Origin of the sequence: Pseudalkalibacillus sp. A8, from assembly GCF_045920555.1 — a bacterium.
Lineage (GTDB): Bacteria > Bacillota > Bacilli > Bacillales > Fictibacillaceae > Pseudalkalibacillus.
The window spans coordinates 1,614,533-1,671,454 of record NZ_CP174509.1; the positions used below are offsets into that span (position 1 = coordinate 1,614,533).

The 56,922-nt window shown below is 41.1% G+C and carries 64 protein-coding genes and 3 riboswitches (2 of these 67 only partly in view); of the genes, 56 read left to right on the forward strand and 8 right to left on the reverse strand.

Features of this window, described 5'->3' with window-relative positions:
- The 4 genes from ACJROX_RS08345 to ACJROX_RS08360 form a co-directional block, all read left to right on the forward strand.
- On the forward strand, window positions 1–170 hold the final stretch of the coding sequence (locus tag ACJROX_RS08345) for a M24 family metallopeptidase (RefSeq protein ID WP_408010287.1). 961 nt of this gene lie to the left of the window's left edge; only the last 170 of its 1,131 coding nucleotides appear in the window; its start codon lies beyond the left edge, outside the window; its stop codon occupies window positions 168–170.
- A 107-nt stretch (window positions 171–277) separates the two neighbouring features.
- A complete protein-coding gene (locus ACJROX_RS08350) occupies window positions 278–445 on the forward strand; it encodes a YfhE family protein (protein WP_408010288.1) in 168 nt (55 codons plus the stop codon).
- 116 nt (window positions 446–561) lie between these two features.
- Window positions 562–2,049 (forward strand): IS1182 family transposase, encoded by a 1,488-nt coding sequence (locus tag ACJROX_RS08355; RefSeq protein ID WP_408006191.1) that lies wholly within the window; start codon window positions 562–564, stop codon window positions 2,047–2,049.
- A 394-nt stretch (window positions 2,050–2,443) separates the two neighbouring features.
- Window positions 2,444–4,060, forward strand: a complete 1,617-nt coding sequence (locus ACJROX_RS08360; RefSeq protein WP_408010289.1) for an alkaline phosphatase D family protein — start codon at window positions 2,444–2,446, stop codon at window positions 4,058–4,060.
- Window positions 4,061–4,221: 161 nt separating this feature from the next.
- Here ACJROX_RS08360 and ACJROX_RS08365 read toward each other — a convergent pair whose 3' ends face one another.
- Both ACJROX_RS08365 and ACJROX_RS08370 read right to left on the reverse strand, forming a co-directional pair.
- A complete protein-coding gene (locus ACJROX_RS08365; protein WP_408010290.1) occupies window positions 4,222–4,608 on the reverse strand; it encodes a YmaF family protein in 387 nt (128 codons plus the stop codon).
- A gap of 167 nt (window positions 4,609–4,775) precedes the next feature.
- On the reverse strand, window positions 4,776–5,675 hold the full coding sequence (locus ACJROX_RS08370) for a DUF2935 domain-containing protein (RefSeq protein ID WP_408010291.1): 900 nt from the start codon (window positions 5,673–5,675) through the stop codon (window positions 4,776–4,778).
- Window positions 5,676–5,930: 255 nt separating this feature from the next.
- Between ACJROX_RS08370 and ACJROX_RS08375 the strand changes: the two genes are divergently transcribed.
- The 6 genes from ACJROX_RS08375 to ACJROX_RS08400 all read left to right on the forward strand — a co-directional run bounded on the left by ACJROX_RS08375 (window position 5,931) and on the right by ACJROX_RS08400 (window position 9,225).
- Window positions 5,931–6,260, forward strand: a complete 330-nt coding sequence (locus tag ACJROX_RS08375) for a hypothetical protein (protein ID WP_408010292.1) — start codon at window positions 5,931–5,933, stop codon at window positions 6,258–6,260.
- 391 nt (window positions 6,261–6,651) lie between these two features.
- Window positions 6,652–7,170 carry a DinB family protein gene (locus ACJROX_RS08380; protein WP_408011610.1) on the forward strand — a complete coding sequence of 173 codons (519 nt, stop codon included), beginning with the start codon at window positions 6,652–6,654 and terminating at the stop codon, window positions 7,168–7,170.
- Window positions 7,171–7,222: 52 nt separating this feature from the next.
- Window positions 7,223–7,477 (forward strand): hypothetical protein, encoded by a 255-nt coding sequence (locus tag ACJROX_RS08385; protein WP_408010293.1) that lies wholly within the window; start codon window positions 7,223–7,225, stop codon window positions 7,475–7,477.
- A gap of 334 nt (window positions 7,478–7,811) precedes the next feature.
- Window positions 7,812–7,970 (forward strand): hypothetical protein, encoded by a 159-nt coding sequence (locus ACJROX_RS08390; protein ID WP_408010294.1) that lies wholly within the window; start codon window positions 7,812–7,814, stop codon window positions 7,968–7,970.
- Window positions 7,971–8,270: 300 nt separating this feature from the next.
- Window positions 8,271–8,741 carry an SRPBCC family protein gene (locus ACJROX_RS08395; RefSeq protein ID WP_408010295.1) on the forward strand — a complete coding sequence of 157 codons (471 nt, stop codon included), beginning with the start codon at window positions 8,271–8,273 and terminating at the stop codon, window positions 8,739–8,741.
- A gap of 79 nt (window positions 8,742–8,820) precedes the next feature.
- Window positions 8,821–9,225: a DUF6157 family protein gene (locus ACJROX_RS08400; protein WP_408010296.1), complete on the forward strand. Its 405-nt coding sequence runs from the start codon at window positions 8,821–8,823 to the stop codon at window positions 9,223–9,225.
- Window positions 9,226–9,274: 49 nt separating this feature from the next.
- Here the strand turns inward: ACJROX_RS08400 and ACJROX_RS08405 are convergent, their stop codons facing one another.
- Window positions 9,275–10,972: a NucA/NucB deoxyribonuclease domain-containing protein gene (locus tag ACJROX_RS08405; RefSeq protein WP_408010297.1), complete on the reverse strand. Its 1,698-nt coding sequence runs from the start codon at window positions 10,970–10,972 to the stop codon at window positions 9,275–9,277.
- 500 nt (window positions 10,973–11,472) lie between these two features.
- On the opposite strand from ACJROX_RS08405, the gene ACJROX_RS08410 reads away from it, so the two are divergent.
- The 25 genes from ACJROX_RS08410 to ACJROX_RS08530 all read left to right on the forward strand — a co-directional run bounded on the left by ACJROX_RS08410 (window position 11,473) and on the right by ACJROX_RS08530 (window position 32,960).
- On the forward strand, window positions 11,473–11,625 hold the full coding sequence (locus ACJROX_RS08410) for a hypothetical protein (protein WP_408010298.1): 153 nt from the start codon (window positions 11,473–11,475) through the stop codon (window positions 11,623–11,625).
- Window positions 11,625–11,728, forward strand: a riboswitch (purine riboswitch). (Overlaps the previous gene by 1 nt.)
- A gap of 204 nt (window positions 11,729–11,932) precedes the next feature.
- A riboswitch (cobalamin riboswitch) is annotated at window positions 11,933–12,125 on the forward strand.
- A 176-nt stretch (window positions 12,126–12,301) separates the two neighbouring features.
- Window positions 12,302–12,488, forward strand: a riboswitch (cobalamin riboswitch).
- Between the two features lie 174 nt (window positions 12,489–12,662).
- Window positions 12,663–13,046 (forward strand): (2Fe-2S) ferredoxin domain-containing protein, encoded by a 384-nt coding sequence (locus ACJROX_RS08415; protein ID WP_408010299.1) that lies wholly within the window; start codon window positions 12,663–12,665, stop codon window positions 13,044–13,046.
- Window positions 13,046–13,753: a High-affinity nickel-transporter gene (locus ACJROX_RS08420; RefSeq protein ID WP_408010301.1), complete on the forward strand. Its 708-nt coding sequence runs from the start codon at window positions 13,046–13,048 to the stop codon at window positions 13,751–13,753. The genes ACJROX_RS08415 and ACJROX_RS08420 overlap by 1 nt, the downstream gene beginning before the upstream one ends.
- A complete protein-coding gene (gene cobJ / locus ACJROX_RS08425; RefSeq protein WP_408010302.1) occupies window positions 13,754–15,379 on the forward strand; it encodes a precorrin-3B C(17)-methyltransferase in 1,626 nt (541 codons plus the stop codon). It begins immediately after the preceding gene.
- 18 nt (window positions 15,380–15,397) lie between these two features.
- The gene (locus tag ACJROX_RS08430) at window positions 15,398–16,300 is read left to right on the forward strand and encodes a sirohydrochlorin chelatase (RefSeq protein ID WP_408010303.1); all 903 of its coding nucleotides are present in this window, start codon (window positions 15,398–15,400) and stop codon (window positions 16,298–16,300) included.
- Window positions 16,297–17,079 carry a precorrin-6A reductase gene (cobK, locus tag ACJROX_RS08435; protein WP_408010304.1) on the forward strand — a complete coding sequence of 261 codons (783 nt, stop codon included), beginning with the start codon at window positions 16,297–16,299 and terminating at the stop codon, window positions 17,077–17,079. Before ACJROX_RS08430 ends, cobK begins: the two co-directional genes overlap by 4 nt.
- A 2-nt stretch (window positions 17,080–17,081) precedes the next feature.
- A complete protein-coding gene (locus ACJROX_RS08440) occupies window positions 17,082–17,729 on the forward strand; it encodes a precorrin-8X methylmutase (protein WP_408010306.1) in 648 nt (215 codons plus the stop codon).
- A 3-nt stretch (window positions 17,730–17,732) separates the two neighbouring features.
- Window positions 17,733–18,830, forward strand: coding sequence for a cobalt-precorrin-5B (C(1))-methyltransferase (locus ACJROX_RS08445; RefSeq protein ID WP_408010307.1), 1,098 nt, complete (start codon window positions 17,733–17,735; stop codon window positions 18,828–18,830).
- Entirely contained in the window at window positions 18,820–20,028 is a 1,209-nt protein-coding gene (gene cbiE, locus ACJROX_RS08450; RefSeq protein ID WP_408010308.1) for a precorrin-6y C5,15-methyltransferase (decarboxylating) subunit CbiE, read from the forward strand. The genes ACJROX_RS08445 and cbiE overlap by 11 nt, the downstream gene beginning before the upstream one ends.
- Window positions 20,029–20,730, forward strand: coding sequence for a precorrin-2 C(20)-methyltransferase (gene cobI / locus ACJROX_RS08455; RefSeq protein ID WP_408010309.1), 702 nt, complete (start codon window positions 20,029–20,031; stop codon window positions 20,728–20,730).
- Window positions 20,730–21,503: a precorrin-4 C(11)-methyltransferase gene (gene cobM, locus ACJROX_RS08460; RefSeq protein WP_408010310.1), complete on the forward strand. Its 774-nt coding sequence runs from the start codon at window positions 20,730–20,732 to the stop codon at window positions 21,501–21,503. The genes cobI and cobM overlap by 1 nt, the downstream gene beginning before the upstream one ends.
- Entirely contained in the window at window positions 21,500–22,627 is a 1,128-nt protein-coding gene (locus ACJROX_RS08465; protein ID WP_408010312.1) for a cobalt-precorrin 5A hydrolase, read from the forward strand. Before cobM ends, ACJROX_RS08465 begins: the two co-directional genes overlap by 4 nt.
- A gap of 30 nt (window positions 22,628–22,657) precedes the next feature.
- Window positions 22,658–24,055: a cobyrinate a,c-diamide synthase gene (locus ACJROX_RS08470; protein WP_408010313.1), complete on the forward strand. Its 1,398-nt coding sequence runs from the start codon at window positions 22,658–22,660 to the stop codon at window positions 24,053–24,055.
- Complete coding sequence (locus ACJROX_RS08475; RefSeq protein WP_408010314.1) at window positions 24,024–24,188, forward strand: hypothetical protein; 165 nt, start codon at window positions 24,024–24,026, stop codon at window positions 24,186–24,188. Before ACJROX_RS08470 ends, ACJROX_RS08475 begins: the two co-directional genes overlap by 32 nt.
- Before the next feature lie 99 nt (window positions 24,189–24,287).
- The gene (gene cobA, locus ACJROX_RS08480) at window positions 24,288–25,058 is read left to right on the forward strand and encodes a uroporphyrinogen-III C-methyltransferase (RefSeq protein ID WP_408010315.1); all 771 of its coding nucleotides are present in this window, start codon (window positions 24,288–24,290) and stop codon (window positions 25,056–25,058) included.
- A 54-nt stretch (window positions 25,059–25,112) separates the two neighbouring features.
- Window positions 25,113–25,685, forward strand: a complete 573-nt coding sequence (locus tag ACJROX_RS08485; RefSeq protein WP_408010316.1) for a nitroreductase — start codon at window positions 25,113–25,115, stop codon at window positions 25,683–25,685.
- A 120-nt stretch (window positions 25,686–25,805) separates the two neighbouring features.
- Entirely contained in the window at window positions 25,806–26,414 is a 609-nt protein-coding gene (locus ACJROX_RS08490) for an FMN-binding negative transcriptional regulator (protein ID WP_408010317.1), read from the forward strand.
- A 122-nt stretch (window positions 26,415–26,536) separates the two neighbouring features.
- Window positions 26,537–28,009, forward strand: coding sequence for a flavin monoamine oxidase family protein (locus ACJROX_RS08495; RefSeq protein ID WP_408010318.1), 1,473 nt, complete (start codon window positions 26,537–26,539; stop codon window positions 28,007–28,009).
- A 32-nt stretch (window positions 28,010–28,041) separates the two neighbouring features.
- Entirely contained in the window at window positions 28,042–28,293 is a 252-nt protein-coding gene (locus ACJROX_RS08500; protein WP_408010319.1) for a hypothetical protein, read from the forward strand.
- Window positions 28,294–29,001 carry a TerC family protein gene (locus tag ACJROX_RS08505; RefSeq protein WP_408010320.1) on the forward strand — a complete coding sequence of 236 codons (708 nt, stop codon included), beginning with the start codon at window positions 28,294–28,296 and terminating at the stop codon, window positions 28,999–29,001.
- A 105-nt stretch (window positions 29,002–29,106) separates the two neighbouring features.
- Window positions 29,107–29,616, forward strand: coding sequence for a DUF4178 domain-containing protein (locus ACJROX_RS08510; protein WP_408010321.1), 510 nt, complete (start codon window positions 29,107–29,109; stop codon window positions 29,614–29,616).
- 40 nt (window positions 29,617–29,656) lie between these two features.
- Window positions 29,657–30,328 (forward strand): PspA/IM30 family protein, encoded by a 672-nt coding sequence (locus tag ACJROX_RS08515; protein ID WP_408010322.1) that lies wholly within the window; start codon window positions 29,657–29,659, stop codon window positions 30,326–30,328.
- A 31-nt stretch (window positions 30,329–30,359) separates the two neighbouring features.
- Window positions 30,360–30,923, forward strand: a complete 564-nt coding sequence (locus tag ACJROX_RS08520) for a DUF4247 domain-containing protein (protein ID WP_408010323.1) — start codon at window positions 30,360–30,362, stop codon at window positions 30,921–30,923.
- Window positions 30,924–30,941: 18 nt separating this feature from the next.
- Window positions 30,942–31,337, forward strand: coding sequence for a DUF350 domain-containing protein (locus ACJROX_RS08525; protein ID WP_408010324.1), 396 nt, complete (start codon window positions 30,942–30,944; stop codon window positions 31,335–31,337).
- Window positions 31,338–31,406: 69 nt separating this feature from the next.
- Window positions 31,407–32,960, forward strand: coding sequence for a polyamine aminopropyltransferase (locus ACJROX_RS08530; RefSeq protein WP_408011611.1), 1,554 nt, complete (start codon window positions 31,407–31,409; stop codon window positions 32,958–32,960).
- A 50-nt stretch (window positions 32,961–33,010) separates the two neighbouring features.
- Here ACJROX_RS08530 and ACJROX_RS08535 read toward each other — a convergent pair whose 3' ends face one another.
- Window positions 33,011–33,151, reverse strand: coding sequence for a lmo0937 family membrane protein (locus tag ACJROX_RS08535; RefSeq protein WP_408010325.1), 141 nt, complete (start codon window positions 33,149–33,151; stop codon window positions 33,011–33,013).
- 641 nt (window positions 33,152–33,792) lie between these two features.
- Between ACJROX_RS08535 and coaW the strand changes: the two genes are divergently transcribed.
- From coaW to ACJROX_RS08560, 5 genes are all read left to right on the forward strand, one after another.
- Entirely contained in the window at window positions 33,793–34,611 is an 819-nt protein-coding gene (gene coaW, locus ACJROX_RS08540; protein WP_408010326.1) for a type II pantothenate kinase, read from the forward strand.
- 27 nt (window positions 34,612–34,638) lie between these two features.
- On the forward strand, window positions 34,639–35,085 hold the full coding sequence (locus ACJROX_RS08545) for an SgcJ/EcaC family oxidoreductase (protein ID WP_408010327.1): 447 nt from the start codon (window positions 34,639–34,641) through the stop codon (window positions 35,083–35,085).
- A 189-nt stretch (window positions 35,086–35,274) separates the two neighbouring features.
- Window positions 35,275–35,445, forward strand: a complete 171-nt coding sequence (locus ACJROX_RS08550) for a hypothetical protein (RefSeq protein ID WP_408010328.1) — start codon at window positions 35,275–35,277, stop codon at window positions 35,443–35,445.
- 44 nt (window positions 35,446–35,489) lie between these two features.
- Window positions 35,490–36,074 (forward strand): class I SAM-dependent methyltransferase, encoded by a 585-nt coding sequence (locus tag ACJROX_RS08555; RefSeq protein WP_408010329.1) that lies wholly within the window; start codon window positions 35,490–35,492, stop codon window positions 36,072–36,074.
- 874 nt (window positions 36,075–36,948) lie between these two features.
- A complete protein-coding gene (locus ACJROX_RS08560; RefSeq protein WP_408010330.1) occupies window positions 36,949–37,935 on the forward strand; it encodes an alpha/beta hydrolase family esterase in 987 nt (328 codons plus the stop codon).
- Window positions 37,936–38,059: 124 nt separating this feature from the next.
- On the opposite strand, the gene phaP is transcribed toward ACJROX_RS08560, so the two are convergent.
- Window positions 38,060–38,611, reverse strand: coding sequence for a polyhydroxyalkanoic acid inclusion protein PhaP (phaP, locus tag ACJROX_RS08565; protein WP_408010331.1), 552 nt, complete (start codon window positions 38,609–38,611; stop codon window positions 38,060–38,062).
- An 85-nt stretch (window positions 38,612–38,696) separates the two neighbouring features.
- Window positions 38,697–39,116 (reverse strand): poly-beta-hydroxybutyrate-responsive repressor, encoded by a 420-nt coding sequence (phaQ, locus tag ACJROX_RS08570; protein ID WP_408010332.1) that lies wholly within the window; start codon window positions 39,114–39,116, stop codon window positions 38,697–38,699.
- 294 nt (window positions 39,117–39,410) lie between these two features.
- Between phaQ and ACJROX_RS08575 the strand changes: the two genes are divergently transcribed.
- The 6 genes from ACJROX_RS08575 to ACJROX_RS08600 all read left to right on the forward strand — a co-directional run bounded on the left by ACJROX_RS08575 (window position 39,411) and on the right by ACJROX_RS08600 (window position 44,606).
- Window positions 39,411–39,866 (forward strand): polyhydroxyalkanoic acid synthase subunit PhaR, encoded by a 456-nt coding sequence (locus tag ACJROX_RS08575; protein WP_408010333.1) that lies wholly within the window; start codon window positions 39,411–39,413, stop codon window positions 39,864–39,866.
- 64 nt (window positions 39,867–39,930) lie between these two features.
- Window positions 39,931–40,674, forward strand: coding sequence for a 3-oxoacyl-[acyl-carrier-protein] reductase (gene fabG, locus ACJROX_RS08580; RefSeq protein WP_408010334.1), 744 nt, complete (start codon window positions 39,931–39,933; stop codon window positions 40,672–40,674).
- Window positions 40,675–40,750: 76 nt separating this feature from the next.
- Complete coding sequence (phaC, locus tag ACJROX_RS08585; RefSeq protein ID WP_408011612.1) at window positions 40,751–41,803, forward strand: class III poly(R)-hydroxyalkanoic acid synthase subunit PhaC; 1,053 nt, start codon at window positions 40,751–40,753, stop codon at window positions 41,801–41,803.
- 58 nt (window positions 41,804–41,861) lie between these two features.
- A complete protein-coding gene (locus tag ACJROX_RS08590) occupies window positions 41,862–42,116 on the forward strand; it encodes a hypothetical protein (RefSeq protein WP_408010335.1) in 255 nt (84 codons plus the stop codon).
- A gap of 66 nt (window positions 42,117–42,182) precedes the next feature.
- On the forward strand, window positions 42,183–43,385 hold the full coding sequence (locus ACJROX_RS08595) for an NADP-dependent malic enzyme (protein WP_408010336.1): 1,203 nt from the start codon (window positions 42,183–42,185) through the stop codon (window positions 43,383–43,385).
- 33 nt (window positions 43,386–43,418) lie between these two features.
- Window positions 43,419–44,606 carry an acetyl-CoA C-acetyltransferase gene (locus tag ACJROX_RS08600; protein WP_408010337.1) on the forward strand — a complete coding sequence of 396 codons (1,188 nt, stop codon included), beginning with the start codon at window positions 43,419–43,421 and terminating at the stop codon, window positions 44,604–44,606.
- A 457-nt stretch (window positions 44,607–45,063) separates the two neighbouring features.
- Here the strand turns inward: ACJROX_RS08600 and ACJROX_RS08605 are convergent, their stop codons facing one another.
- The gene (locus tag ACJROX_RS08605; protein WP_408010338.1) at window positions 45,064–45,252 is read right to left on the reverse strand and encodes a hypothetical protein; all 189 of its coding nucleotides are present in this window, start codon (window positions 45,250–45,252) and stop codon (window positions 45,064–45,066) included.
- A gap of 384 nt (window positions 45,253–45,636) precedes the next feature.
- Between ACJROX_RS08605 and ACJROX_RS08610 the strand changes: the two genes are divergently transcribed.
- Window positions 45,637–46,065: a DoxX family protein gene (locus ACJROX_RS08610; protein ID WP_408010339.1), complete on the forward strand. Its 429-nt coding sequence runs from the start codon at window positions 45,637–45,639 to the stop codon at window positions 46,063–46,065.
- A gap of 99 nt (window positions 46,066–46,164) precedes the next feature.
- Here the strand turns inward: ACJROX_RS08610 and ACJROX_RS08615 are convergent, their stop codons facing one another.
- Complete coding sequence (locus ACJROX_RS08615) at window positions 46,165–47,106, reverse strand: transporter substrate-binding domain-containing protein (RefSeq protein ID WP_408010340.1); 942 nt, start codon at window positions 47,104–47,106, stop codon at window positions 46,165–46,167.
- A gap of 306 nt (window positions 47,107–47,412) precedes the next feature.
- Here ACJROX_RS08615 and dctP point away from each other — a divergent pair, with 306 nt between their 5' ends.
- From dctP to ACJROX_RS08660, 9 genes are all read left to right on the forward strand, one after another.
- Window positions 47,413–48,432 carry a TRAP transporter substrate-binding protein DctP gene (gene dctP / locus ACJROX_RS08620; RefSeq protein WP_408010341.1) on the forward strand — a complete coding sequence of 340 codons (1,020 nt, stop codon included), beginning with the start codon at window positions 47,413–47,415 and terminating at the stop codon, window positions 48,430–48,432.
- An 81-nt stretch (window positions 48,433–48,513) separates the two neighbouring features.
- A complete protein-coding gene (locus tag ACJROX_RS08625) occupies window positions 48,514–48,975 on the forward strand; it encodes a TRAP transporter small permease (RefSeq protein WP_408010342.1) in 462 nt (153 codons plus the stop codon).
- A 28-nt stretch (window positions 48,976–49,003) separates the two neighbouring features.
- Window positions 49,004–50,278, forward strand: a complete 1,275-nt coding sequence (locus ACJROX_RS08630) for a TRAP transporter large permease (protein WP_408010343.1) — start codon at window positions 49,004–49,006, stop codon at window positions 50,276–50,278.
- Window positions 50,279–50,490: 212 nt separating this feature from the next.
- Complete coding sequence (locus tag ACJROX_RS08635; RefSeq protein ID WP_408010344.1) at window positions 50,491–52,035, forward strand: class I adenylate-forming enzyme family protein; 1,545 nt, start codon at window positions 50,491–50,493, stop codon at window positions 52,033–52,035.
- A gap of 20 nt (window positions 52,036–52,055) precedes the next feature.
- Window positions 52,056–52,715, forward strand: a complete 660-nt coding sequence (locus ACJROX_RS08640) for a TetR/AcrR family transcriptional regulator (protein ID WP_408010345.1) — start codon at window positions 52,056–52,058, stop codon at window positions 52,713–52,715.
- A gap of 115 nt (window positions 52,716–52,830) precedes the next feature.
- Complete coding sequence (locus ACJROX_RS08645) at window positions 52,831–53,733, forward strand: endonuclease/exonuclease/phosphatase family protein (RefSeq protein WP_408010346.1); 903 nt, start codon at window positions 52,831–52,833, stop codon at window positions 53,731–53,733.
- 401 nt (window positions 53,734–54,134) lie between these two features.
- The gene (locus ACJROX_RS08650) at window positions 54,135–54,917 is read left to right on the forward strand and encodes an HpcH/HpaI aldolase family protein (protein ID WP_408010347.1); all 783 of its coding nucleotides are present in this window, start codon (window positions 54,135–54,137) and stop codon (window positions 54,915–54,917) included.
- Between the two features lie 15 nt (window positions 54,918–54,932).
- Window positions 54,933–55,859, forward strand: a complete 927-nt coding sequence (locus ACJROX_RS08655) for a dihydrodipicolinate synthase family protein (RefSeq protein ID WP_408010348.1) — start codon at window positions 54,933–54,935, stop codon at window positions 55,857–55,859.
- A gap of 21 nt (window positions 55,860–55,880) precedes the next feature.
- Window positions 55,881–56,922, forward strand: the 5' portion of a protein-coding gene (locus ACJROX_RS08660) for a thiamine pyrophosphate-dependent enzyme (protein ID WP_408010349.1). 626 nt of this gene lie beyond the right edge of the window; the window shows 1,042 of its 1,668 coding nt (coding positions 1–1,042); it begins with the start codon at window positions 55,881–55,883; its stop codon lies off the right edge, out of view.

A 56,922-nucleotide genomic window follows, 5' to 3' on the forward strand; every position in this document is an offset into this window, starting at 1 on the left:
TTGATAATGATCTGGATCTGGAAGAAGGAATGGTGTTTTGTGTTGAGCCAGGTATATATGTACCAGGAATTGGTGGTTTCAGGCACTCTGATACTGTTGTTCTTAGAAAGAATGGTGCTGAATTGATTACAGAGTATCCAAAAACCCTTAATCAACTGATTCTACAATAGCTTAAAAGAATTAGTTAAAAAACGGAAAATAAACAGCTTATGTTTATCGCATTGATAGAGCGGGTAAAAATAACATAAACCTAATTCCGACAGAAAGGATGAGCACCATGGCTAAAAAGACACAGTATCAGCCTATCAGAGGGGATGGGGTCCAACTATCAGACGCTCAAGAAGTCCTTTATACGAAAGAATTCAAACAAGCAGATATCGCGGGTGGATATCGCAAACCTAGAGTCAAGGAAGCTAAACGGGAAAATCCAGATCTGAAACAATAGCATCAACCAAAAGCAGCCCTTTGGAGAGTCCTGCAAAACGAATACAGTAACTGGAAAAAGCGCCCTTCGGGGCGTTTTTTGATATGATGAAAGAAAAATGCAAAGGAATTGGATAAATGTTAAAAGATCAATATCAAGAAACTCTTTCCTTTCATGCCGAGTTGTACAATTTAATACCAGAAGATCACCTATTAAAGAAAATCGATAAGGTGGTTGATTTTTCATTTATATATGACCTTACGAAGGAATCATATTGTATGTATTACGGACGACCAGCGACTGAACCAGAGTTACTACTTCGAATTCTTCTCATCCAGACCTTATATGATTTATCCGATGATCAAGTCATTCAAGATGCCAATTTACATTTAGCTTATAAGTGGTTTTTACGATTGAATCCCGAAAGTTCTTTACCCCATCCTACACAATTAAGTCGATTTCGAAACCATCGATTAGGAGCTAATCGTGTAGAGGAAGTATTGGAAGAACTCGTCAAGCAGTGCCAGGAAAAAGGGATCATCCAATCGAAAGCACTCATTTTAGATTCTACACATGCCCAAGCAAACGCAAGTAAGCGTTCGCCTCTACAAGTGCTAACAAAAGCAGCTTCAAGGCTCTCCAGAGCCGTTAAAAAACAACATACCAAACTACATAAAAAATTACCTAAAGCTCCAAAGCTTAATGATATTCCAGAGGAAGAACAAGCTAAAGAAATGCTTCGGTATTTAGCCCATTTAGGTGAACAAATCGAACAGGCTCTTCCAGATGCGGAAGGCGCGATAAAGGATAAGCTGGAGACCGCAAAGAGAATTGTCGAAGACGAAAGGCTTCTTTCGAAGAAAGGGATTCTGTCAGCAGTAGACCCGGATGCGCGTTTTGGATGGAAGTCTACTACAAAATCCTTTTATGGTTATAAGAATCATCTTGCGATGACCGAAGAAGAAATTATTACGGGTGTTCAGGTCACTCCAGGAAATGTAGATGACGGTAAGCAATTAAAAGAATTAGTGAACCAATCTAAAGCTGGTGGAATGGAAGTTAACGAAATTCTCGCTGATACGGCTTACTCATCTAAGCATAATTTATCCTACTTACAACAAAATTTAATCACAGCATCCATCCCACTCAATCCATCTGTTTATGGAGCACGAGAAGAGGACAACTTTCAATATGATAAAGAAAGAGATCAAGTGATTTGTCCAGCAGGACACCATAGTATTCGAAAAGCTCGAACGGGTAAAAAAGATACTGGAACAAACCAAATGAACACTTTTTATTTTGACGTTGATATATGTAAAGAATGTCCGTTAAAAGAAGGGTGTTATAAAGAGGGGAAAAAATCAAAAACATACTCCATTCGGATCATTTCTGAAGAACATCAACAACAAATGAAGTACTTAGACTCGGAAGAGTATCAAGAACGGAAAAAGGTACGTCCATCTATAGAGCATAAGAATGCGGAATTAAAAAGATTCCATGGGTTAACCAGGGCGAAATACCGTGGTTTATTAGGTATGAAAATACAAACCTATCTCTCGGTGTTCGCTGTAAACATTAAAAGAATGACAAAATTATTACCACAAAATGAGCTGGGAAATGTGTAATATCAGCCCATACTTCTTGAAACAATGTAAAAATCCACCAGAAAGTTAAGGTCAACTTTTCTAACTGGTGGATTTTTCTCTATTAAAGATTTTTTCGCCCTATTTTGCAGGACTCTCCTTTGAGGCTGCTTTTTTTTGTGGAAGACTTGTAAAAAGTATTAAGGAATTATATCCTCTTATTTACTTTGATTTCCAGTGTTCTATGAAAATGAGGAGGGAATCAATATCAAAACAGGATTATTTCCTCCAATAGTCTTATCTCAATCCTGAAATATCTTCGAAAAACGTTACGAAACTACCAATTCGTCTCTATTTGATGATATTTAAAGTGAAATGACAAGTCCTTTACAATCCTTCTCTACAATAATAGATAAATGTAGAAGGAGGGATAAAAGTGACGGATTATAAGGATTTTACCAAGAAGCTTAGCAGGAAGAGTTTTATCAAAACATCAGGCAAGGTGGTCGGTGTGGCACTAGGGGCGTCCATCCTCAACGCATTCCCGGTGAATGAGGCAAGTGCAACATCCAATTCTTTGCAATATCCATTTACGTTAGGAATTGCATCAGGTGATCCACTACCAGATGGGGTTGTTTTATGGACAAGATTAGCACCAGATCCATTGAATGGCGGCGGAATGTCATCCAACCCCTTTCCGGTTCAGTGGGAAGTTTCGGTGGATCCAGACTTTAAAAAAATTGTCCAAAGAGGCACAGAGGTTTCAAAACCTTCACTTGGACATTCTGTCCATGTGGAAGTGAATGGGCTGCAGCCGGCTACATGGTATTACTACCGCTTTAAGGCTGGTGATGAAATCAGCCCCGTCGGAAGGACAAAGACAGCGCCTGCACTCGATCAAACTGTAGACAAGTTTACATTCGCATACGCTTCTTGCCAGTATTGGAAAACAGGTTATTTTACAGCATACCAGCACATGGCGAAAGACGACCTCGACCTTGTCATCCATCTTGGGGATTATATTTATGAAGGACGACATGATTCAAGTGGTGTCAGACCTTTTGACAAAGACTTCCCAGAAATCTATACAATAGAAGATTATCGGAACCGCTATGCGTTATATAAGTTGGACAGCGACTTGCAAGCGGCACATGCAAACTTCCCATGGCTGGTGACACTCGATGACCATGAAATCGATAACAACTGGGCGGATGAAGTTCCCCAAGACCCTGATAAGCAATCAAAAGAAGACTTTTTAAAACGAAGAGCGATCGCTTTACAGGCCTATTATGAGCACATGCCGCTCCGCAGATCCTCTTTTCCGGACGGTATCGATATGCAGCTGTACCGACGCCTCTCTTTTGGAAACCTGGTGGAATTCAATGTATTGGATACCCGACAATACCGTGATGATCAAGCCAATGGGGATGGATGGGACAGCCCTAGTGAGGAGTCGATGGATCCGAATCGGACACTGCTTGGTGACGAACAAGAACGTTGGCTTTTAAATGGACTTGCAGCTTCAAGCGCAAAATGGAAAATCCTTGCCCAACAAGTCTTTTTCGCTCGTCGTGATTATGGGTTTGGACCGGATGCTGAACATTACAGCATGGATGCATGGGATGGTTATCCTGCTGCACGTCAACGGATCCTTGATTTTATAAAGAGCAAGGACATTTCCAATCCGGTGGTGCTGACCGGTGATGTCCATTCAAGCTGGGCGAATGAGATCAGAGCGAATTTTGATGATCCTGAGTCAGAAAATGTCGGTGTCGAATTTGTAGGGACTTCCATTTCTTCCGGCGGAGATGGATCGGATGTCCGGGGCAATACTGCAGAAATATTGGCAGAAAATCCACATATCAAATTTTTCAATAATCAGCGTGGTTATGTCCGTTGCACATTGACCCAAGATAAATGGCAAACCGATTATCAGGTCGTCCCTTATGTATCAAAACCAGGTGCTCCAATAGTCACCCGTGCTTCGTTCGTAGTAGAAGACGGTAAACCGGCTTTGAAAAAGATATACGATAATGCTAATGTTCCAGTCTAATATTGATAATGCTTGTTGATTAAGAACTTATTACTTTGTTTTAGCATCTTGAAGAACTGATAGGGATTGAAGGAAGAATCGCACCTTCCTACAATCCCTATCATTTTGAGTATTAATGCTGACCTAGTCATCATGTTTACTTGATCGAGTGTTCCGGTCTATCAATCGACACTAGTCCTGCCACTATATGAATGTTCATGTGGTGGCATCCCATCTACCGTAGTCTCGCCTTCAAACTCGTGGATATGCCCACCCTCCGGAACAGGAATAGCCGGTCCGGTGACCCCTATTATTTCATGTCGATGCCCATCATCAAAGGTTGTAATGGTATGAAATCGATGGGTATGCTGTACTCCACTAGGTGCAGGTTCTGTTATCCCCTCATATCTGTGACGGTGTCCAACGTCAAAAGATGTCACGCCTTCAAAATCGTGGACATGGACCGGCCTTCCATCCCAGTGTGTTATATACAAAGTATGCGAATGTTCTGATCCAGAATGGTTTTCATCACATTCATAAACAAACCCCGATACAGGTATCTTTTTCAACCGTAATCCCTCCATTGATCAGTTGCAATAATTGTATGAATCATATTGAATAAACTTCCCTCTTATCCTGAAAAGGGTATAACATCTTAATCCAGCAGATCATTACAAAAACCCTGAATTAAACCAATGTTGGGCTTAATTCAAAATTTTTGATTTTACTTTTACATTCAGCCATCTTCCCGATTCATTTTTGTCTTTAATCTTCCTTCCAGGACACCAATCATATAGAGGAAATGTTCTGCTTCCCGTACGACGTGATCTGCAAGCAGCGGATTAATCACATTCCTGATCTGACACGTTTTAATCAATTCCAACCCAGCCTTTTTAAAGTCTCTTAATTCTTCGGTAGCATTTTCGCTCTCTTGGTTCATCCTAGTAATGATAGGGTAAGTCGGTTTTTTATTGTATAACATCGATTCCACATCTCTCGCCTGATTCAAGAGGACTTCAAAGTCATCTCCAAATTTACGAGCAGTATTAACAAGATTACGCTCAGACTGATCAAGTAAAGCAGAGATGAAACGGGAGTGCTCCATCATGATTCGTAACCAAAACACGTTTTCACTAATGATCGCATCCTGGACAGGATCAAGAATGCCTTGGTTGAACTTTTGTAATGTCCTCATGAAATATTCTGCTTCCCGGGCGATATGATCGACTAAGAGCGGAAAGTTGAACCCAGAGATTTTACAGTTGACAATAAGGATCAGGAGGTTCCTTTTAAAATTCCGGAACCCATAGACAAGCTGTATACTGTCTTCATTCAACTTTCTTATTGCCTGAACTGATGCAGGTGTTTGGTGTGCCCTTTTCTCTTGTTGCTCGAAAAATTGGAAAAATCGATCCGTTTGTTGAATCAAGTTTTTATCCTTTCGATTAAATCCTTCTCCTAAGAATAGGGCATGTTCCTTCATAATACGGAGCCAAAACCGATTTTCGGCTAATGATCTTTCGATAAATGTCTTTTCCGTTATCGATTCAGGTTGTGCTGCTTGTTTTTCAGGTGCGATCAACATAGGGTTATTAGAATCTAAATAAAAGTGCCCTGGTGTTGGTTGATTATTCATCGTAGCTAACCCTCCCCTAAAATTATGGCTATTTAATTCTACTGGCTCTGAGATTCGTTTAGAACGACGCGTCCTTTTCGGGAGGAAAGAACAACCCTTTGAAAGAATAGCCAAAGGGATTGACCAGTTCATAAGTTTCTTTTTCATGGAAATAATGATTGAGTTATTTTGGTGATTTTGAAATAATTGGTATTAAGCAATGGGCAGTATTCTGGAGTGACTCGGATAATATTTAGCGAGGAGGATGGGGATTCTATGAGAGTAATAACTTTATGTGGTTCCACCAAGTTTAAGAAACAGTTTAGAGAAGCAGAGGCATCCCTAACTTTACAAGGTCAGATTGTAATTAGCCTTGTTTTTTTTGAACAAAGTGAAGGAATTGAAATTAAAGAAGAGCAAGAAAGATTATTTAAAGAAATTCATTTTAGAAAAATTGATATGGCTGACGAAATCTTTGTTATTGATGTTGACGGTTATATAGGCAGTAGTACCAGTAAGGAAATCGAATATGCTTTAAAAACGAAAAAAACTGTCCGTTATTATTCTAAGGGGCTTGATATAAGTAAACAAAGTGTTACTCCGTAAATAGCAGTAGCTCCATTTAATCTGGGTCTAACTCAATATTTAATTTCATTTTAAAAGAAGGCAATTAACGGTGAAGAAGGTATAGGGAACAATAGTCCTTATTTGGTTTTTTAAAGGCTAAATGAATGGACTTTAATTATAGGAGGTAATGTTTTGGGTTATTATTGTGGTGATTGCATACATACCAATTTTTTATAGAATTCTATAAACGATTAGATAATTTGGAAAAGAAATTGAAATTTTAAGAAGGAAAGAAGGTGACTTTAATTAAAGGAACCCTTGTAAACATTCGGTTGAAACAACTTACTCAGCATATTTAATGAAAAGAAGTTTAAATTCATTCTGGAAAAACGCATTTACAATTAAGGTGAAACGATTCGGAGGGTGTATTATTTTGCTTGATTTAAAAGGTGAATCAAACATGGATCCAATTGTGGGAATGTTCTACTCTACTGTAAAAGAAAACTTTCAAAGATTGAACGCTATCACTTCGGGAATGGTACAAGAAGAAGTAGATTATCATGGACCAGATGGAAAGTTCAATAGCATCGGCCAATTAATAAGACATTTAAATTATGTGGATCTCCTTTGGGTCTTTCGGATAAAAGGTGAACCTTTACGGGATGCTTTGGAGGAAAAATACGGACCTATGTTAGATAGGGACGATCGGCTTCCACAAATAAAAGACGTCCCACTGGAAGAGCTTTTGCATGATTATAAGAAAGTCTTTGATATGTTCAAGTCGGAATGTATTTATTTAACAGACCAGGATTTAGATAGAATTGTAGTATATGAGGATGGAAAGAAAGCTACCATTCGTTGGGGAATATGGCATATGGCTGACCATAGCCGTTATCATCAAGCCCATATCAATCAATTGCGAAAATGGTTTAAGGAATGCGTTGAGTAAGCAGCAATTGGTATAAAAACAAAAAGAAGGCTACCAGAAGGGAGTATACAATATGAAGAAGTATGTGTTATTCATACATAGTGCAGGAGCTCAAGTTCTTCACCAAGGAAGCAGCGAGCTGGCTGCCTATCTTAAAGACGCTTTGGGTTATGAATACGACGTGTTAAACCCCAAGATGCCTGAGCCAGAAAATCCTGAGTATACACTTTGGAAAGTTCAGATTGAAAAAGAACTTTCTGCATTGGACGGTGAGGTTATGTTAATCGGTCATTCTTTGGGCGGTTCCGTTCTGTTGAAATATCTTTAAGAAGGAAATTTCCAACTACCCATCTCTGGATTATTTCTGATTTCAGCTCCATTCTGGGGCAAAGACGAAGATTGGCAAGTTAAAGAATACACACTGCAAGATGGTTTCGTATCAAAGCTCCCTCAAATATCTCGGATTTTCCTTTATCAAAGCCGGGACGATGAAGTCGTACCTATTTCCCACCTTGGTCATTACGCAGAAAATCTTCCACATGCAAATACCCGGGAACTCGACGGCTATAGGCATTATTTCAATAATGGGTTACCTGAACTTATTGCCGACATCAAGGGCTTGTAAATCAAGTTTTATATAGACTCTAATAGGAGGAAGGGAATTGAATGATGTATTGATGCACATAAGTCGGTTATTTTTAGGTGTAATTTTTCTTGTCGCAGGTATCAACGGATATTTTGTCATTTTTGGATTAGAGCCACATTTATTGCAACTAGTCCAGAAGCAATGGCGATGTTCCAATACAAGTATCTATTTGTGATCGAGAAATCTTTGGAAGTCATATGTGGAATTTTACTGTTATTAAATCAATTTATCCCCTTTGTGATTATGATCTTATCACCAATTGTAGCCAATATTTTCTTACTCCATTTATCTTTAGATCATTCCTTGCTCCTTCTTGCCACAATACTTGTCTTCACTCTGGGTTACTTGATATTTTGTTACAGGGACAACTTTCAATCTATCTTTGAGAGAAGAGCAAACCCATCTTGTTAATGCTTCACCTTTTTCCTGAATGATTCTTTATGAACTTAAAGAAATAAAATAGGAGGATGAAATGATGGATAATTACGGGACACTACATGAAACAGATGGCCGTTATACTTTGAGGTTTGAGCGTTTTTTTCCTTTTAATTTAGAATATGTTTTTGGTGTGATTATAAACCCTGGTGATTTCTCTCAGTGGTACCCATTCGCTACTGGCGAGATGGATCTTAGACCTGGTGGTAAGATCGCTTTCAATGACGGTGAAGGGACGACATATGAAGGGATCATCACAGAATTGAAAAAGCCTCATACATTCTGTTTCCAAGAGGTTGACGACTTGATCCAGATCTCGTTATTAGAAGAGGAAGAGGGAGCACGAATGATCTTCACTCATACTTTTGACGATAAAACAATGGCGGTTAATACTGCTGCAGGATGGCATAGATGTTTATCTGTCCTAACCCAGATAATAAAAGGTGATCCAATTGAGTGGCAAGACAATTCGGCTGAATTACGGAAGGTTTATAGCGAGAATTTCGTATAAATGAAACGAGTATCATGAGTCTTATAAACGACCAGCATCCCCTTTTCAAAAGATTTTTTTTACCCTAGGGAGGGTTTATATGTCTTACAAAAACACATTCATCACCATTTCTGAGGATTCAGGTGTCAGTGCAGGTACCGTGCCTGCATCAAGAAGTGGAAAACCGACGATCGCATCTATTGAATATGACTTGATCAAAAATAATCCCTATAGATATACCCAGGAAGATGTACAGTTTAAAACTTATCTGATCAAGAACCAGATTGAATCAGGTAAAAATCTAGATGAACTCCGCGAACAATTCTTTTCAAAACCCAAAGCTTGCCTCAGGGCTTCTCCTTTAGTTAAGAAATATGGATGGGGGATCCATTATGATGAGGAAGGGAAAGTAGCATTAGTAGATGTAACCAGTAATGAATATGCTCAATTTCTCAACGTGGGTAACCTGAAAATAGTGAAAGGTATGCGCTCGAAAAGAACTTAATAGAAGAGAAGGGGCTGTCCTATATTTGTTTTGGACAGCCTCTAAACTATTATGGGATTGCATAGACTTCGACAGTGAAGCTTTCTCCATCGGTGTTTTCCGGTCTAGCGATGTAGAAATCTTCGCTCGTTTCGATTTCTGTCTCGGATCCGTCTGTTAGGTCATAGAAGATCGTTTCATCGACGCCGAAGCTGATGTCTTTCATGACATCGAATTTTGCATCTTTCGGACCGTCGACGATTTTCCATTGCAACTTGGTCGCGTAAGGAGGGATGTTCCCGATTGTGAAGTTGTCACTTGACCGGTTATCTTGGCCGTCCTGAGGCTGGCCTTCCGATTGGATCGTCGCGATTTTCTCAGGAGCTTCGACCTCCACATCAAAAGCATCTCCATCCAGGATCCGGTCATAGGCGTACCAGGCACCGAGCCATGCACCACCTGCTTGGTTGGAATCCTTATCGATGTAACGAACGGAAACACTATATTCGCTTCCAGTATATGAACCTTGATTCGTAGAGGCAAAGGGAAACTCGTCACACTCACTGTTGGCCGGTTTTGGTATCGTCCCTGCTTCAGCCAACCTCTTACACCATCTTTGTGATTTTTTCCGGTTTTTACGAATTAATTCTTTATCCTTTAGTCTGGTTAGAGTGCTTGGGATAGTCTTTCCCATTCCTGGATATGGATAAGTTTTCTCTGGCTGTTCCAGGGCATCTTTGATGTGTTGTGCTTGTTCTTTCATAACGCTTGGATTGTTGTAAGAGAAATGAATGACTGGTTTGACATTGCTAAAGATACCGGCATTGTAGAATGTTTGATTGGGATTAATAACAATCATGTAGTCTGCAGAATCCCAACGAACCTTCTGTTTCGGAGAATCCACTGTTCGTGTGGGAAATCTAGGTGGGTCCATAACTTGGTGGGTGAAAAACTCCATGTAGCCAGTCTGTTCAGGATTACTATCTGTTTTGGGCGGCGGGGTGGAATACAGTTTTTTGGTTCCAAAATTGTTGTTTTTCCACTGAGCGATCGTTCTTTCGATGGCTGGAGTTGATCTCGACTCTTTACAGTCCTCCACATGAACCAAAGCATTGCAGTTGATATCCACCTTCAATTTGGCTCCGTTCATCATCGAGTGCGTGGTATAGATATCGTCGATGTAATAGTCGAAATTCACTTCCCGTTCCTTCTTGTTCTTATCTTCAGAGTTTGTGCCATATCCGATTTCGGTGATGCGATACTCGACCCCATAGACTGTGCGGAAAGGCCATTTACCTTTTACCCATCCGTAGCTTACGATTTTACTTCGACACCAGGCATAAGGGTTCTTAATCCACCCTTCATCTCTTTCGCTTTTTTCAATGTTATCTAAACATTCTTGCTTGCTGATGTAGTCATATTGAAATCTTGGTGGTGCCCATTTTTTATTAATTTGTACAGGTGGATCTACCTTTACATCATAGGTCTGCTGAGCTTTGGCATCTTCTTTTTGAATATCGCTGAGGGATCGTAACGGCTGCTTCTCTGTTTTTACTGAGGTTAACCCCAGTTCAACAGGAGTTTTCCCTTTCTCTAACTGTTTTTGCATTGAAGCTGCTTTTTTCGCATCTCCAGGAAGTATAACAAACCAACTGTACCCCTCTTCTGTTGATCCACTACTTGCTTGGATCGTGTCTGAAGACGCTATCACGCTGATTAACAACGCTAGACACATAACTATGGCCAATCCTCGCCACTGCTTTTTCACATAAACTACCTCCTTTTGGGGCCAAGTTCGCTCTGTAGGTCGCTTCGCTTTGCTGTTCTTTTTTTATTAACTCATCTAATGTCTGGATGCCTTCTTTTTTGTGAAGCTGATCTTGCTTGATCCCAAGCTCTTCGATGGACTTTCCTTACTGTATCAGCTCGGTTGCTTTTCGACTTTATCGTTTGGAAGCCATTACCCTCCGCCATCGTCCGTACTTGCTTGTGTCTGTGCAGGTGCAAGAACGCCGATGGCCATAAGCATTACAAGGGCGGTTATAAAGAAATGCTTGTGTGACCTGGACATCCAATTTTCCTCCTTGATTGAATGATGACAGCTGTTTACCACCAATGAACTAGTCCATATTTTGATCGGTGTGATTTAAATCGAGGACAGATTACTACAAGGAATAAATTTTGACAATACATTCCAACTTAATTCATTCTATAAACCTACATTTTTTTACAATAGACTGTTTAAATAGGAAGAAGGGATACGTGGCAATGGACCTGAGACTTTGGGAACGTTCAAGGGAAAATAGTCCTGAATCACCTGTCCTCCCGCAAAACACGAACATTAATCGTGTTCCAACCGGAAAAAGTTCAGGTTTTCCGGTTGATTATCGTATGGTATGTGAGTTTGCTATATTGGTATGAAGTCTCATATCCCAAATCCTCGTATATGCCCGGTAATAGGGTCCGAGTGTTTCTGCCAGGTTCCCATTGCAAGAACCGGACTACGGGTTGAAGTAGATGGGTTGATCGGCGTATTTGCCGTTCTGACTTTCATATTCTCATGTATACTTTGACTTCGTAGGTTAGAAGGTAGAATTCTCTAAAATCTAGACCTTTTCTATTGACCATAGCTGTCCAACGAAAGTCAATTCATAACATACTGGATTATAAAAAACAACACTTGAAAAGCAGAATTTTATTACGTTAAATAAGGATAAAGATAGTTACAAACTTAATATAATTTAAAAGTGCTCAAGGTAATCCTTGAGATAATAGGGAAATCGGTTTGAATCCGATGCAGCCCCCGCTACTGTATGTGCTGATGAAATTGTCAAATAATATCCCACTGGGTCAACCGGGAAGGGGACAAGAGTAAGCTTGAGGCACGAGCCAGAAGACCTGCTTTTAAATTTGTTTTATTTATTCTCCGGAGGGAAGGATGAGTATGGTTAATTTGTGTTGTTTGCTTTTGTTGCAACATCGATAGACTAGCTCAAGCCTTAACTTGGAGATCAAGTTAAGGCTTTTATCATGTCAAAGCTACTTATTCAAAGCAATTGGTTATAAAGAAGTTTTTTGAAATGCCTCTATTCAGACAATTGAATAATATAGCATGGGTGTATAGATATTTCACTATACTTAAAAGGGAAGTCGGTGCAAGTCCGACGCGGTCCCGCCACTGTAAGGGGGAATTTCATTGTTACATTGTCACTGATTAACATCGGGAAGACGCAATGAAATGATGAACCTAAGTCAGGAGACCTGCCTATGCTATCTTCTAGGAATACCTACGGGTCATAGGTGAAAGAAGTGATACGGATTTATCTTCCGTGTAAATACATATGTCTTCGGTAAAAGTGCATATGTAAGTGCATATGAAAATAAACTGGGCACCTCTATACGTATGGAGGTGTCTTTTTATTTGATCATAACAAAACAGAGAAAGTAGTGAACACGTAATGACGACATGGAATTTAAGTGGTTTGAAGAGTCATGTTTTGATTTGCAACGGGTCCAGCTGTATGAGAAGAGGTGGAGAGGAAGTCACTCAAGCAATTCGAGATGAGATTGCACAATTAAATATTGATAATCAGATTCATACAACGAGAACTAGATGTAATGGGAGGTGTAAAGATGCATGCATTGTTATTGTGTACCCTGAAGGAAAATGGTTTAAAGAGGTAACACCGGAGCTTGGTCGTAAAATTATACAAAACCATTTACAGAAAGATGCTAATTTGAAGGATTCGGTACTTTATGAATATGACGACGAAGGCTTGGTGAAGGTAAGTGATGCTTCGATTGAAGGTATCGAGAAGCCAGTTAAATTGGGGGTTAATTGATGGAGTTAATAACGTTTGCAGGTTTGGCGATACTTATCGGTATTCGACATGGATTAGATAGTGATCATGTAGCAGCAATTGCTGACATGGTAGGTAGTGAAGGAAAGCGAAACAAGCAGCTCTCATTGGGAATTATGTATGCGGTCGGCCATGGCGCCATTGTGCTCGTGATTGGCCTGCTCACATTATTCATGGGTACACGCCTTCCTGAAGGGGCTCAGTTTTCTCTTGAAGTTTTAGTAAGCATAACATTACTTGTTTTAGGTGGAGTTATCATAAACAGCCTGTTCAAAAATAGACACGACTATGAATTTAAAAGTCGGATCACGATCGTCTATGAATGGTTATCGAAGATCGGCAGTAAATTTGGCTTTACTGAGGCCAAAATATCACCAATAAGCATGGGTATTATCGGGGCATTCATAATTGGAATTATCCATGGTATTGGTGTGGAAAGTCCGACTCAGGTTGCTGCCATTACGAGTGCTGTCGGCTTTAATGATCTTTCTGCTGCGACAACACAGCTTATATTATTTGTTGTAGGTCTATTGCTATCCACAATTTGTATCACATTTGTTCTTTCATGGGGCTTTATGAAATCGAGGCTGCGTCAAAAGCTATTTCTCATTCTTGGTTCTATTACTGGTATTTATAGTATTGGTTTAGGAGTGTCTATGCTATTTGAACTATTGAGGGAGTTGGTTTAGTTGAGAGGAAAGCTTCTAGTTGTTGGATTTGGACCTGGCAGTTTTGAGCATATTACGAAACGAGCTCAGGAAGCCATTCAGGAAAGTGATTATGTGATTGGCTATAAAACATATGTAGACCTGATAAAAGATTTATTGACAGATCAAGAGATTATCAGTACAGGCATGTCAGAAGAGGTTAGTCGTGCACAAGCAGCCGTTAAATATGCTGAACAAGGAAAAAAAGTGGCTGTTATCTCAAGTGGTGATGCAGGGGTTTATGGTATGGCTGGCCTTGTGTACGAGGTACTTGTAGAAAAGGGCTGGAAGGAATCAACAGGTGTTGAGGTGGAGATTATCCCTGGCATTTCGGCCATCAACTCTTGTTCCTCACTACTCGGTGCTCCCGTTATGCACGATGCTTGTACGATTAGTCTTAGTGACCATTTAACACCTTGGACAATAATTAAAAAGCGAATCGAGGCTGCTGGTTTTGGTGATTTTGTCATTGCACTCTATAATCCCAAAAGCGGAAAAAGAACAAGACAAATTGTCGAAGCTCAGCAAATTCTATTAAAATATCGATCACCTGATACTCCAGTCGGTCTTGTGAAAAGTGCGTACCGGGATAGTGAACGTGTTGTAATGACAACCTTGGCACACATGCTTGACTTTGAGATAGGGATGCTTACAACCGTCATAATCGGAAACGCTTCAACATTCTTTTACGACGATAAAATGATCACACCAAGAGGCTACCAAAAAAAGTATACGTTAAACACGGAGGTACAACGATTACGACCACATGAGCGCTTACGACCGGAAAATGAACCGTGGGCGCTTCATGAAGGGAAGCATGAAAACGGACAAACGATTCGTGCAGCAACTAAAAAAGAAAGTACGCCTCTATCACTGGTAATGGAAGCGCTCGAAAAGTTGGATGGATCAGAAACGATCGACGGAAGTAGGAATACTTCCCCCATCTCTCAGCCTGTTGAATCTATTTTTGAGTTTGCTGTCAGCCCAGGGGTTGTCAATAAGAAGTTTACACCGAAGCAAATGGTCGTATTGGCAGAGGTTGTGGGTGAAAAAGGAACGATGGAATATACACCACATCATCAAATTCTACTGAAGATCCCAACTGAAGATCCAAATGCGATTACAAAAAGACTGACTGATGTCGGGCTTTTATTGTCACCAATAGGTGATGTGTTCCAAATTAAAGCATGTGACTTTTGTGATGGTGAAAAGAAAGATTCAATTTTTCATGCAGAGGAAATTCAACGTAGACTTGGCGGATTGGAATTGCCGAAGGAATTGAAGCTTGGATTCAATGGATGTGGCATGGCCTGCTACGGTGCTGTGAACGAGGATATAGGGATTGTATTTCGCAAAGGGAAGTTTGATTTATTTTTAGGCGGAAAGACAGTCGGCAGGACTGCACATCCAGGTCAGCCTGTTGCAGAAGGGGTACATCCTGATCAACTGGTAGATATGATTGAATCCATTGTACATGAATATAAACAAAAAGGTCATCCGAACGAGCGCTTTTACAAATATTTCAAACGAGTTCAAGAAGTTCAAGGCTATAAGCATAAAGACATTACGCCTGTCATTGAACTAGAGCCTGCCCCGTGCGGAGAATGAAAAATAGGAGGAATGAGAATGAAAGCAGTTCTACTAGTTGGACATGGAAGCCGAGACCCAGAAGGAAATGAACAGGTTCGGCAGTTCATTCATAAGTTGAAGCCTCAGCTGGAGCCTTCATTGTTAGTTGAAACATGCTTTTTAGAGTTTGAATTGCCGACCATTAGCCAAGGTATAGATACGTGTGTGATGAAGGGCGCCAGTCATGTTATCGTCATTCCCATTATGTTATTGCCTGCTGGTCACTCCAAGATACATATTCCTGCCGCGATTGATGAAGCAAAAGAAAAATATCCTTCTATTCAATTAACGTATGGTAGACCTATTGGTATACATGAAGAGACATTCGAGATTTGTAAAGCCAATCTTGAAAAACTTGGTGAAAATGTCCAAGAACCTGGGAAAGACACAGCTATCGTCTTTTTAGGAAGAGGAGGAAGCGATCCAGATGCCAACAGCGAGCTTTATAAAATCGCTCGTCTTTTCTATGAAAAAGTCAATTATTCATTAGTAGAGCCGGCATTCATGGGTGTCACAGATCCGCTTATAGAACAAGGGATAGAAAGATGTATCAAACTTGGAGCTAAAAAAATCGTGATCCTTCCATACTTTTTATTTACAGGTATCTTAATTAAGCGATTAGAAACATTAATGGAGGAACTACAGCATCTATATCCTGAGCATAAATTTAAACTTGCAGGTTATTTCGGTTTTCATGATCGTTTGAAGACCATTATTGAAGACCGGATTACCGAAGCCCTTCAAGGTGAAGTGAAAATAAATTGTGATACATGTCAATATCGATTGGCTGCCATGGAGCATATCGATCATCATCATGATCATCATCACCATGATCACCATCACGACCAAACTCATGACCATCATGATGAGCAAGAAAAAGATGAGGTGCAAAAGGCATGATTTTATGTTTAGCCGGAACAAGTGATGCGAGGGCTTTAGCTATTGAAATGAAAGAGGCTGGATATAGCATAATTGCTACTGTGGTAACTGAAAATGCAGCGATTGAGTTGAAACGGCAAGGCTTACAAGTTCATGTAGGCCGCTTAACAAGCGAAGAGTTTGCAGCGTTCATCGCGCGGCATTGTATAAAAGTAGTGGTGGATGCGAGTCATCCTTTTGCAGAAGAAGCAAGTAAAAATGCAATACAGGCGGCAAAATCAGCCGATGTTCCCTATATTCGATATGAACGGGAATCACAAGACTTTGAAAGCCCGAGTTTAACAGTGGTTGACAGCTATGAAGCTGCAGCAACTTTGGCTTCTGAAAGAAAAGGTGTGATCATGCTTACAACAGGAAGCAAAACATTGCAAATTTTTACGAAAAAACTTCTAGGCTTACCGAACTCTCGTGTTCTTGCTCGTATGCTGCCCCGAAAGGATAACATGGAGAAATGTGAGGAACTTGGGATAGCGCAAAAGGATATCATCGCGATACAAGGTCCTTTCACAAAGGAGTTTGATAAGGCGTTATACAAGCAGTATGGCGTCACACTTATGATCACAAAAGAAAGTGGCAAAGTTGGCTCTGTTGACGAAAAGGTTGAAGCGGCAAAGGAGCTTAATATTGAAACCATCATCATTAAACGCCCGACAATTGAATACGGGACGAAGTATTCAAGCTTTCAAGAAGTCATGCACCATATCAGAAATGAAAGGTATTTGAAATTAGAGGAGGTATAATCATGAATTTTAAGACAGAATTTAAACCGATTACTGTTCAACCCCAAATGATTGAAGCAAAAAGTTTTGAAATGATCGATGAGGAAATAGGCGAGTATTCGTTTACAGAGGAACAATATCCGATTGTCCGTCGTGTCATCCATGCATCAGCTGATTTCGAGCTAGGTAAAAGTCTGCTGTTCCATCGTGACGCTATACGTTCCGGGATTGAGGCAGTTCGTAGGGGAAAGCGCGTTGTAGCCGATGTACAAATGATACAGTCCGGCATTAGTAAGCAACGGATTGAAAAGTTCGGAGGAGATGTAAAAGTATACATTTCTGATTCTGATGTCATAGAGGAAGCAAAGCGTCTAAATACAACAAGAGCGATCATATCCATGAGAAAAGCCATAAAGGAAGCAGACGGTGGAATTTTCGCCATCGGAAATGCGCCGACAGCGTTACTTGAACTGATCCGTCTTATAAAAGAGGGGGAAGCAAAGCCAGGCCTTGTCATCGGTCTTCCTGTCGGCTTTGTATCGGCGCCTGAATCGAAAGAGGAATTGGCGAAACTAGATGTTCCGTTTATTACAAACGTTGGCAGAAAGGGGGGCAGTACCGTAACGGTAGCTGCTCTAAATGCCATTACTCTTTTAGCTGAACAGGCGTAACAAATGAAACCCAAACCAGAAAAAACGTTACGGCAAGGCTATACAACAGGGTCGTGTGCGACAGCGGCGACAAAGGCGGCTTTAACTGCTCTTATTACAAAGGAAGAACAGCTTGAAGCCACCATCCTTTTGCCGATTGGCACATTCGTTACGTTTCAAATGGAGGAATGTGCCATTGAAGGAGATTCTGTTTTGGCTGGAACAATCAAGGATGCTGGGGATGATCCGGATGCTACACACGGAGCGTTAATCCAGGCGACGGTTTCGTGGACTGACGAACCCGGGATTCTTTTAGATGGTGGAATCGGTGTCGGTCGTGTGACAAAGGAAGGGCTTCCTGTCCCGGTCGGAGAAGCTGCCATCAACCCTGTTCCGCGAAAAATGATTTTAGAAACGGCCCAAGAGGTACTCGATGAATTTCATCTTTCAAGGGGTATAAAGATCGTCATTTCCGTTCCAGAAGGAGAAGCAATGGCCAAAAAAACATTGAACGGTCGACTTGGAATTGTGGATGGCATCTCCATTTTAGGGACAAGAGGGACGGTTGTCCCTTTTTCAACCTCTGCTTATAAAGCAAGCATAGTGTCAGCTATTAACGTAGCAAAAGTCAGCGGCTGTCATCACGTTGTGATTACAACAGGTGGAAGAAGTGAAAAGTTTGCTCTGAAGCAATATCCATCGCTTCCAGAGGAGGCATTCATTGAAATGGGAGACTTTGTAGGTTTTACATTAAAGCAATGTAAGCGCTCAGGGATTGAACGTGTATCGATGGTTGGCATGATGGGTAAATTTTCCAAGGTTGCACAAGGTGTCATGATGGTCCATTCAAAAAGTGCACCTGTTGACTTTGGCTTTTTAGCTGGAATTGCGGATGTTGCTGGGGCTGACGATGACTTGATCGAACAGGTTCGATCTGCAAATACAGCCTCACAAGTAGGCGAGCTCATGTATAAGCACGGCTATCATCAATTTTTTGACAGTCTTTGTGAATCTTGTTGCTTAGAAGGATTAAAGGAAATAAAAGGTGGCATGGCAATTGATACGAGTTTATATACAATGAAGGGATTGCTGCTAGGAAAGGCGGAAAAACATGACGGGTAATGTAAAAGTCATTGGAATAGGAGATCAAGGGAAGGAAAGCCTACTCCCATTATATAAAAAATGGATTGATGAAAGTGAAGTGTTAGTAGGAGGAGAACGACAGCTTTCCTTCTTTCCGGATTATACGGGTGAAAAAATTGTCATTAAAGGCGGCTTAAGCTCGCTTGTTGAACGTCTTCAAGAAGAAACGGGACATGTGGTTGTTCTAGCTTCTGGTGACCCTCTCTTTTACGGAATCGGAGGCTACTTGTCTAAGAAAATGAAGGTAGAAATCTATCCTTATTCAAGCTCCATTCAGCTAGCATTCGCAAGGATGAAAGAAAGCTGGCAGGATGCTTACTTCACAAGTATTCATGGAAGAAGCATGATGGGACTTGCTCAGCGTATTGATGGCCTATCAAAGATTGCTGTTTTAACAGATGAGGAAAACAGTCCCTCACAGCTAGCCAAGTATTTGCGATCGTTCCAGATGGATGAGTATAAGGCGTTTGTTGCTGAGAATTTAGGCGGTGAAAATGAGTGCTATCAATGGTATGAGCTTCAGGAGATGGAGGATCTCACGTTTTCACCCCTTAACGTTGCAATCCTGAAAAAGGTCAAACCATCTTTAGAATGGTCCATCGGAATACCAGATGATCATTTTGCACAACGAAAGCCTGATAAAGGGCTTATTACAAAAAAAGAGGTCCGTGTCCTCAGTTTAAGTGAAATGAGCATAAAAAAAGACAGTATTGTATGGGATATAGGCACATGTACAGGCTCCATGGCAATTGAAGCAGCAAAACTTGCTCGTGAAGGTGCCGTTTATGCGATTGAAAAAAATGAGCATGATTTAGAGAATTGCTATGAAAATATGAAAAAGTTCCGAACCGATTTTACGGTCAGACACGGTCTTGCTCCACATGGTTTAGATGAATTTCCAGATCCAGATGCTGTCTTTATCGGCGGTACATCAGGGGGAATGAAGGATATACTCGATGTTTGCTGCAGCCGGTTGAAGCCAGGAGGAAGAATTGTATTAAATGCGGTTACTATCGAGTCCTTGGCGAATGGGATGGAAGCTTTTAAAGTAAGGGGTTTTGATGTGTCCATTACACTGGCACAAATTTCGAGAAGTAAGCCAATCTTACAGTTAACTAGATTTGATGCGTTAAATCCTATTTACATTATCACTGCAACAAGAAAGGCGGAAAACTGAATGATAGGAACATTATATGGATTAGGTGTTGGACCTGGGGACCCTGAGCTTATTACCGTTAAAGCATTTCGCATGCTAAAGGAATCGCCTGTCATTGCTTATCCGAAAAAGCGCAAAGGAAACAAAAGTTATGCGCATCAAATTATCGATGTTTATGTGGACCCAAATGAAAAAGATATGCTGGGATTAGTGTTCCCCATGACAAAGGATCCGTCCATTTTAGAGAGAGAATGGACAAACACAGTGGAGATTGTGTGGGAGAAGCTTCGAGAAGGGAAGGATGTCGCGTTCGTAACAGAAGGAGATCCCCTTTTATACAGTACGTTCATTCATATGATGAAACTCATGAAGGAGCGTCATCCTGAAGTTGCGATTCGTACAGTCCCTGGAATATCCTCTATAAATGGTGCTGCTTCCAGACTAGGTCTACCTTTAGCAGAAGGCGATGACCATGTGGCCATCGTTCCAGCTCGAGATGACTACAATGCAATGAAAAAGGCTTTAGTTGAAAATGACTGCGTTATTTTTATTAAAGTAGCAAAAGTCATTGATTTAATGCTGGAAGTTCTTCGTGATCTTGATTTGATTGATAAGGCATCTGTCGTAACAAAGGTTACGTCTAAGGAAGAAATCATCTGGGATGTTCGTGAGTTGGATCGTGCGGAATTAGAATATTTAACATTAATGGTGGTGAGAAAATAATGAAGGTGACGATCATTGGAGCAGGACCAGGTGCACCAGACTTGATTACAGTAAGAGGTTTGCATCTTCTAAAGGAAGCAGATGTCGTGCTATACGCTGATTCTCTCGTTAGTGAAGAGCTGATCAGTCAGGCGAAATCAGATGCTGAAATTTTAAAAACAGCCGGTATGCATTTAGAAGAAATGGTAGATGCGATGGAAGAGCGTGTTCAGCAAGGTAAAAAAGTTGTTCGTGTCCATACAGGTGATCCTGCCGTTTACGGTGCGATTTTAGAGCAAATGGTGCTATTGAAGGAAAAGGATATTGAGGTTGAAATTATTCCAGGTGTCAGCTCTGTGTTTGCATCAGCTGCCGTCCTTGGCACAGAATTGACGATTCCTGATTTGACCCAAACGGTCATACTTACACGTGCAGAAGGAAGAACGCCTGTTCCGGAAGCGGAAAAGTTGAAGGATTTAGCAAAGCATCACTGCACGATCGCTCTTTTTTTAAGTGCAACCTTAACGAAAAAAGTTGTAAAAGAATTCAGAGATGCAGGGTGGAGTCCTGAAACTCCTGTAGCTGTTGTATATAAAGCAACGTGGCCAGACCAAAAAATCGTTCGTTCCACACTTGAACACTTGGATGAAGACATGAGAGTAAACGGCGTCAGAAAACAGGCCATGATTCTGGCTGGGTGGGCTCTTGATGAAAAGATCCACGAAAAGAATTATCGATCAAAGCTTTACGATAAAGAATTTACGCACGGATTTCGAAAAGGAGTGACATCATGACACTTCTTTTAGAAGAAGGAAAGGACATTGAAATCAAGCAGCACGGGTCCTATGCAATCGTAGCCATTACAAAGCACGGCGTGGAGCTGGCCCGTAAGCTTCATTCCGTCTTTCAAACAGGAGACTTGTATTACATGTCCAAGTTCCAAAAAGGAGACGAAGAGAAACAAGGAATCCAAATGTTTGATGGGAGTGTTCGTCTGTTATTACCTTCTCTCTTTCAGGCGTATAAAGGGATCATTATGATTATTTCTTTAGGTGCTGTAGTTCGAATGGTTGCACCGATTTTGAAGGATAAAAAAACGGACCCTGGCGTTGTCGTAATCGATGACAAGGGAGAGCATGTAATCAGTGTGTTATCAGGCCATTTAGGCGGTGCCAATGAACTTACAAGAGAGATTGCGGAGCTTTTAGGCGCAAAGCCTGTTATTACAACTGCCTCAGATGTTCAAAAGACCATTCCAGTCGATTTGTTTGGTAAACGCTTTGGCTGGGTGTGGGAGTCAGCAGATAAACTGACACCTGTTAGTGCATCCGTTGTGAATGAAGAGCACATAGCTGTTATTCAAGAATCTGGGGAAAAGGGCTGGTGGACGTATGACCGTCCTTTACCTGACAATATTAAAATTTACGCAAGCATTGAACAGGCACTGCCACATGCACCTCATGCCGCCCTGGTCGTCACTCATCGAAACTTGCTTCCAGAAGAAGAAGCGATTCTTGATAATGGTGTGTTATACCGTCCAAAGGTGATCGTGTTAGGCATTGGGTGTAACCGAGACACTGGAAGCAGCGAAATTGAAGATGTCATCATAAAGACACTAAATGAATTGAATTTCTCATTAAAGAGTGTAAAAGCAGTATGTACGATTGATTTAAAAAAGGATGAAGAGGGCCTACTGGACATTGTGCAAAAATACGGATGGGAGTTTCATTATTATACACCGGAAGAATTGAATGCGGTTTCCCTGCAGCAGCCATCCGATACCGTTTATAAATTTACAGGAGCATATGGAGTAAGTGAGCCAGCTGCCCTTTTATATAGTAGGGCACATGAATTAGAGCTTGTTAAAAAGAAATCAGGGAATGTAACAATTTCTGTTGCAGTAATTCCGAGTAGATAAAAGCAGTTTTTCAGAAGTTGGGGTGACGATATGGAAAGAAGAATGGTCATTGCCGGTACAGGCAGTGGTGTAGGGAAAACAACGATGACAATAGGATTGATGAGTGCATTAAGGAGCCGTGGATTGGAGGTTCAAGGCTTTAAATGCGGTCCTGATTATATTGATCCTTCCTATCATACAGCTGTAACTGGTCGATCGTCACGAAACCTGGATAGCTGGATGCTATCGGAAGAAACGGTCAGGGACATCTATGTTCGAAGCAGTAAAGGAGCTCATATCTCTATCATTGAAGGGGTAATGGGGTTCTTTGATGGAAAGAATCCGAGTGCGAATACCGGTAGTACGGCAGAAATCAGTATGATAACAGAAAGCCCCGTTGTATTAGTTGTCAATTGTGCCAGTATGGCAAGAAGTGCAGCAGCCATTGTAAAAGGGTTTCAAATGTTTACAGATGGTCTGGATATCGTTGGCGTAATTGCAAACAAAGTCGGCAGTGAAGGACATTTTAAACTTGTCAAAACTGCCATTGAACAGGAGTGCAACATACCTGTTATTGGCTATTTGCAGCGAGACCATCAAATTGAAATCCCAGAAAGACATTTAGGCTTGGTTCCTTCTATAGAGCGAGGAGAGCTCGAGCCCTTTTTTCAACAGTTAGGAGAGCTCGTAGAAAGAACAGTCGACATAGATAAACTGCTGCAGCTTTCAGAAAAAAAGCCGTTGCAGGGAGCTGCTTCTTCACTTTTTGATAGAAAAGACGTGGCCCCTTCTGTACGAATTGCTGTTGCAAAGGATGCAGCCTTTAATTTTTATTATCCTGAAAATTTGGAACTGCTGGAAGCATCCGGTGCTGAGCTTGTATATTTTTCGCCATTAGCGGGTGAAGTGATACCAAGTGATGTAAATGGGCTTTATATTGGGGGAGGCTTCCCTGAAGAATTTGTTCATGCTTTAAGCAGAAATGTGAAAGTGAAAACATCAATAAAGAGGGCTGTTGAAAACGGTTTGCCAACGCTTGCAGAATGCGGAGGGTATATGTATTTAACAGAGTCTATTATAACGACAGATCAATGTGAATACAGCATGGCAGGTATCATTCCGGGTAAGATTACGATGCAATCGAAGCTTGCAGCCCTTGGTTACCGGGAAATAGCAGGTGAACCCCATAACTACCTATTACCTGAAGGACTGCAAGCAAGAGGACATGAGTTTCACTATTCAACGTTTCAATCTAACGAGCAGTGTCTTCATGCCTATTCCACCAAGGGAATGCGTGGGATGAAAAAAGAGGGCTGCTTGATAGGAAATCTGATTGCAGGCTATACGCATCTTCATTTTGCATCATGTCCTGAGCTTGTCCACAATTGGATCGCGAAATGCAAGGAGAACGGCATGGATGAAAGTACATTCCCTCATGATCCAAGGTAGGAGGACTCGAAGGAATAAGGAGCAATGGGAGAGAAAACTGGCTTATTATCCTATTCAATTAAATGTGGAAGGAAAGAACGTCGTTGTGATTGGTGGCGGAAAGGTCGCAGAAAGATTCATAACCATTACATGATTTTCAGTTCTTTTGGATGAAGACTTTGTTGAACCATCAAGAAATAAGCAGTAAGAGAGAGCTATTACAATCATTAATGTCTAGGAGGGGGGGCAATAAATGGAACCCGGTACGGTTTATCTAGTTGGTGCAGGACCTGGAGATATTAAGCTCATAACAGTATATGGAATGGAATGCATCAAAAAGGCAGATGTCATTGCATACGATCGTTTAATTAATCAAGATTTGCTAAAGTTTGCGAAAGAAGGTGCAGAGCTGATATTTGTCGGGAAGTCACCTGGTAGACATGCACTGATTCAAGAGGAGATCCATGATCTATTAGTAGAGAAGGCTTTAGAGGGTAAAACGGTTACACGTTTAAAGGGAGGAGACCCTTGTGTTTTTGGTCGAGTTGGGGAAGAAGCTGAAGTGTTGACTGAGCACCATATACCTTTTGAAATTATTCCGGGTGTTACATCCGGAATTGCAGCACCGGCCTATGCAGGAATACCTGTGACGCACCGGGATCATGCCACTTCCTTTACCGTAGTGACAGGACATGGAAAAAAGGAAAAAGGAATGGACGGGATCAACTGGCAAGCTCTAGCTCAAGGAAGTGATACGATCGCTTTTTATATGGGAGTCGGCAATTTACCTCACATTATAAGAAAGTTGATGCAACATGGCAAAAGTCCAAATACCCCTGTTGCAGTTATTCAATGGGGAACAACCGAGCGACAAAAAACGGTTACAGGGGACCTTTCTACGATACAAGACTTTGTCCTTCAATCTGGAATTACACATCCGGCAATTATATTGGTTGGGGAAGTTGTTAGATTACGAGAAAAAATAAAATGGTATGAAGAGAAAGCAGAAGCTATTTTACCATAGGGCTATTGTTAGAAATATTGACAGTTAATGATATTATAGAAAGGTGTGCTGTTCATGTCTGTTATGGATATACTCCAACGTAGAAGAGCGATTAGAAACTATCAATCTGCAAGTATAGAACGGGAGAAGATTGAACAATTGCTACATGCCGCAACCCTAGCTCCAAATGATCGAATGAGAGAACCATGGAATTTTTATGTCATTCAAGGTGAAAAGAAGAATCAATACGAGGAGCTGGCGCTAGATTACTTAATACAGAGGTTTCCAACTAAGCCGAATTTAGTGGAAAGCTCCATACAGGTTGTGAAAAATACACCCGTTATTATTATCGTAGCAGCAGATATGGTTGATGGGAACGAGGAAGCCTCTACTGATAATGAGTATGCGACATGCTGTGCCATTCATTCCATGTGGCTTGCTGCTGAGGAATTAGGATTAGGGTTTGTTTGGAGAACAAGAGGTGTGGGACTAGTCCGTGATGAACGCTTAAGGCAGTTTATTCGTTTACCTCAGGACAAGAAGGTCGTCGGAAGTGTCTTCCTAGGGTATCCTTCACAAGGGGAAGTAGAGAAGCTAAAGGAAAAATCACGTACCTCCTATATAGAAAAAACAACATGGCTTTCATAAAAGGAGGAGCTTTGGATGAGTAAATCGAAAGTTCTCTGTTGTCCGTTATAATTTTGGGAAGAGCGCTATTTAAAGAATAAGGTCTTCTGTGTCTGCTATTTTCTAAAAGGAGTGGAAATGATGTATATTCCTTCACATTTTAAAATTGAAAATATGGAAGTCGCCTTTGACATCATGAAAGAAAATAGCTTTGCAACGTTATTTTCCCAACATGATAGTATGCCATATGCTACTCATCTGCCGCTGATTTTGGATGAAGATAAAAAAGATCTATACGGCCATTTCGCCAGACCGAATAAGCAATGGAAGGATATTGAGAATCAAACGGTTCTAGCTGTATTTCATGGTCCGCATTGTTACATATCACCGTCTTGGTACGAGACGGACACGGCAGTCCCTACCTGGAATTATGTATCGGTACATGTATACGGCGAAGTTGAATTATTAGGCGATGAGCAAGAGGTCATGAAATCCTTGCAAAATATGGTCGAAAACTATGAAGCTCCAGATAGTCCCTATAAGTTGGAGGAGATCGATGCCGGTTATGTCGCTGGGATGACCAAAGGGATACAAGGATTCAAAATCAAAATAAACAAGATCGAAGCAAAAGCGAAATTGAGTCAGAACCATCCAGTAGAACGGCGGGAGCTTATCATAAAGGAACTTGAGAAAAGCCCGAATACGGATGAACAGAACATTGCGAGACTGATGAAGTCAAAGCTTGTATAATGATGCTTGATTCTGATCGATAAGCAGTTTGAGCTACATAAAAGAACCCAGATAGGGTTCGGTTGTACGGTCATTTCCTATTCCTTCTTTGCATATTCATAGCAAGAAGGAGGGGGTATGCTGTGCTGAAAAAAGAGGATTTCTTTTCCTTGAAGTACCCTGATGACTTGCTTTCCATTATCAGGTACGGTTTGAAAAAGACTGGTACCTCAAAATCCGTCATGATCATTGGAGGGGGCCTCTCCGGTTTGGTCGCAGCATCCTTATTGAAACAGGCAGGCCATCAAGTGACGATCCTCGAGGGAAACAATCGGATCGGTGGAAGGATCCTGACTATAAGGCAACCATTCACCCCCGGTAACTATCTGGATGTCGGTGCGATGAGACTTCCGGAGAACCACGCTTTGGTATTTGAGTATATCAAGCGATTCCAATTGCCTCTGAATGAATTCATCAATTCGACGCCTCAGGATTTGATATTTGTCAACAACGTATTGACGACACGTAAAGTGTATGAACAAAACCCGGACATCCTCCAATTTCCAGTAGCACCTGAAGAAAAAGGCAAGACAGCAGCGGAATTATTTCTAGCAGCGACCCAGCCCTTCATTGACCTGTATACTAAAAGTACTCCGGAAGAACAGGAAGCTTTAAAGGAAGAGTATGCCGATTATTCGATGGGGGAGTATCTTCAGTTCAATCCTCTCGGTCCATCCTTGTCTGTGCCTGCAATTCGTATGATCAGTGTCATGCTTGGCATAGAGGGCTTTCCGGAATTTTCTTTCATTGATATTTTGATCGATATCGTTTACCCGATCTTCAGTAAAGATCTGAAGTTTTATGAGATCCAAGGCGGAAATGATCTTCTTCCGTTATCCTTCTTACCTCAACTCCAAGAAAACATCCGATATAATCAAAAAGTCATACAAATTACGCAAAACCACAATGGTGTCCATGTACAGGCGAGAAATCCTTCAACGGGGAAGATTAGTGAATACCAGGGGGATTATATCATCACGACGGTGCCTTACCCGGTCTTTCAATTTATCGATGTCCATCCTTATCATTCGCTTTCTTTTGAAAAATGGCAAGCGATAAGGGAGCTGATCAACGTAACCGCCGTAAAAATCGGGATCGAATTCAAAAATCGGTTTTGGGAGAAATACGGGCAGGGAAATGCGATATCCGATTTGCCGACCCGTTTTTCCTATATCCCAAGTCATAACATCGGTTCTGGAGGACCAGGAGTTCTGTTAGCGAGCTACAGTTGGGGGGATGATGCCACACTGTGGACCAGTCTATCCGGCAATGAACTCGTCCGTACCCTTTTAAAAGATCTAGCGAAAGTGTATGGAAATGTAGTCTACACTGAATTTCTACAAGCCGTTTGGTTCGACTGGAGTGAAAATCCATATTCTGCGGGTTGTTTCACGTTATTCACGCCGAGACAAGAGTTGGAATTCGCTGAAGTCATCCGGCGGCCTGAGGGCAGGATCCACTTTGCTGGTGAACATACGTCATCGTTCCATGGGTGGATCGAAGGAGCAATCGAGTCCGGTATTCGCACAGCATTTGAAGTGAACGGAAGGGAATGATGCTCGATTCTCAACTCGGACCATTTCCGCAAATGCATATTGACAACAAATGTATTAAAGGGTATCCTATAGGTAATAAAATAAAAATTCAACTCCTAAAGGGGAGTAGCTTTTACAGCAAAGTCGTCAATCCCAGAGTTTACGAACTCTCGGCTTTGTTGGCAACGATTCCGTTGTTAGCAAGACCTTTACCTGTTATGGTAGAGGTCTTTTTTGATGGCCTTTACCAATCCATGGTAGAGGCCATTTTTGTTTTACATATCAAATTAGAGGGAGTGTTTTGAATGGAATTGTTCGGGGCTGAATTTTTCTCTGCACTGTTAGCTATTGTCATCATTGACCTGGTACTAGCAGGAGATAACGCGATCCTGATAGGGCTTGCTGCAAGGAATTTACCTGAAAAGCAGCAGAAGAAAGTGATTGTATGGGGGACGTTAGGGGCGATTCTGATAAGGATTGTGGCTACATTAGCCGTTGTCTGGTTGCTCAAGATCCCAGGATTGCTGTTAGTCGGAGGATTATTGCTGGTCATAATCGCTTACAAACTCTTAGTTGATGATAAGGACCACGATGTAGAAGCGGCAGGAGGTTTCTGGGCTGCGATACGGACCATCATCATTGCCGATGCCCTTATGGGATTGGATAATGTGTTAGCGATCGCAGGAGCTTCTCACGGCAACTTTCTTTTAGTTGTATTAGGATTGTTGATTTCCGTACCGATCATCATGTTTGGTAGCCGACTCATTTTGATGTGGGTTGACCGATTCCCGATCATCATCACTATCGGATCTGCCGTATTAGCATGGACCGCCTCGAAAATGATCGTCGGGGAGCCGTTCTTAAAAACCTTTTTCGAGAATAGCTTTATCAAATATGGGTTCGAAATTCTGGTAGTAGCGACCTTACTTGTAGTCGGCCATTTGAAAAAGAAAAATAAAGGGAAAGAAGTAACCCAAGAAGAAGAACAAGAAGCTTTGCGCAAGGTGGAATAATTTTAGGGAATTGTTGAAACCTTTTTGAAACGATTTCGTAGGAATAGTTGTGACTGATGTAGATGTAATGCAATGGAATGATTCTGGTCTTTTCGGAGGGGAATTATGAGCTTTTTCTCAAGATTGTTCAATAAGAAGGAAAAAGAAATCGAAAAGGTTGAGGAAAGAAATGTCTTCAACATCCAAATCGATGATATCATCACTTATGATTTGGAAGATTATCAGGTGAGTGGAAAGTTGATCTATAATGACCGGGGTTATGAATGGTACGCATACCAACTGGTTGGAGCAAAAGACACGATCTGGTTGAGTGCAGAAATGGATGATGAGCTTGAACTTGCGATTTATAAGTCGTCAAAAGTAAAATTGACAGAGCCGATTCCGAATAAAGTGACGGTGGACCAAACAGAATACCATCTGGAGGAAAAGGGGACTGCTTCTGTCCGCGGAGAAGGTCGAGGCAGGAACGTTAACGGCCAGGAAGTAAAATATTTCGATTTCTCAAACCAGACAGAGGATCACTTTCTTTCAGTTGAAATATGGGGCAGTGAAATTGAGGTAAGTTCAGGTTATGAAATCGAAAGTTATGAAATAAAAATCATCGCCGCAAGCTAGCATACGTTATTTTCAAAACAAAAAAACCAGGAGGAATAGCATGTTTAGTTTCTTTAAACGAGTACGTACGATGGTTTCTTCAGAATTGAACTCAGCACTTGACAAGGCCGAAGATCCGGTAAAGCTGCTTGACCAGTATATGAGGGAAATGGCAGCAGATATCCGGGAAGCCGAAACATCTGTCGCTAAACAGATCGCAAATGAAAAGATGCTCAATAAAAGGTATGAAGATGCGAAAAGTATGGTGGAAAAAAGGCAGGAGCAAGCAGTGCAGGCTTTGGAAGCAGGGAATGAAGATCTCGCCCGCCGTGCCCTTGACGACAAGCAAAACCATAATCAACAGGCAGATACATTACTTGCTGCCCATACAAAGGCAAAGACGGATGCAGATGCTTTACGGGAAAAATTAGCTGAAATGAAAAAAGAATATGATGAAATGAACCTGAAAAAAGATTCACTTAAAGCAAGAGCCGAGTCTGCCAAGACAAAGACCAAGATCAACCGTACCATGTCGAACATCGACAGCGACAGTTCCCAGCAAGGATTCAAGCGCATGGAAGAAAAGGTCCTTCAATATGAGGCTGAAGCTGAAACGAGTGAGGACCTGCGCTCTTCGAATAAATCGCTGGATGATGAGTTCGAAACGATGAATAAGAAGAACAGTGTAAATGATGAACTTGCGGAGTTGAAGAAAAAATTGGGGAAAGAATAGCCTTCTTTCCCTTTTTGATGGGGGTGTGTCAATGAGAAGGATAGTCATAGGCGTCTCCATGGCGGCGATATTTCTCCTTTTAGTTGGTTGTGGTTCGGCAAGCATATTGAATTACATATCTGACAACTATCCGTTGGAGGATGTGGTCGAAAGCAGTACGAATGCAGATGATGTTGCTCGTATATTTATTGCGGAGGATGAATCCATCACAGAGGTATCTGAGTCGATCAGAAACGGAATGGAGCCTGAGGACGCAAGTGAAATAAAGGACAATAAACAGATATTGATCTACGATGACCATTTTGTCACGCTGACACCGGATGAAGTGGATCCTGATAACACTTTAATAGAAGTGGCTTCTGAGGAGTTTGCCCGGGATAATTATACACCTGGTTTTTTCAATGGGTTTATCGCGTACTACATATTGGATAGCATTTTCGGTGTGAATGATTGGAGATATAAACAGGATCAGCGGTGTGGCGGACAGTGTTATGGAGGCTATAATCGCACTGGTGGAAATTATAAAGGACCTGCTACCCCTTCCTCTTTCCGAGGATCAGGGAATCGCGGCGGAGGTCCTGGTACAGGTAAATAACTTTTTGGGAGGTAGAACATGAGTCCATTCATTTTAACGTTACTGTATTTTATTGCGGCTGTTGCGATCGTCGTCATAGGACTTATAATATTTGAGCTAGTCACGACGAAATACAAAGATTGGGAAGAAATCAACAAAGGGAATCCTGCTGTCGCCTTATCGATCGGCGGCAAAATCATCGGTATCTGTATCATCCTGGCGTTTTCGATCTATACGAATGACAGTATCTTGACAACAATGATCTGGGGCGGTTACGGTGTTCTTCTGCAACTGGTCGCGTATTATTTGTTTGATTTTCTGACACGTAAGTTTTCAGTGGAAATGGAATTGAAAAATGGAAACATCTCTGTCGGGATTGTTTCGATTTGTGTTTCGATCGGGCTGGCATTTGTGGTCGGAGCTTCCATTACGTAAACCGCTAATTTTTGGGGAGAACCAATCATTTGGCTCACCCTTTTTTTATATACGTTTTATGAAGGTGAAATCATGACAGAGAATGGAATTACGAAAAGCAATAGAATTTACTGGGCATCAGGAATCGTATCGATATGCGGGATCATTTTCGAGGTTCTGTTCGGAGCTTTGGGTTCCTATATTCTTGGCGATGGAGTAAAACAGTATACCCTGACGATTTCATTGTTTCTGACCGGGATGGGGATCGGTTCCTTTTTAAGTGAAAAAGTGATGAAAAAGCTAATCCAGGCTTTTATAATCATTGAATTTGCAGTGGCTTTGATCGGTGGATTTTCGGCTTTCCTGTTATTTGGTGTAACGGCTTATTTAGGGGATGGCTCTGATGCAATCTTCTTATATACGACCATTCTCGTGATAGGTACACTCACAGGCCTGGAATTGCCGATCCTGATCCGGAAAGCTAATGAAATAGGAGTACAGATCAACAAGAGTACAGCAAGGGTACTTTTTTCCGATTATGCAGGAGGCTTGATCGGAGGATTACTTTTCATTTTTCTATTCCGGCCACAGTTCGGTCTGGTGAAATCAGCTTTCCTTGTGGCGATCATCAATCTGCTTGTCGCGCTTTGGGTGCTATGTATGTTTCGAAAAGAAATCCGCCGTTTGAAAACCTATGCTTCAGTTGGAGTGATCATTTTTGCCCTTCTTATCGGGGGCGTCCTATTCGGGGAAGAGATGGCCCTTTCCTTTGAACAAAAATTGTATAAGGATCCAATCATCTATTCTGAGGAGTCGAAATATCAACATATCATCCTTACCAAGGAACAGGGGGATCTTAGGCTTTATTTGGATGGACAGCTACAGTTCAGTTCCTCTGATGAACACCGTTATCACGAAACACTAGTCCATATCCCGATGTCACTAACCGACCAGCGGAAAAACATCTTGGTACTTGGCGGTGGTGACGGACTGGTATTAAGAGAGTTGGAAAAGTATGGGGAAATAGAGGGAATAACCGTTGTTGATCTAGACCCGAGGGTGGTCAAACTTGCAAAAGAGAATCGACTGCTCAGAGAGTTGAATGAGAATGCGTTTGAAAATGAGAAGGTGAAGGTTCTCCATGAAGATGCCTTTGATTTCATGGAGAAAACAGAGAGCTTTTATGATGTCATCCTTGTCGATTTACCTGATCCGAATAATGAATCTTTGAACAAGCTGTATACGCTTGAATTCTACTCGTTATTACGTAATCACCTGGAGCCAGGCGGCATGATCATGGCCCAGGCGACAAGCCCGGTATTCGCGAGAAAGGTCTATTGGACGATCGACCGGACTTTCGAGGAGACGGGCTTGAATACCGAAAATGTACACCTTGATATACCGAGCTTTGGAAATTGGGGATTTGTGCTGGCATCAAGAGGACCGATCGATATCACAGATGTTGATATTGACGTGGAGACAAGGTATTTGTCAGCAGAACTGGTCCCTTCCTTGACCAAATTCGGTAAGGACGAAGACGGTACGATTGAAAATGAAGATGGCGAAAAGGTCGAACTTAAGTCGAATACGTTGATTAGGCCTATCTTGATCGATCAATATGAAAAAGCTTGGCAACACTATTAATAAAAGGGGCTGACCCATAAGTGTCTGACACTTATGGGTCAGCCCCTTTGTCATACCCGTTTTTTTACAAACTTATAAATCAATATGACAGCGGCAACAACGAGCAGGACATGAATGATTCCTCCTACGATGTTGAAGATGAATCCGAGTAACCAGATTATAAGGACGATCCATAAAATTGTCCAGATCATAGCTGAATAATCCTTTCTCTATGAAGTTTGTTTTAGTGTCCCCAACAATCTCGAAATCATTCAGATGAAAAAATAGTAAAAAATATAAAAACACAGAATACACTTAACGAACTAAGCCTAGGAAAGATCGTCCGGCATTCAATCCCTGCCTCCATCATCCGCATGATTTGACTCCGGGGAATTTCCGGCTACCCAAACCATCTCTTACAAAACGGACCCGAACACCGGATTTCGCCCGTTCCACCAGCACATTCGGTATCCACTTTCCAATTTGGTCATCACCGTATATGAAATATTCCATATCAATCGTATTTTGGGCGTTCTGTAGGGGTTCGATGAGGTTTTCATAAGTTTTATTTCCATTTATCAGGAATTGAACTTGGCTAGCACGAAGTCCATGAACGCTGTACTGGTTTAAAGCGTGAGCAATGGCTGAGGCGGAGCATCTGAATGAGGCAGGAAGTTTGTTTGTTCGATTGTTGATCTATTTTGTTGACATGCTAAATGGTAAAGTAAGAGAAAAACACCACTTTCCCATTTTGAAATAATTGGTACGTTTAATTATGCCATTGAATTACAATAAAAAATGTTAAAATTGAATAAGTAATATTAATCTGGCCGTTTGTTGAAAAGGAGTTAACATGACACAAACTAGAATAGGCATTGATGCTGGCGGAACACTTGTAAAGGTTGCATATCATGATAAAGAAAAAATCAAATATCAGACATTCAGTTCTCATAAAATGGGGGATGTTGTTTCTTGGCTTTATAATTGCTTTGATAACCCGAAGATATGTGTAACTGGTGGTAAGAGTCAAGTGCTTGCTAACGACTTGGACTCGCATGTGAAATCCATCGTTGAATTTGATGCGACTTGCCGTGGCGTAGAATTTCTCGCAAAACATCATAACCTTTCATTAGGGAGCGATTTTATACTCGCGAACATCGGAACCGGAACATCCATTCATTATATAAAGGATGGAGAACAACAGCGAATCGGGGGAACTGGAGTTGGTGGAGGGACCTTATTGGGCCTTTCATATCTATTGACAAAGAAAAGAAGCTTTAATGAAATTGTTCAAGATATGATGGAGGGCAATAGAGAATCAGTTGATTTGAAAGTGAAGGATATTTTTGAAGGTACAGTACCTCCGATATCCGGGGATTTAACAGCAAGTAATTTCGGGAAAATGAATGGCTACATTCAAGAAGAACCTTCTATACCTGATATACTCGCTTCTATCAATGGTCTTATCGGTGAAACTGTTGTCACGATCTGCTGTCAGGCTGCACATCGGTTCAATACACAATCTGTCGTTTACATAGGTTCAACTTTCCGTTCCAATCCCCTTTTAAAACGTATTATTGAAGATTATACACAATTACGAGAAAGGAAGCCGTTCTTTTTAGAGGATGGTGAATTCAGTGGAGCTGTTGGGGCTTTATTGAGCCTTGATTAGTCAATCATATGAACTAGGAGGGATTCGATGAGTGAAAATAAAAAAGTACATATTAAAAAAGTTTATGAACAACTTATTGAAGCTTGGAACAACCGTGATGCAGATGGTATGGCGAGTTTGTTTGCTAAACATGGTGAGAGTATTGGATTTGATGGAAGTCAGTCAATCGGCCCTAAGGAAATTTATTCTCATTTAAGCCCTATTTTCAGAGACCATCCAACTGCTCAATTTGTCAGTAAAATAAAAGACATACGCTTCCTCGGTGACAATGCTGCAATCTTAAGAGCCATCGCAGGTATGATCCCTCTGGGTGGATCGGACATCAAGCCGGAGGTCAACACCCACCACACGCTTGTTGTCATCAATAACGATAATAATTGGTATATTGAGCTGTTTCAAAATACACCAGCACAATTTCATGGAAGACCCGAATTAGTAGAACAAATGACAGATGAACTGAGAGAACAGCTTTAGAATAAGTCTATATTTGAATCCTTCAAATATAAAGTCGGACACTTTTCTTTTAAGGAAAGTGCCTTTTTAGCGTTATATAGATGGAAATTTATAACTTTATGGTAATATGAACAGGTAGTTGAGTATAAAATTTGATGGAAATCAGGGAGGAATGTAACCAGGCGTTATCAACAAATTAGCAAAGTTTAAATGGAGATGGTAATCATTGAACCCTTATATGATGAAATCGGAAAAAGCTATGATACTACTCGTAAAGCTGACCCGGAAATAACTCGACGTTTGAGAAACCATTTGCAAGCATCTGATAGAACGAAAATACTGGATGTTGCCTGCGGTACTGGAAACTATACTTTGCTTTAGAACAATCAGGTTTAGATGTTACCGGGTGTGACGTTTCCACTGAAATGATAGAAAAGGCAAAACAAAAGTCAAATAGAATGAAATGGGATTTGGCGGATATCAATCGCCTTCCTTATGAAAACAACACATTTAATGGGGTAACTTGTATTCTTTCCATCCACCATTTTGGTGACCTTTTTGTCCCGTTCCAAGAAGTTTTTCGGGTCATTGATGAAGGAAGGTTTGTCATTTTCACCTCCTCTCCTGAACAAATGAATACATACTGGCTTAAAGAATATTTTCCACAAGCTATTGAAGTTTCCGCTAAGCAAATGCCGGATATAACAACTGTCAGCAATACCTTACAAGCAGTCGGGTTTGACATTATCGGCCACGAAACCATTTTGATCCAACCTGACCTCCAGGACTTTTTCCTATATAGCGGGAAGTATGAACCGCGCATTTATTTGGATGAAACTGTTCGTGCAGGGATTTCGACTTTTACAAACTTGGCTACAAAAGAAGAAATAGAGCATGGTTGTACAAAATTAAAAAGGGACATTGAAACAAAGAAAATAAATGAGGTAGTAACAAAATATAGTAGTGTTCAAGGGGATTATTTATTTCTGATAGTTAAAAAGAAAAAATAGCAGAAAAAAACTGCTATTTTTTGAGGGAATGAATGGCTAGTACGAAAGTGTGAAAGACCTGCTAACCTTAGGGTCCTGCCGTCTAGGATCTTACTAAATACTAGTGAGCCGCTAACAAACCAGTACTTCCTTATAAAACATTTAAGGAAAAGTTTGCCGTACTTATACTTATGGAAGAACCAGATATAATGCTTAGACTAATTTGTTGGTAAATAAAGGAAAATGAAATTGATCGTTATTCGTCGGAGGTATGATTATGGATCCATCTAATAAGTCCATTTGCAACACTATAAGCCAGAGCATCTAAGGTTTTTAAAAGCCTTTTCCTTACCAAAAGAACAGGAACAATTTACAGCTTTGCCATCGGCTCCTTTCCTGCTTACCCCTGTGCGGGATGCGTCAGTTTATATTTCCTCCTATTCCACTTTCTTTAAAATTGATCATTTTTACCTAAAGCACAAAACCAAGATACAAATCCAAAACAGTGAGAATCGTTGTTTCTGACCATCGGTATTTTAAGCCAAAATGATAATGTATTGGGGTCATTCTGAAAATTCTTTTATGGGTAAGCCTTGTAAAATTTTCCTTTCGTAATTAATGCCGTATTCTAATATGGTCCCCAATTAATAAGCATACCGACGGCTAGTGCAATAATGCCAATGGCAATCACCAAAATAAAGGCCGTGATTTGATTAATCGACCAGCCAAACTGTACCGTAGCATAAACCATAAACATAAAAGCTATACGATGATACAAGCGAAAATTTATAATAATACGATTTTTTGTGAAATTTAAAGGATACATTAATAAAGTCAATCAAAATGACGTGTGCAAATGTGAAAAATAAAGTACGTAAGGTTTCGAGATACAGATATGTATTTTGTTGCCTATGTTCAAAACATTTCTGGACTTAATGGGGGATGTGATGTTATGAGTAGCTTCTCGGAATGTACATATAAAGGCTACAAGTATAAACTTTATGTACCGAGCCGGTACAAAGTGGGAAACGATGTACCTTTAATGGTGATGCTTCATGGTTGTAAACAAGATCCGAATGACTTTGCTGCAGAAACAAAAATGAATGACCTGGCTGAACAAGAAAACTTTATTGTACTTTACCCTAAGATGAATCGCTCATTTAACCCTTTTAACCCAGCCCAATTTAATCTTGACGGATGCTGGAACTGGTTTTTAGATTATAATCAGCATCGTCAAGGAGGTCAGCCTCAGATCATTAAAGGAATAATCGATGACGTCAAAAAAAATTATAGTATTGAGACAAATAAGGTATATGCAGCTGGTTTATCTGCAGGTGCAGCCATGGTCTCCATTCTGGGAGCAACCTATCCAGATGTTTTTAGTGGTATTGGAATATGTTCCGGATTACCGTATGATGCTATAGATGTATTTATTCCAACTGATCCAACGGCACAAAAGGCTAAAGATGTCATGATTAAAGGTACATCCGATCCGTATGAGTGCGGGAAAATGGCCTATGAGGAAATGGGGAATTTTAAGAGGAAAATGCCTGTCATTGTTTTTCACGGTATTTGTGATACCACTGTGCACCCGATTAATGGCCAGCAGGTTATTATACAATGGGCTCAAACTAATTTTCTTGTAGAAGGTGGTAAAGGCAAAGCCGATGTTACACCTGCTTTTCTAAAAGCGGGTATTGTAAATGGAAAAAGCTATACACAACATGTTTACAATGATAAGGATGGATTTTCTTTAATCGAACTTTGGATGATCGACAGAATGGGACATACATGGTCTGGTGGAAGCCCAGATGGTTCTTATTCGGATCCGTTAGGTCCGGATGCTTCATCCATAATATGGGATTTTTTGACGCGTCATTAGGATACAATCCTCACCTGAAACCACGTTAAGATTTTCTGTGCACCCGTTTTATCCCGCCATTTACTATTTAATATTTATTTTTCTATATTTCATTTCAAAAAAAGAACAGCGAATGCTCGCTGTTCTAGTTAAACCTACTTAATGTCGTTTTTGTGTTGTTTTCAAATACATTGTAAAACCCTTTTTGTGTTGTTTTTACTTGGTTTAAAAAATCTTCAAACAATGGTTTTAGTTCTTCACGATTTTTTTGTTGCTGACCAATAACCGATTTAATAGATTCTTGGAAGTGCTGTTGTGACTGACTAAGTACATTTAAACTCGCTTTATAAGGTGTTACGGTTAGTTGTTGAACCCGGCTGATTACTTCATCAAGACGCTCATTGGACTGTTCTAAAGATTTGGTTAACTCTTCACCGCTAACATTTTCAATGTTCTGCGTAACGGTTTGACGTAGTTCTTTCATTAATTTTTTTTGCTCGTCTTCGATTCTGCTCATATTGTCAGTTACTTTTTCCCATGCTTCTCTTTGGTGTTCAAATGCTTGCAGCGTAAGATTTTCCACTTCCTTTTGGGAATCGTATACGAAGTTCAATCCGTTTTTCCAACTGTCCCAAAAAGAGTCAACAAAATGAAAAGCATTTTGATCATTGCTTTGGCTTTTTTTGTTTGCAGCCATTTTAAAAACCTCCTTTAAAAAATTAAGTATTTATGTGGTTGCAGTAATACTGCAGTGTCACTTTTCATAGAGACAACAAAAGCAATTACTCTTCGTCTTTTTTGTCACGATCTGTTAAAGATGAAGGCATGAACATATCCGTATACATTAAAAAGAAACGGTTAAGAATCGATTGGTATTGCTCAAGCGAGCCCGCCCACACTTTTAGATAAGCCTCGCCAGCATCGGTTAAAGAGTAGATTCGCCTTGCTGGTCCTTCTGTTGACGTATCCCATTCAGACTTTACCATTTTCTCTTTTTCTAATTGTCTAAGTGTTCGATAAACATTTCCCTGGTCAATAGACGGGAAACCAAATTGGGTCAACTGTTGAATCAATTTATAACCATGCAAATTCCAACCGCGCAGACTTAACAAGAGTACAGGTATCAATAAGTTTTTCGGAACGCTGGCCAATACTTTCTCATCTTTTGATGTTGAGTTATTCGCACCCTTTTTCATTGACATATGTACCACCCACAATTTTGTTAAATATCTATAAGTGTAATTTACACCTATGTGATTCATTTGTCAAATCAACATATAACACATCCATCAAAGATCGCGAGAACTTGTATGCTTTATAAATTTTTTATCATAGCCACTATTGTATAGAGGATAGCCTCAACGTGTTTGTCTTCTGGAAAATAAACCTTAACAATAAATTTAGAATTTACAGAAAGATTACAAAAAATCTCTTGTAACCCAGCAACTTTATCAACTAAGATGATTCATGTAATTCAAATTGGAAGGAGAGAACAAATGACTCAACAGAAAAACTTGAATCCATTGGAACTGTGGAAAGACTTTTATAACCAGTCCGAATCGTATTGGAGTAACGTGTTGGATGAAAAAATCAAGGAAGAATTTTTCTCGGAGTGGATGGGGAAAGTCTTGGAAACGAATCTCCTATTTAAGAAAATGTTGGATGAAACGACAGAAAGTTATTTAACTCAAGTGAATATTCCTACTCGAAATGACCTTTCAAACATCGCATCTCTCATCATCAATGCTGACTCAAAACTTGATAATTTAGAAGAATTGATTGAAGAAACCACCACAAATCAAGTAAACCAAGTGGAAATGAAACGTGAAATGACACGTGTGAAAAATGATATAAAAAATCTGGACAGTAAACTTAATGAAATCGTTACCTTATTGAATGAAAAAAGCAACACAGGAAACGCCAAAAAAACGGCTGAGAAACAAAATAAATAGCCGATAAAAAGCTTTTTCAAAATGTCTTTTAACAATAAAAAAACATATAAAGGAGCACATCTAGATGGCAGATTTAAACAACAGAGTAGCAATTGTAACAGGCGGCGCAAAAGGAATCGGAAAAGCAATTTCAAAGGAATTAGCTAAGAACGGTGTAAAAGTCGTAATCAACTATAACAGCAGCAAGGGGCCGGCAGAAAAGCTTATCGCAGAACTTAAGGAAATCGGCGGAGAAGCATACGCGGTGCAGGCAGATGTTTCGAATTTGGACGAATCTAAAAAACTGGTAGAAGAAGCGATTAATCATTTCGGCACATTAGATATCGTTGTCAATAATGCAGGAATTACACGGGACTCTACTTTCAAAAAACTCAGTGAAGAAGACTGGAGATCCGTAATTAACGTGAATTTGAACAGTATTTACAATACAATCTCAGCTGCCTTACCACACCTTTTTAAATCCGATGCAGGACGCATTATTAATATTTCCTCTATTATCGGGCAGGCAGGGGGCTTCGGACAAACAAATTATGCTGCGGCAAAATCAGGAATGATTGGCTACACAAAATCTCTTGCGCTTGAGCTTGCCAAAAGCGGCATTACGGTTAATGCCATTTGTCCAGGATTTATCGATACAGATATGGTTAGAGAAATTCCGGAAAATGTCCGTGAACAAATTGTCGCTAAAATTCCGACACGCCGTTTTGGCCAACCGGAAGAAATTGCGCGCGGAGTCATTTTCCTATGCAAAGATAGCGAATATATCACAGGTCAGCAGTTAAATATTAACGGCGGACTATACATGTAGTGCACTCATTTTCAAACGAACAGGAAAGGCGTGAGACGTCATGAGCATTACAGATTCAAAAGAGTGGAAACAGCTTATGGAAACAATGCCTGATGAGTTCCAAGATTCGTATTCCCGTTTAGCAAGGGCAACGGAAGTGTTAACAACCGAACCTGGTCCGGAAGTTGGTCTAACACCGAAAGAAGTTATTTGGACAAAAAATAAAACGAAGTTATACCGGTATACATCCGATCAGTCAACAAAGTTGAAAGTACCTCTCTTATTAGTTTATGCACTTATTAATAAACCATATATCTTAGATTTAACAAAAGGAAACAGTTTAGTAGAATATTTGGTAAACCGTGGCTTTGACGTGTATCTCCTTGATTGGGGTACACCAGGTTATGAAGACAAAACAATGAAACTAGATGACTACATTTTGGACTACATTCCACGTGCCGTTCGTAAAGTACTTCAGACATCGAAGACAGACGAAGTTTCTGTCCTTGGCTATTGTATGGGCGGTACAATGACATCTATTTTCGCCGCTTTGCATCCTGAATTGCCGGTTCGCAACTTAGTATTTATGACAAGTCCATTTGATTTTGAGGAAACAGGCTTATATGGCTCTTTCCTTGATGAGCGATACTTTGACATTGATAATGTCGTTGATACACTGGGTCTTATCCCACCCGAAATGATTGATTTCGGAAATAAGATGTTAAAACCGACCACAAACTTTTTTGGACCTTACGTTAGTCTTGTCGATCGAGCAAACAACGAACAGTTCATAAGAAACTGGAAATTGTTACAAAAGTGGGTATCCGATGGAGTTCCATTCCCAGGTGAAGCGTATCGTCAGTGGATCAGGGATTTCTACCAACAAAATAAGCTGATTAAAGGAGAACTTGTTATTCGCGGTCGTAAGGTTAACTTAAAAAACATTACGGCAAATGTACTCAACTTGTCAGCTGATAGAGACCATATTGCCCAGCCGCATCAAGTAAAAGCGTTAATGGACGTCATATCCAGTAAAGATAAAGAGTACGTTACATTGCCAACCGGTCATGTGTCTGTAACATTTGGGCCTAAAGCTGTAAAAATAACCTATCCAACTGTCGGTGACTGGTTGGAAAAACGATCAAATTAGTAGAATTGAGAAAATAAATAGCTGATTTACATTCTTAGAATTTTTCCAGGAGGGTAAAATGCAAGCATTGATACAGCCAATTTATAGTCCTTGTGATGGTAAGGTTGAAAACATTTTGGTAAACGAATCATCTCATATATATGAATGGGAAAAGCTGTTTTTAATAAGAGAAAAGAATGGTTCTATAAAAGAAGTTACGGTTGGGTTGAGTGGTTTGATTACGTCTCTGGAAGTTAAAGAAAATCAAAATGTAACTCCAAACACGGTGTTAGCGACAATAAAGGACGATTTATTAATTACCGGGTCGGATTAATCAAATTACTTTAGCAGCACAAACTTCTGTCCTCTAATAACAAAAAATGGTAAGGGAGTTTATAATGTGAGTATAAGAGAAGAATCGCTGAAACTTCATTTTAATCATAGAGGTAAATTGAGCGTTGAGGTTAAGGTCCCTGTTTTTGATGAAAGAGATTTAAGTTTGGTTTATTCTCCAGGGGTGGCCGATCCGTGCAAAGCAATTTTCGAAAAGGCTGATCGGATTTATGATTATACGATCAAAGGGAATCTTGTAGGCGTTGTATCCAATGGTTCTGCCGTTCTCGGACTAGGGAATATCGGACCTGACGCCTCTATGCCGGTTATGGAAGGAAAATCAGCACTTTTTAAGTTATTTGCCGGAATTGATGCTTTTCCGATATGCCTAAAGGCAGCCACTGCTGAAGAAGTAATCGAAACAGTAAAACGGCTGGAGCCCACTTTTGGCGGTATTAACCTTGAGGATATCTCTGCGCCAGATTGTTTTGTTATTGAGGAGAGACTGAAAAAAGAGATGAACATCCCCGTCTTTCATGACGATCAGCACGGTACAGCAATCGTGACGGCAGCCGGTTTAATCAATGCTTTAAAAGTAGTCCAAAAATCGTTGGATCGTATCAAAGTCGTGGTTAATGGTGCGGGGGCGGCTGGGATTGCCATTACTAAACTTCTTCTTAACATGGGTGTTAAAGAAATAATCATGTGTGATTCGAAAGGAGCGATTTTCGAGGGACGTACAGTTGGCATGAATTCGATTAAAGCAGAGGTTGCCCAAAAAACAAACCATCACAAGGTCGAAGGATCTTTAAGCGAAGCACTTAAAGATGCCGATGTTTTCATCGGCGTTTCCGCAGCGGGTGCATTAACAAGAGAAATGGTGAAATCGATGAACATGGCTCCGATTGTTTTTGCGATGGCCAATCCTATCCCGGAAATTATGCCGGAAGAAGCCCAATCCTTGGGAGTAGCCGTTATCGGTACAGGACGATCTGACTATCCTAACCAAATCAATAATGTTCTAGCCTTTCCTGGAATTTTCAAAGGAGCACTCGAAGTTTCCGCATCAGAAATTAACGAAGCGATGAAGCTTGCAGCCGTTTATGCCATTGCTGATATTATTCAGCCTTATGAGCTAACAGAAGATTACGTCATTCCGAACCCTTTCGATAAACGGGTTGTAACATCTGTTTCTTCTGCCGTCGCTGAAGCGGCTATTAAAACCGGGGTAAGCCGAGAAAAAGCTTATATAACAGTAGGTGCCCAGTAATTAAACTAGTTTTTTAAAAGGAGAGGAAGAAATTTGTCGCAAAAAGAAATAGTCATTGTAAGTGCAGTCCGGACACCAATAGGAAATTTTAATGGAAGTTTGAAAGATATTTCAGCTACAAAATTAGGCGCTCTCGTTATTAAATCGGCATTGGAAAAGTGCGGAATGAACCCGGATCTAGTAAATGAAGTGATTATGGGGAATGTTCTTCAAGCTGGATTAGGTCAAAATCCAACGCGACAAGCTTCGATTCGAGCGGGCATACCAAAAGAGGTACCGGCTTTGACAATAAATAAAGTGTGCGGATCCGGATTAAAAGCGGTTCACTTGGCGGCACAGTCCATTTTAGTCGGTGATGCCGACATTGTTATTGCAGGTGGTATGGAGAACATGAGCCAGGCGCCGTATTTATTAAACGGTGCTCGCTCAGGATTCGGCATGGGGGACCAAAAAGTAGTCGATAGTATGGTACACGATGGCTTATGGTGCGCATTTAACGATTATCATATGGGGATTACCGCAGAAAACCTTTGTGAACAATATGAGTTGACCAGGGAAGAACTTGATCAGTTTGCTGCCCATAGTCAACAAAAAGCGGTGGCAGCAATAGAAACTGGTCTCTTTGAAGATGAAATTGTTCCGGTTGAAATTCCACAGCGAAGAGGAGAACCAATCGTGTTTGCAAAGGATGAATTTCCTAGGGCGGGAACAACTGCTGAAAAACTGGTAGGATTACGTCCAGCGTTCAAAAAAGACGGTATCGTAACTGCCGGTAATGCTTCGGGCGTTAATGATGGAGCTGCCGCTGTTGTTGTCATGAGCAAGCAAAAAGCAGATGAATTAGGACTTGAGCCGCTTGCAACAATCCGGGCGAATGCAAGTGCAGGGGTTGATCCAAGCATTATGGGAATTGGCCCGGTTCCAGCTACGAAAAAAGCATTGGAAAAAGCAGATCTTTCCATTGAAGACATAAATCTTATTGAAGCAAACGAAGCTTTTGCTGCACAGTCGGTAGCCGTTGGAAAAGAGTTAAAATTTAATGAAGAGATTTTAAATGTAAACGGCGGAGCAATCGCATTAGGACACCCGATTGGCGCAAGTGGGACACGCATTCTAGTTACGTTACTGCATGAATTAAAGCGAAGAGATGGGCGTTACGGGTTAGCAACATTATGCATTGGCGGCGGTCAAGGTGTTGCAACAGTGATTGAGCGCTCGTAAGCAAAAAGTTTAATAGGGAAATTAATTCTCAACTGGACCTGTGCAACATAAACACGTTCAGTTGAGTTTTTTAAAGGATTTACTTGACTCTTCGAGTTGATCTTCTGAACACGCTTAAGGGTATTTTTGCACATCCCCCCGAAAAGGTGGAATAGGGGTACGGCAAGAATTCGTTCTTTTTTTGACCACTCGGTAAAATTGTACGTTTAGACATATTATAGACACAAATCAACCAACTCCCTGTAAGTTAAGGAGTTGGCTGTTTGTTGTTTTAGTCTCTTTTGATTAGATCATTTCACTTTAGCGTGTTCTAATTTTTTTCTGTTATGAAATTCAAAATCTCTTCCCATAAACGTTGAACTTAGTAAAACACATATTTTTATATGATGTTATTACAAATCACACCCATGTGGTGTAATTTGTATATAAATGTATTTTGTTTGTATTCAATGATCATTCATTTCTCTTGAGTCTGTTCAAATGCTGAGTTAATTAGCTGTGATGTGATCGTTTTAAGTTGAGTTGCTAGAATAGTAGCTCCAACCAATGGTACTGAAACCAGTGCACCATTAATAGCGATCATAAGCTCATTCGCTAGGGTTTCATCTTGTGCTCCAGCCTTCCTTGTTAAATGAGATAAACGCATTTGAAAGACTCTTTATATTTTAACACGTACTTATGTGCTGGATGGTTCTCATCGGAAATCTCAGCTAAAGCATTTAATAAGTAACATCCACGATACCCTGGTTCCATCATAGTTTCTATCGTAACATCAATGAAAGTCATCAATTGTACATAGGGAAATCCTTCGTGCTGTGCGAGACCTCCACCTGCAAATGAATTAAGATTTGTTTCAATTCCTTCGTAAAATCGTTCAAAGGACTTGATTGATTTAGTTGTTTTTACTCTTTAGGAAAGATCGATTTGATTATAGTATGGACTGTGTAAAATTAGAAAGGGAGGTAAAAAATGTATCGGCCATAATAAAGAATTTCATTCAGTAAACAAAATGAACTGAAGGAGGAGTAATATGATTTCAAAGAGAAGGTTTCGGGTAGCGTGGACCATCAGTGGTCTGGTCATTCTGTTCATGCTGTTTGACAGTATATCCAAGTTTTTTAAACCTGCTTCTGTCGTTGAAGGGACTGTGAGCCTCGGATTTTCTGAACATCATATTTTCGTAATCGGCATCCTTGGTTTTTTATCTGCTATCCTTTACATGATACCTCGATTTTCTGTCCTAGGTGCAATCCTATTGACGGGATATTTCGGGGGCGCTATTGCCACCCATGTCCGTCTCGATAACCCTCTTTTTACCCACACCTTATTTCCTGTCTATATAGCTGTTTTGGCCTGGGCAGGAATATGGTTGAGGGATGAAAATTTACGTAAGCTTTTTCCTATCAAAAAGGAACGACCATCAGATGAAAATAAGATCGAGCAGGCAAAAATCGGATAACGGACTTTATCATTAACAAGTATTCAAGGGGCTGTCCCAAAAGTCTACACAATAGACTTTTGTGGGCAGCCCCTTTCCATAGATCAAATCAGGGCTGAATTACTCCTCACCATAAATCCATTCTTGTTTGAGGCGGTCGAATTCACCATGCAGTTCCATTTCTTCCATCCAGAGATCCACCCAGTTTTGTAAGGCTGGATCGTTACGATGCATGAGGTAACCTTTTTGGCTTTTCGTGAATGTGTTATCCGTCAGGGCTGCATACAGTCTTTCGTCTTTACTTGCATAGTAGATTGCTTCGACTCTGTCAGTGATCATGACATCGACTTCACCCTCCGCGACCATCGGCGGGATGTCGAGGTTATTTTCGATGACGACAACATTCGCTTGTTTGATGTTCGCATCGACAAACTTTTGGTTCGTTCCGCCAGGATTCACGCCAATCGTGACATCCGGTTGATCAATATCCTCCAGGCTTTGGAACCGATCTTTATCTTCTTCACGGATCAATGGTGATTTTCCATCGTCCAGATAAGGAACGCTCAAGTGAGCAGTTTTTTGACGATCGGTATTACGGCTGATCCCACCGACTGCGATATCGAACTTGTCATCTAGGAGATCCTTCATCAATGTCGGCCAAGAGGTTCTGACAAATTTTACATCTACTCCTAAATCTTCCGCCATCAACTTCGCTGCTTCGATATCAAGCCCTTCGAATTCGTTGGTTTCCTCGTTGAAGTAGGTGAACGGTTTATAGTCACCAGTCGTTCCTACCCGGATGACGCCTTTCTTCTGAATTCGATCCAGCCTTGATTGCATCACGTATTTGTTTTTGCTTTTATGTATGTCGGTTCCTGATGCTTGTGCCGCCTGTTCAACCTGGATATAAGACTTTCCATTTACGTCCAGGGTAGCGATCTCCTGTCCATTCCATTCAAGTAGATCGCCTTTCTTCGCTTCTGCTAGTGAGAAGTTTAAACCTGAGATCAAAAGGATTCCCACCAAAACAACAATCCAAATCTTGCTCCAAGAATACTTCAAAGTCTTCCCTCCTATACAAATGATTGAAGCTTAGTATATTGGGATTTAAAAGTTTAATCAATAAATTAATCTAAATATTCTCATAAACAGTACTTTGGTAGTAGTAACTAGATTTAACATATTGAATATGTCATCAGAAATATGAAAAAGAATGTTTCTTACCAATGTAGTAGAGTGATGGTTTTGTTTATATGAGTGAAATAGATGAATGGATTGTCAATATTTCAAATTGTGCGAAAATTCATTGACTTAGCAAAAAATCTAGTTTATCCTATCCATAGACATTAATGGAATAGAGGGGATTTTATGGTAAAGGGAAGAGGGGCAATCTTATTTGTTGCTTTTGCTTTGTTTATTGGAATTATCGCTGGTTGCAGCTCGAAAACTGAGGGGAACGTCAGTGATGGAGGAAATGAAAGCGTTACCATTAAAGTTGGACACATCGCTCCAGATGAGCATTCCTATACTAAAGGACTAGAGCAGTTTGCGGAAGCTGTAGAAAAAGAGACGGATGGACAAGTGAAATTCGATATCTACGGTGGAGGGCAGCTTGGCGGAGAACGTGAAGTTGTTGAGCAAGTTCAGCTTGGAACGCTTGATATGACATTAGTGACTGCGGGTCCTGTCGGAAATTTCGTAGACAAGTTCTCAGTACTTGAAATGCCGTTCCTGTTCAGAGACATCGAACATGTGTACAAGACGTTGGACGGTGAAATTGGTGAAGAGCTTATGGGCTTGATTGATGAACAAGGGTTCAAAACACTCGGCCTTTGGGAAAACGGCTTCAGACATTTGACTACAAAAAACCAGGCCATCACTTCTCCGGATGATACCAAAGGGTTAAAGTTGCGGACTGTAGAAAACGACATTTATGTTGGAACCTATCAATCTATCGGGGCAGATGCTACGCCAATCGCCTTCCCTGAAGTTTATACTTCCCTTCAACAAGGGGTTGTAGATGGGATGGATGTCTCTTATGGCGTTATGCATGCCACAAAAATGTATGAGGTACAGGGGCACTTGAGCGAAGTTGGAATCTATTATGCTTCAGCGCCATTGATCATCAACAAGGCGAAATTCGATTCGCTTCCAGAAAACGTTCAAAAAGTACTTGTTGAAAAAGGCAAGGAATTTACTGACGTTCAGAGAAAAATCAATCAAGACATGGAAGCAGATCAGAAAAAGGATCTGATGGATAAGGGCATTGAAATCATCGAGAAGAAAGACGTCGATATTGAAGCATTCGAAAAAGCTGTTGAACCAGTCTACAAGAAAAATGAAGATCGTTTTGGAGACCTGATAGAACGAATCCGTTCCGTTGAATAATCGGATTCATTTGATAGAAAACACGAGCAAAGAAAGTGTGTCAAAGCGCGCTTTCTTTGTTTTTATAAGGAGTCATGAATTATGTGGAAGTCGATTTTACATAGGGTCAACAAGGCCACTGAAAATGTAGCAGCTTTATTTTTATTTTTGATGGTTCTTCTCGTTTTCTTGAAGGTAGTGACAAGGGTGCTCATCCAATCATCTTTTCCGTGGACAGAAGAATTGTCACGATACTTGATGATTTGGATTACATTCCTTGGAGCTTCGATTGCTTTCAAATATGCAGCCCATATCGGGGTTGATTTTATCGTCGATAAACTTCCGAGGGTATTGAAGATTGTTTTTCAAGTGATTGCAGCAGCCGCATGCCTGGTTTTCTTTGTCCTGTTGATCGTCAAAGGTTATGAACTGACAGGAAGGTCAATGATCCAAAGGTCACCAGCATTAAATCTGCCGATGGGCTATGTATATGCAATCATCCCGATCAGTGGAGTGTTGATGTCTATTAATCTAGTGGATTCGACCATAAAAAAATACGAATGAGATGAAATTCAGAAAGAAGTGAAGGAACTTGGCAATCGTATTGTTTTCAATTTTGATCGGATTGATCATCATAAATGTCCCAATTGCGATAGCACTCGGATTGGCATCAGTGGCAGTCCTCTTTTTGGCGACCGGTATGCCACTCATCATTTTACCTCAAAAGATGTTCGCCGCATTGGATTCTTTCCCTTTGATGGCGGCTCCCTTTTTCATTTTAGCTGGAAAACTTATGGAGCATGGCGGGATCTCTGAAAGGCTGATTGATTTTGCGAAAAGTCTAGTCGGTCAGTTAAAAGGTGGCCTTGCCCATGTGTCTATCGTTGCCTGTGTGTTTTTCGCTGCGATTTCAGGGTCTGCGACTGCAACGACCGCAGCAGTTGGTGGGATTTTGATTCCGGCTATGGTTAAGGCGGGATATGATCGTAATTTTTCAACTGCCGTTCAGGCTGTCGGTGGTACAACTGGAATCATCATACCACCAAGTGTTCCATTGGTCTTGTACGGTGTGTCAGCAAGTGCTTCAGTCAGCAGTCTCTTCATAGCTGGAATTTTACCAGGGATCCTTATCGGGGTCTCCTTGATGGTGGTCGCTTATATCATTTCCATTATTAAAGGATATGGGGCGAATGCTGAGGGATTCAGTGTAAAGAAAGTAGGAGGCACGTTTAAAAATGCGATTCTCGCCCTGTTGATGCCAGTTATCATTCTTGGCGGGATTTACGGTGGTATATTCACGCCGACCGAAGCTTCTGTGGTTGCTGTTGTTTATGGTTTGGTGATCGGAGTCTTTGTTTATAAGCAAATCACCTGGAGCACGTTGCGAGAGATTCTCGTATCTTCTGTCGTAATCACCTCTACGATATTGTTCATTATCGGAACGGCTTCTCTGTTCGGGATGGTTCTCACGCGAGAGCGGGTTCCACAGAATATTGCAGAGATGTTTATGGCATCGGACTTATCGCCAGTGATGATTTTGCTTCTGGTCAATTTGTTCTTGTTGCTAGTCGGAACATTCATGGAAACCATTGCAGCAATCATCATCCTTACACCGATCTTGCTGCCTGTCATGACGAGTATCGGCGTGGATCCGATCCATTTTGGAATAATCATGGTTGCGAACCTGGCGATCGGATTGGTGACGCCTCCGGTCGGGATAGCTCTATTCGTCGGTGCCCAGATCGGGAATACGAAATTCGAACCGCTCGTCAAGGCAGTCTTCCCATTCTTGATTATGATGCTGGTCGATATCCTGCTTATCACCTTCATTCCTCAATTGACACTTATCGATTTTGTCACACCATAGGATTAAGACAGCTCGCGGAAATATCAGCCTAGAGAACACATAAGATATTGATCGGGAAAGGGGCTGTCCCAAAACAATAGTGTCGGACATCATCAACTCAGCAATTTGTGTCAAAACCACGCTTTTCTCAAAATGTTGTTGGAAACGGTGAGAGTCAGACACTTATGGGACAACCTCTTTTCCAAATTAATGATGTAGAGCGGAGGTTGATTATGGAGCATTCTATCTTAAGTACTTTTCCTATTGAAGTAAACAAGAAGTTTCCTGAAAAAACGGCCCTTTATTTTTATGGAAAAGAAATTTCCTACGAAAAGTTGGATTCAATGGTCGGTAGATTGGCAAAAGGATTAGAGGAGAAGTTCAGGATACAGCCTGGTGATGTTCTTGCAATCCAAACGACGAATACGATTGAATTCGTCTATGTCCTGTTAGCATGCTGGCGTATTGGCGCATCCTTGTCTCCGATCAATCCTTCGTTAAAAGCGGAGGAAATCCATTACCAGTTAGAGCATTCCAGAGCGAAATGCTATTTCTATCAGGATGACATCGAGTATAAAGCAAGGGAAGCCATCAGCCATATTAAAACGGATATTATTTCAATCCGAATCAGTTCAGACCCACGGGTTTCAAAGGATGGTTGGGATTTACCGGCTGTTACTTTGGACGATGGATTGGATGCAAAAAAAGTTTCCAGGGAAGAGATCGGCTTGATCATCTATACCTCTGGGACAACAGGGAAACCAAAAGGCGTTCTCTTGACGCATTCAAACATCATCGAAATGTGCAAAATGTCGATCAAATCCTTCCAACTTACAGAAAATGACCGTTCTTTCTTGATTCTTCCGCTTTTCCATGTGAATGCGATCATCTTTACGTTGACCTCTGTATTGATGCAGGGGGGAAGTGTAGTAATCCGAAAAAAATTCATTGCGGATGAATTTCTGCCTGCGGTCGATCAGTATAAACCGACCTTTACCTCGGGTGTGCCTACGGTCTACCGTTATCTTGCAGATTTACCAAAAGGGATTGAGGACCAATATGATCTAAGTTCCATGAGGTTCAGCATTTGTGGGGCTGCACCTGTCTCGATCAGTCTTTTTGAACAGTTCGAGTCGCGCTTTCCTTTTAAACTGATCGAAGGATGGGGGCTCTCAGAAGGGACCTGCGCATCTACATTGAATCCCCTTGATGGCAAAAGGAAAGTCGGTTCGATCGGTAAACCTTTGGATAAGCAATCATTGAAGGTTGTTGATGAATCGGGAGAAGAGGTGCCTATTGGGGAATATGGTGAATTGACGGTCAAAGGTCCCAATGTGATGAAAGGTTACTTGCGGAATGAAGAGGAAACAAGGAAAGTCCTGAACAATGGGTGGTTATCAACAGGGGATATTGGCTATCAGGATGAAGACGGTTATTTCTATATCGTCGACCGGAAAAAGGATATGATCATAAGAGGCGGGATGAACATCTATCCCAAACAGATCGAGGAGATCATCTTTCAGCTTCCAGACGTCTTAGAGGCAGCTGTGATCGGTGTTCCGGATGATCTATATGGTGAAGAAGTCGTAGCTTATGTGGTTCTCAAGTCAGGTTCAAATCTGACGTCTGCTGCGATCATTGAGCATTGTCAGAGCAAAATGGCGAATTATAGATGTCCGAAAGAAGTTTATAAGATCGAGGAAATTCCAAAAAATTCAGTAGGGAAAGTGACCAAAGGGGTACTTAGATCTTTGTATTCACCATCCTTGAATAAGTAGAAAGACAGGGTGAATTTTTTATGAATAAAAAAGAAATTAAGTACGGTCTTATACTGGATGCTGCTAAAATTGTTTTTTCGGAAGTGGGCTATCATAAAGCCTCTGTTTCCAGGATCGCCAAAAAGGCGGGTATTGGTGATGGTACGGTCTATCTGTATTTTTCGAACAAAGAAGATGTATTGAAGAAGCTTTTCCATAATACCATCTATTACGAATTTGCTCCCAAAGCGGAGAGCCTGATGGAAGACATCGAGGACCCTCGCTTGAAATTGTACGAACTTGTCCGTAATCATCTTCATTATTTCGGTAAAGACTATGCCCTTTCAAAAGTCATTCAGATTGAGGCGAGACAATCAAGTTCAGAAATCAGAGAGGCGATGAAGGCAGGTATCAAAAGGTATTTCAAATTGATTGAATCTATCATAGAAGATGGTCAGAAAAAGGGTGTGTATCGGGAAGACATCTCTAAAAAGACTGCAAGGCAGGTCATATTCGGTTCGCTCGATGAAGTTGTAACTTGCTGGGTACTTTCAAGCAGATCCTATCCATTGAGCTCCAAAGTGGATGAGGTTTTTCGGGTCCTCCTTACAGCAATTTATAATTTCTCTTTTATAGAGAACTTACCGTGGACCATGCAACCGAAAGAATTTTCAACCAAACAAGTAGAGGATATGTTATGAAGGAACGGCCGGATCGCCGACAGAAATTTCGTCCCAAATCATGGGGCGGAATTTTTTTGTTGTAAAAAAGCTCCCTTAAGGCATGCTAACAATAGCATTTCTGTGGGGTGATTTGATGAAGAAAGCTTTTCTGCTTTTATCATTAGGATTTTTGATCCTGGCTGAATTGATTCTGTGTCCGGCAACTACAATGGCGATCTATGAGGAAGGCTCGTCTGATCTGGATTTACGGGTGATGACCTACAATGTCAGATTCATGAACAATGCGGTTCCGTCCCCCTATAATTGGGATGGAAGGAGGCCGTTAGTCCAAAGGGTGATCCGAAGCCACATGCCGGATATCATCGGAACACAGGAACCTCTTTATCAGCAGGTTAAAGAGATGGCTTCTGATCTACCAGAATACGACTGGATCGGACTGGGAAAGGAAGGTGGCAGTAAAGGATTATTCATGCCGATTTTCTATAGGAAAACACGGTTCACACCTTTGGAGTATGACCATTATTGGCTTTCTGACACGCCGGAAACAATCGGTTCTAGATCTTGGGGCAACATCAATCCGAGAATGGTGACCTGGGTGAAGTTCCTTGACCATCAGACGAACCAATCGTTCTATTTTGTAAATACGCACTTGGATCATATATCAGAAGAATCCAGGCAGAAAAGTACCACACTCATTTTAAAGAAGCTGAAGGAATTCGATCCAGCTTTACCGATTCTGATGATGGGGGATTTTAATGTGGGTCCGGATAGTGTCGTCCATCAAAAGCTGACAAAAGAGGGACCTTTAGTAGATTTGTGGCAGGTAGCAGAAAGAAGGATCAACGAAGGTCTAGGTACATTCAATGCTTTCCGTGATCCGACAGGCGGGGGACCAAAGGATCGTATCGACTGGATCCTATCTAAAGGAAAAGTGACTGTACATGAAATCGGAATTTTGGATGAGCGGGAGGACGGTCGTTTTCCAAGTGACCATTATCCAGTGATTGCTGACTTGACGCTTCACTTCACCCCTTAAGACATTATGCGATTGATTAATGTCAAATGAACAAGAAAGTATTCTAAAAATTCGGAATAAACGGTTGACTTTTCATTTATCTTACCTTACATTAAATGATATCTGATATATCTGACATCACTAAATATACGTTTGTTATGTTGGGTTACCCCTTTTGTAAATATTGACTTCCTCTGCTTATTACATCCTTAGTAAACTGACTGTTTTTCACTCCTTAGATTTTCTGCCCAAGATCATTCATTATGAAGAATTCCATTTGCCGGTTAAAAATGTTAGCGCTTACTTTCATTTTGATTGTTATGTATACCAATTTGAATTGAAAAGAGGTCCCGACCAATATAGCTTCGTAAGTCCATGAAGGTGTTGTTATAAAACACGTGATACAAGGAGGGGTTGAAGTAATGTTCCACAATCAATTCAAGCGGAAGTTGTTTGATCCTGCAGAGGATACAACCTTTGGTGTATTTGTCGGATTTCCTTCCACCCAGGTGATCGAAATGGCTGGTTATAACCATTTTGATGTTGCAGTGATTGATAATGAACATGGGATGCTGACACCTGAAAACGTCGAACATATGGTTATCGCTTCAGAATTGGTCAGGTTGACACCGCTTGTCCGAGTTGTCTCCAGTGAACCGAGTGAAATCTTGAAAATGATGGATCGGGGCGCCCACGGTGTCCATGTTCCACAAGTTGATACCAAGGAAGAGGCGGAAAGGGTGGTGCAGGCTGTCAAGTATCCCCCTTTTGGAAAAAGGGGAGCCGCTTTTTCAATGCGAGCAGCCAGGTATGGCACCATTCCAATCCATGAGTACCTGTCACAAGCAAATCGGGAATCACTTGTCTGTGTACATTTGGAAAGCACAAAAGCTATGGAAAATATTGAAGGTATTCTAAGTGTACAAGGAATCGATGTCGTCTATATCGGACCGACTGATCTATCCGTTTCATTAGGATTCGGGGGCAGGATCGATCATCCTGAGGTATTGAAGGCGATTGATAAGATTCATGAAACAGCACGATCATATGGGGTGAAAGTCGGTATCCATACGAAAGATGCAAAAGGGGCACAGGCTAGGAAAGCATGGGGAGCCGACTATGTTTGTCTGACAGTCACTTCCTTGATCAATCAGGCATTTTCCCAATACATCGAACAGGCCCGTCTATCTAAAATAAACCAATAAAGGGGGAACGTTAATATGAAGCATTTAGAGTTGGCAAAAAAATTAGAGACGATATCGGCTATCAATCTGACACCTTTTTATAAGGATACGAAAGAGATTGATTGGAACAGTTTGAAAGCGAATATCGACTTTTTGATCGCAAATGGTACAGAAGTGATTGTACCATGCGGGAATACGGGTGAATTCTATGCACTCACACTTGATGAAGTGAAAGAGGTGACTGAAAAAGTAGTTGATTATGTAGACGGGAAAGCAGTTGTGATGGCTGGAATCGGTTATTCAGTCCCGACAGCGATAGAGCTTGGCAAGGCGGCCAAAAATGCTGGGACGGACTGTGTGATGATCCACCAGCCTATCCATCCCTATGTGACCGATTCCGGAGCCGTTTCCTATTTTAAAGAAATCATCACAAATATCGATCTTCCAGTAGTCCTTTATTTTAAAGATCCTAATCTAAGTGACGATATTCTAATTGATTTGGCACCTCTGGAAAATTTGGTCGGTGTAAAGTACGCGATCAACGATCTTCCTAGGTTTACAAAAACAGTACGGGAATACCCGAGGAAGGACGGCATCACATGGATTTGCGGTTCGGCTGAAAAGTGGGCTCCATATTTTTACCATGCCGGAGCCACAGGATTCACGTCCGGGTTGATCAATATCGCTCCAGAAAAATCTTTCTTGATGCTTGAAGCTTTGAAAAATGATGATCATGAAACCGTATGGCGGGTCTGGGAAGATACCCTTCCATTTGAAGAACTGAGGGCGAAAAACAATAATGGCAATAATGTGATCGTCATCAAAGAGGCGCTGGAGCGTATCAGTTTCACGGCCGGTGTGACACGAGAGCCAGTTGACGCATTATCTGCTGAAGATAGGCAAGGGCTTGAAAACATATTGAGTGGCTGGGGACTGCTTCGAACTGGAGTAGAAACCGTATGACAAGCTAGAGGGGGATTCTTAATGGCGAAATTGACTGCAGCACAGGCAATAGTCGAAGTACTGATCCAAGAAAATGTCGAGAAAGCTTTTTGTGTACCGGGGGAAAGTTATTTAAGTGTCATGGATGCCTTGAATGACCAAGATCAGATTTCATTGATAAGCGGTCGCCATGAAGGTGGGGTTTCTTTCATGACGGAAGGCTATGCAAAAGCAAGCGGGAAAGTCGGGGTCTGTTTTGCGACAAGGGGTCCAGGTGCGACAAATCTATCCATCGGACTGCATACAGCCAAACAGGATTCAACACCGATAGTCGCTTTTATCGGGCAGGTTGAACGGAATTATCAGGAAAGAGAAGCATTTCAAGAAGTGAATCTGGAGCAATATTTTCGACACCTGGTAAAATGGTCGGTTGAAATCAGGGATGCTTCCCGTACTGATGAACTGGTCTCTAGGGCATTCCATGTTGCAAGGTCTGGCAGGCCTGGTCCTGTCGTTGTTTCACTACCACAGGATGTTCTCGATGAAACCGCTGAATTCTCCTTCCATTGCTCCAGGATCTATTCTGACCCGAGGCCAAATAGGGATGCGGTTGCACAGGTTAAAGATATGATGACCTCAGCAAATCAGCCAGTCATCATTGCCGGAGGTGGTATCTGTACTTCAAAAGCTTCCGGTCGGTTGGCTGATTTAGCGGATAAATTGCAAGCACCGGTAATGACTGCTTTCAGGAGGTTTGATGCATTCCCGAATGACGATCGTCATTATGCGGGTTCACTAGGCCTTGGTACACCCGGATACCTGCTTGATTGTATAAAAGAATCTGATGTCGTTCTCGCTATCGGGACAAGGTTTTCACAGATAACCACCCAAGATTATACGTTAATGAATCCGTCCTCTAAATTGATTCATGTCGATATTTCTCCGCATGAATTGAACAAGGTTTATAAGCCCCATACAGGAATTGTTTCTGATGCAAAGCAGTTCATTGAAGACTTGTTCGCTATTACAGAGGCACCTGCACTAGACAGGAAAAAGCAGGAAAGGGTCAAGTTTTATCGAGAGG

What these genes read in the sequence shown, in the direction of transcription:
- ACJROX_RS08350 (WP_408010288.1), top strand. Translation starts at nt 278, where the DNA reads ATGGCTAAAAAGACACAGTATCAGCCTATCAGAGGGGATGGGGTCCAA.
- ACJROX_RS08355 (WP_408006191.1), top strand. Translation starts at nt 562, where the DNA reads ATGTTAAAAGATCAATATCAAGAAACTCTTTCCTTTCATGCCGAGTTG.
- ACJROX_RS08370 (WP_408010291.1), bottom strand. Translation starts at nt 5,675, where the DNA reads ATGAATAATCAACCAACACCAGGGCACTTTTATTTAGATTCTAATAAC.
- ACJROX_RS08375 (WP_408010292.1), top strand. Translation starts at nt 5,931, where the DNA reads ATGAGAGTAATAACTTTATGTGGTTCCACCAAGTTTAAGAAACAGTTT.
- ACJROX_RS08385 (WP_408010293.1), top strand. Translation starts at nt 7,223, where the DNA reads ATGAAGAAGTATGTGTTATTCATACATAGTGCAGGAGCTCAAGTTCTT.
- ACJROX_RS08395 (WP_408010295.1), top strand. Translation starts at nt 8,271, where the DNA reads ATGGATAATTACGGGACACTACATGAAACAGATGGCCGTTATACTTTG.
- ACJROX_RS08400 (WP_408010296.1), top strand. Translation starts at nt 8,821, where the DNA reads ATGTCTTACAAAAACACATTCATCACCATTTCTGAGGATTCAGGTGTC.
- ACJROX_RS08410 (WP_408010298.1), top strand. Translation starts at nt 11,473, where the DNA reads ATGGACCTGAGACTTTGGGAACGTTCAAGGGAAAATAGTCCTGAATCA.
- ACJROX_RS08415 (WP_408010299.1), top strand. Translation starts at nt 12,663, where the DNA reads ATGACGACATGGAATTTAAGTGGTTTGAAGAGTCATGTTTTGATTTGC.
- ACJROX_RS08420 (WP_408010301.1), top strand. Translation starts at nt 13,046, where the DNA reads ATGGAGTTAATAACGTTTGCAGGTTTGGCGATACTTATCGGTATTCGA.
- ACJROX_RS08430 (WP_408010303.1), top strand. Translation starts at nt 15,398, where the DNA reads ATGAAAGCAGTTCTACTAGTTGGACATGGAAGCCGAGACCCAGAAGGA.
- cobK (WP_408010304.1), top strand. Translation starts at nt 16,297, where the DNA reads ATGATTTTATGTTTAGCCGGAACAAGTGATGCGAGGGCTTTAGCTATT.
- ACJROX_RS08440 (WP_408010306.1), top strand. Translation starts at nt 17,082, where the DNA reads ATGAATTTTAAGACAGAATTTAAACCGATTACTGTTCAACCCCAAATG.
- ACJROX_RS08445 (WP_408010307.1), top strand. Translation starts at nt 17,733, where the DNA reads ATGAAACCCAAACCAGAAAAAACGTTACGGCAAGGCTATACAACAGGG.
- cbiE (WP_408010308.1), top strand. Translation starts at nt 18,820, where the DNA reads ATGACGGGTAATGTAAAAGTCATTGGAATAGGAGATCAAGGGAAGGAA.
- cobI (WP_408010309.1), top strand. Translation starts at nt 20,029, where the DNA reads ATGATAGGAACATTATATGGATTAGGTGTTGGACCTGGGGACCCTGAG.
- cobM (WP_408010310.1), top strand. Translation starts at nt 20,730, where the DNA reads ATGAAGGTGACGATCATTGGAGCAGGACCAGGTGCACCAGACTTGATT.
- ACJROX_RS08465 (WP_408010312.1), top strand. Translation starts at nt 21,500, where the DNA reads ATGACACTTCTTTTAGAAGAAGGAAAGGACATTGAAATCAAGCAGCAC.
- ACJROX_RS08470 (WP_408010313.1), top strand. Translation starts at nt 22,658, where the DNA reads ATGGAAAGAAGAATGGTCATTGCCGGTACAGGCAGTGGTGTAGGGAAA.
- ACJROX_RS08475 (WP_408010314.1), top strand. Translation starts at nt 24,024, where the DNA reads ATGAAAGTACATTCCCTCATGATCCAAGGTAGGAGGACTCGAAGGAAT.
- cobA (WP_408010315.1), top strand. Translation starts at nt 24,288, where the DNA reads ATGGAACCCGGTACGGTTTATCTAGTTGGTGCAGGACCTGGAGATATT.
- ACJROX_RS08485 (WP_408010316.1), top strand. Translation starts at nt 25,113, where the DNA reads ATGTCTGTTATGGATATACTCCAACGTAGAAGAGCGATTAGAAACTAT.
- ACJROX_RS08490 (WP_408010317.1), top strand. Translation starts at nt 25,806, where the DNA reads ATGTATATTCCTTCACATTTTAAAATTGAAAATATGGAAGTCGCCTTT.
- ACJROX_RS08500 (WP_408010319.1), top strand. Translation starts at nt 28,042, where the DNA reads ATGCATATTGACAACAAATGTATTAAAGGGTATCCTATAGGTAATAAA.
- ACJROX_RS08505 (WP_408010320.1), top strand. Translation starts at nt 28,294, where the DNA reads ATGGAATTGTTCGGGGCTGAATTTTTCTCTGCACTGTTAGCTATTGTC.
- ACJROX_RS08510 (WP_408010321.1), top strand. Translation starts at nt 29,107, where the DNA reads ATGAGCTTTTTCTCAAGATTGTTCAATAAGAAGGAAAAAGAAATCGAA.
- ACJROX_RS08515 (WP_408010322.1), top strand. Translation starts at nt 29,657, where the DNA reads ATGTTTAGTTTCTTTAAACGAGTACGTACGATGGTTTCTTCAGAATTG.
- ACJROX_RS08520 (WP_408010323.1), top strand. Translation starts at nt 30,360, where the DNA reads ATGAGAAGGATAGTCATAGGCGTCTCCATGGCGGCGATATTTCTCCTT.
- ACJROX_RS08525 (WP_408010324.1), top strand. Translation starts at nt 30,942, where the DNA reads ATGAGTCCATTCATTTTAACGTTACTGTATTTTATTGCGGCTGTTGCG.
- ACJROX_RS08535 (WP_408010325.1), bottom strand. Translation starts at nt 33,151, where the DNA reads ATGATCTGGACAATTTTATGGATCGTCCTTATAATCTGGTTACTCGGA.
- coaW (WP_408010326.1), top strand. Translation starts at nt 33,793, where the DNA reads ATGACACAAACTAGAATAGGCATTGATGCTGGCGGAACACTTGTAAAG.
- ACJROX_RS08545 (WP_408010327.1), top strand. Translation starts at nt 34,639, where the DNA reads ATGAGTGAAAATAAAAAAGTACATATTAAAAAAGTTTATGAACAACTT.
- ACJROX_RS08550 (WP_408010328.1), top strand. Translation starts at nt 35,275, where the DNA reads ATGGAGATGGTAATCATTGAACCCTTATATGATGAAATCGGAAAAAGC.
- ACJROX_RS08555 (WP_408010329.1), top strand. Translation starts at nt 35,490, where the DNA reads ATGATAGAAAAGGCAAAACAAAAGTCAAATAGAATGAAATGGGATTTG.
- ACJROX_RS08560 (WP_408010330.1), top strand. Translation starts at nt 36,949, where the DNA reads ATGTATTTTGTTGCCTATGTTCAAAACATTTCTGGACTTAATGGGGGA.
- phaP (WP_408010331.1), bottom strand. Translation starts at nt 38,611, where the DNA reads ATGGCTGCAAACAAAAAAAGCCAAAGCAATGATCAAAATGCTTTTCAT.
- phaQ (WP_408010332.1), bottom strand. Translation starts at nt 39,116, where the DNA reads ATGTCAATGAAAAAGGGTGCGAATAACTCAACATCAAAAGATGAGAAA.
- ACJROX_RS08575 (WP_408010333.1), top strand. Translation starts at nt 39,411, where the DNA reads ATGACTCAACAGAAAAACTTGAATCCATTGGAACTGTGGAAAGACTTT.
- fabG (WP_408010334.1), top strand. Translation starts at nt 39,931, where the DNA reads ATGGCAGATTTAAACAACAGAGTAGCAATTGTAACAGGCGGCGCAAAA.
- phaC (WP_408011612.1), top strand. Translation starts at nt 40,751, where the DNA reads ATGGAAACAATGCCTGATGAGTTCCAAGATTCGTATTCCCGTTTAGCA.
- ACJROX_RS08590 (WP_408010335.1), top strand. Translation starts at nt 41,862, where the DNA reads ATGCAAGCATTGATACAGCCAATTTATAGTCCTTGTGATGGTAAGGTT.
- ACJROX_RS08605 (WP_408010338.1), bottom strand. Translation starts at nt 45,252, where the DNA reads ATGCGTTTATCTCATTTAACAAGGAAGGCTGGAGCACAAGATGAAACC.
- ACJROX_RS08610 (WP_408010339.1), top strand. Translation starts at nt 45,637, where the DNA reads ATGATTTCAAAGAGAAGGTTTCGGGTAGCGTGGACCATCAGTGGTCTG.
- dctP (WP_408010341.1), top strand. Translation starts at nt 47,413, where the DNA reads ATGGTAAAGGGAAGAGGGGCAATCTTATTTGTTGCTTTTGCTTTGTTT.
- ACJROX_RS08625 (WP_408010342.1), top strand. Translation starts at nt 48,514, where the DNA reads ATGTGGAAGTCGATTTTACATAGGGTCAACAAGGCCACTGAAAATGTA.
- ACJROX_RS08635 (WP_408010344.1), top strand. Translation starts at nt 50,491, where the DNA reads ATGGAGCATTCTATCTTAAGTACTTTTCCTATTGAAGTAAACAAGAAG.
- ACJROX_RS08640 (WP_408010345.1), top strand. Translation starts at nt 52,056, where the DNA reads ATGAATAAAAAAGAAATTAAGTACGGTCTTATACTGGATGCTGCTAAA.
- ACJROX_RS08645 (WP_408010346.1), top strand. Translation starts at nt 52,831, where the DNA reads ATGAAGAAAGCTTTTCTGCTTTTATCATTAGGATTTTTGATCCTGGCT.
- ACJROX_RS08650 (WP_408010347.1), top strand. Translation starts at nt 54,135, where the DNA reads ATGTTCCACAATCAATTCAAGCGGAAGTTGTTTGATCCTGCAGAGGAT.
- ACJROX_RS08655 (WP_408010348.1), top strand. Translation starts at nt 54,933, where the DNA reads ATGAAGCATTTAGAGTTGGCAAAAAAATTAGAGACGATATCGGCTATC.